This window comes from Parvularcula mediterranea (assembly GCF_013085255.1).
Lineage (GTDB): Bacteria > Pseudomonadota > Alphaproteobacteria > Caulobacterales > Parvularculaceae > Parvularcula > Parvularcula mediterranea.
Genome location: NZ_JABFCX010000003.1, coordinates 339,744 through 395,591, shown reverse-complemented (window position 1 = coordinate 395,591; position 55,848 = coordinate 339,744). Strand labels below are relative to the sequence as shown.

At 60.4% G+C, this 55,848-nt stretch carries 52 protein-coding genes and 3 tRNA genes (2 of these 55 running past the window's edge); 30 read left to right on the top strand and 25 right to left on the bottom strand.

The window, feature by feature from the left end; translation table 11 throughout:
* Positions 1 to 47, bottom strand: the beginning of a protein-coding gene (locus tag HK107_RS10780; protein WP_173199610.1) for a hypothetical protein. 241 nt of this gene lie to the left of the window's left edge; only the first 47 of its 288 coding nucleotides appear in the window; it begins with the start codon at positions 45 to 47; its stop codon lies off the left edge, out of view.
* 459 nt (positions 48 to 506) lie between these two features.
* On the opposite strand from HK107_RS10780, the gene rpmF reads away from it, so the two are divergent.
* Positions 507 to 689: a 50S ribosomal protein L32 gene (gene rpmF / locus HK107_RS10775; protein WP_173199608.1), complete on the top strand. Its 183-nt coding sequence runs from the start codon at positions 507 to 509 to the stop codon at positions 687 to 689.
* 82 nt (positions 690 to 771) lie between these two features.
* On the opposite strand, the gene HK107_RS10770 is transcribed toward rpmF, so the two are convergent.
* On the bottom strand, positions 772 to 1,086 hold the full coding sequence (locus HK107_RS10770; protein WP_173199606.1) for a hypothetical protein: 315 nt from the start codon (positions 1,084 to 1,086) through the stop codon (positions 772 to 774).
* Between the two features lie 118 nt (positions 1,087 to 1,204).
* On the opposite strand from HK107_RS10770, the gene eno reads away from it, so the two are divergent.
* The 7 genes from eno to HK107_RS10735 all read left to right on the top strand — a co-directional run bounded on the left by eno (position 1,205) and on the right by HK107_RS10735 (position 6,810).
* Positions 1,205 to 2,479, top strand: coding sequence for a phosphopyruvate hydratase (gene eno / locus HK107_RS10765; RefSeq protein ID WP_173199604.1), 1,275 nt, complete (start codon positions 1,205 to 1,207; stop codon positions 2,477 to 2,479).
* Between the two features lie 155 nt (positions 2,480 to 2,634).
* Entirely contained in the window at positions 2,635 to 3,054 is a 420-nt protein-coding gene (locus HK107_RS10760) for an FtsB family cell division protein (protein WP_173199602.1), read from the top strand.
* Positions 3,055 to 3,402: 348 nt separating this feature from the next.
* Positions 3,403 to 4,362 carry a lipoyl synthase gene (gene lipA, locus HK107_RS10755; RefSeq protein ID WP_173199600.1) on the top strand — a complete coding sequence of 320 codons (960 nt, stop codon included), beginning with the start codon at positions 3,403 to 3,405 and terminating at the stop codon, positions 4,360 to 4,362.
* A 124-nt stretch (positions 4,363 to 4,486) separates the two neighbouring features.
* Entirely contained in the window at positions 4,487 to 4,945 is a 459-nt protein-coding gene (locus HK107_RS10750; RefSeq protein WP_173199598.1) for a type II toxin-antitoxin system RatA family toxin, read from the top strand.
* A gap of 1 nt (position 4,946) precedes the next feature.
* Positions 4,947 to 5,402 carry a hypothetical protein gene (locus tag HK107_RS10745; protein ID WP_173199596.1) on the top strand — a complete coding sequence of 152 codons (456 nt, stop codon included), beginning with the start codon at positions 4,947 to 4,949 and terminating at the stop codon, positions 5,400 to 5,402.
* Between the two features lie 84 nt (positions 5,403 to 5,486).
* Positions 5,487 to 5,960: a DUF2852 domain-containing protein gene (locus HK107_RS10740; RefSeq protein ID WP_198912393.1), complete on the top strand. Its 474-nt coding sequence runs from the start codon at positions 5,487 to 5,489 to the stop codon at positions 5,958 to 5,960.
* A 142-nt stretch (positions 5,961 to 6,102) separates the two neighbouring features.
* Complete coding sequence (locus HK107_RS10735; RefSeq protein ID WP_173199594.1) at positions 6,103 to 6,810, top strand: hypothetical protein; 708 nt, start codon at positions 6,103 to 6,105, stop codon at positions 6,808 to 6,810.
* Positions 6,811 to 6,837: 27 nt separating this feature from the next.
* Here the strand turns inward: HK107_RS10735 and HK107_RS10730 are convergent, their stop codons facing one another.
* Entirely contained in the window at positions 6,838 to 7,293 is a 456-nt protein-coding gene (locus HK107_RS10730) for a hypothetical protein (protein ID WP_173199592.1), read from the bottom strand.
* Positions 7,294 to 7,427: 134 nt separating this feature from the next.
* Complete coding sequence (locus HK107_RS10725) at positions 7,428 to 7,910, bottom strand: outer membrane protein assembly factor BamE (protein WP_173199590.1); 483 nt, start codon at positions 7,908 to 7,910, stop codon at positions 7,428 to 7,430.
* A 135-nt stretch (positions 7,911 to 8,045) separates the two neighbouring features.
* Here HK107_RS10725 and HK107_RS10720 point away from each other — a divergent pair, with 135 nt between their 5' ends.
* Positions 8,046 to 8,609: a ubiquinol-cytochrome C chaperone family protein gene (locus tag HK107_RS10720; RefSeq protein WP_173199588.1), complete on the top strand. Its 564-nt coding sequence runs from the start codon at positions 8,046 to 8,048 to the stop codon at positions 8,607 to 8,609.
* Positions 8,606 to 9,115, top strand: coding sequence for a YceD family protein (locus HK107_RS10715; RefSeq protein WP_173199586.1), 510 nt, complete (start codon positions 8,606 to 8,608; stop codon positions 9,113 to 9,115). Before HK107_RS10720 ends, HK107_RS10715 begins: the two co-directional genes overlap by 4 nt.
* Before the next feature lie 19 nt (positions 9,116 to 9,134).
* Here the strand turns inward: HK107_RS10715 and HK107_RS10710 are convergent.
* From HK107_RS10710 to HK107_RS10675, 8 genes are all read right to left on the bottom strand, one after another.
* Positions 9,135 to 9,211 (bottom strand) — tRNA-Pro (locus HK107_RS10710).
* Positions 9,212 to 9,274: 63 nt separating this feature from the next.
* Complete coding sequence (locus HK107_RS10705; protein WP_173199584.1) at positions 9,275 to 10,270, bottom strand: LysM peptidoglycan-binding domain-containing protein; 996 nt, start codon at positions 10,268 to 10,270, stop codon at positions 9,275 to 9,277.
* 123 nt (positions 10,271 to 10,393) lie between these two features.
* Complete coding sequence (locus tag HK107_RS10700) at positions 10,394 to 10,795, bottom strand: MerR family transcriptional regulator (protein WP_173199582.1); 402 nt, start codon at positions 10,793 to 10,795, stop codon at positions 10,394 to 10,396.
* The gene (locus HK107_RS10695) at positions 10,795 to 11,103 is read right to left on the bottom strand and encodes an integration host factor subunit alpha (RefSeq protein WP_173199580.1); all 309 of its coding nucleotides are present in this window, start codon (positions 11,101 to 11,103) and stop codon (positions 10,795 to 10,797) included. Before HK107_RS10695 ends, HK107_RS10700 begins: the two co-directional genes overlap by 1 nt.
* 76 nt (positions 11,104 to 11,179) lie before the next feature.
* Positions 11,180 to 12,139 carry a beta-ketoacyl-ACP synthase III gene (locus tag HK107_RS10690; RefSeq protein ID WP_173199578.1) on the bottom strand — a complete coding sequence of 320 codons (960 nt, stop codon included), beginning with the start codon at positions 12,137 to 12,139 and terminating at the stop codon, positions 11,180 to 11,182.
* Positions 12,139 to 13,218, bottom strand: coding sequence for a phosphate acyltransferase PlsX (gene plsX, locus HK107_RS10685; protein ID WP_173199576.1), 1,080 nt, complete (start codon positions 13,216 to 13,218; stop codon positions 12,139 to 12,141). Before plsX ends, HK107_RS10690 begins: the two co-directional genes overlap by 1 nt.
* Before the next feature lie 41 nt (positions 13,219 to 13,259).
* Positions 13,260 to 14,459, bottom strand: coding sequence for a glycosyltransferase family 4 protein (locus HK107_RS10680; RefSeq protein WP_198912392.1), 1,200 nt, complete (start codon positions 14,457 to 14,459; stop codon positions 13,260 to 13,262).
* Positions 14,460 to 14,775: 316 nt separating this feature from the next.
* The gene (locus HK107_RS10675; RefSeq protein ID WP_173199573.1) at positions 14,776 to 15,648 is read right to left on the bottom strand and encodes an N-formylglutamate amidohydrolase; all 873 of its coding nucleotides are present in this window, start codon (positions 15,646 to 15,648) and stop codon (positions 14,776 to 14,778) included.
* Between the two features lie 173 nt (positions 15,649 to 15,821).
* On the opposite strand from HK107_RS10675, the gene cpdR reads away from it, so the two are divergent.
* The 4 genes from cpdR (at position 15,822) to HK107_RS10655 (ending at position 19,131) form a co-directional block, all read left to right on the top strand.
* The gene (cpdR, locus tag HK107_RS10670; RefSeq protein WP_173199571.1) at positions 15,822 to 16,181 is read left to right on the top strand and encodes a cell cycle two-component system response regulator CpdR; all 360 of its coding nucleotides are present in this window, start codon (positions 15,822 to 15,824) and stop codon (positions 16,179 to 16,181) included.
* A gap of 98 nt (positions 16,182 to 16,279) precedes the next feature.
* The gene (locus HK107_RS10665) at positions 16,280 to 16,477 is read left to right on the top strand and encodes a hypothetical protein (protein WP_173199569.1); all 198 of its coding nucleotides are present in this window, start codon (positions 16,280 to 16,282) and stop codon (positions 16,475 to 16,477) included.
* A gap of 52 nt (positions 16,478 to 16,529) precedes the next feature.
* Positions 16,530 to 16,604: transfer RNA gene (locus HK107_RS10660), tRNA-Val, on the top strand.
* 409 nt (positions 16,605 to 17,013) lie between these two features.
* Positions 17,014 to 19,131, top strand: coding sequence for a toll/interleukin-1 receptor domain-containing protein (locus HK107_RS10655; protein ID WP_173199566.1), 2,118 nt, complete (start codon positions 17,014 to 17,016; stop codon positions 19,129 to 19,131).
* Between the two features lie 3 nt (positions 19,132 to 19,134).
* Here the strand turns inward: HK107_RS10655 and HK107_RS10650 are convergent, their stop codons facing one another.
* Positions 19,135 to 21,522, bottom strand: coding sequence for a RyR domain-containing protein (locus HK107_RS10650; protein WP_173199564.1), 2,388 nt, complete (start codon positions 21,520 to 21,522; stop codon positions 19,135 to 19,137).
* A 231-nt stretch (positions 21,523 to 21,753) separates the two neighbouring features.
* Between HK107_RS10650 and HK107_RS10645 the strand changes: the two genes are divergently transcribed.
* The gene (locus HK107_RS10645; protein ID WP_173199562.1) at positions 21,754 to 22,617 is read left to right on the top strand and encodes an acyl-CoA thioesterase; all 864 of its coding nucleotides are present in this window, start codon (positions 21,754 to 21,756) and stop codon (positions 22,615 to 22,617) included.
* A 43-nt stretch (positions 22,618 to 22,660) separates the two neighbouring features.
* A tRNA-Val gene (locus HK107_RS10640) sits at positions 22,661 to 22,735 on the top strand.
* A gap of 11 nt (positions 22,736 to 22,746) precedes the next feature.
* Here the strand turns inward: HK107_RS10640 and HK107_RS10635 are convergent.
* Positions 22,747 to 23,478, bottom strand: coding sequence for an SDR family NAD(P)-dependent oxidoreductase (locus HK107_RS10635; RefSeq protein ID WP_173199560.1), 732 nt, complete (start codon positions 23,476 to 23,478; stop codon positions 22,747 to 22,749).
* Entirely contained in the window at positions 23,475 to 23,642 is a 168-nt protein-coding gene (locus HK107_RS10630; protein WP_173199558.1) for a DUF2256 domain-containing protein, read from the bottom strand. Before HK107_RS10630 ends, HK107_RS10635 begins: the two co-directional genes overlap by 4 nt.
* A gap of 107 nt (positions 23,643 to 23,749) precedes the next feature.
* On the opposite strand from HK107_RS10630, the gene HK107_RS10625 reads away from it, so the two are divergent.
* The 8 genes from HK107_RS10625 (at position 23,750) to rfbA (ending at position 33,859) form a co-directional block, all read left to right on the top strand.
* Positions 23,750 to 25,351 carry a M28 family peptidase gene (locus HK107_RS10625; protein ID WP_173199556.1) on the top strand — a complete coding sequence of 534 codons (1,602 nt, stop codon included), beginning with the start codon at positions 23,750 to 23,752 and terminating at the stop codon, positions 25,349 to 25,351.
* 48 nt (positions 25,352 to 25,399) lie between these two features.
* Positions 25,400 to 27,067, top strand: coding sequence for a DNA repair protein RecN (gene recN / locus HK107_RS10620; RefSeq protein WP_173199554.1), 1,668 nt, complete (start codon positions 25,400 to 25,402; stop codon positions 27,065 to 27,067).
* A complete protein-coding gene (gene ligA / locus HK107_RS10615) occupies positions 27,064 to 29,208 on the top strand; it encodes an NAD-dependent DNA ligase LigA (protein ID WP_332871542.1) in 2,145 nt (714 codons plus the stop codon). Before recN ends, ligA begins: the two co-directional genes overlap by 4 nt.
* Positions 29,209 to 29,270: 62 nt before the next feature.
* Positions 29,271 to 30,416 carry a saccharopine dehydrogenase family protein gene (locus HK107_RS10610; protein ID WP_173199552.1) on the top strand — a complete coding sequence of 382 codons (1,146 nt, stop codon included), beginning with the start codon at positions 29,271 to 29,273 and terminating at the stop codon, positions 30,414 to 30,416.
* 67 nt (positions 30,417 to 30,483) lie between these two features.
* A complete protein-coding gene (rfbC, locus tag HK107_RS10605) occupies positions 30,484 to 31,044 on the top strand; it encodes a dTDP-4-dehydrorhamnose 3,5-epimerase (RefSeq protein ID WP_173199549.1) in 561 nt (186 codons plus the stop codon).
* A 3-nt stretch (positions 31,045 to 31,047) separates the two neighbouring features.
* Complete coding sequence (gene rfbB / locus HK107_RS10600; protein ID WP_173199547.1) at positions 31,048 to 32,103, top strand: dTDP-glucose 4,6-dehydratase; 1,056 nt, start codon at positions 31,048 to 31,050, stop codon at positions 32,101 to 32,103.
* Positions 32,100 to 32,990: a dTDP-4-dehydrorhamnose reductase gene (rfbD, locus tag HK107_RS10595; RefSeq protein WP_198912391.1), complete on the top strand. Its 891-nt coding sequence runs from the start codon at positions 32,100 to 32,102 to the stop codon at positions 32,988 to 32,990. Before rfbB ends, rfbD begins: the two co-directional genes overlap by 4 nt.
* 2 nt (positions 32,991 to 32,992) lie before the next feature.
* Positions 32,993 to 33,859, top strand: coding sequence for a glucose-1-phosphate thymidylyltransferase RfbA (gene rfbA, locus HK107_RS10590; protein ID WP_173199545.1), 867 nt, complete (start codon positions 32,993 to 32,995; stop codon positions 33,857 to 33,859).
* On the opposite strand, the gene HK107_RS10585 is transcribed toward rfbA, so the two are convergent.
* From HK107_RS10585 to HK107_RS10565, 5 genes are read right to left on the bottom strand one after another with little or no spacing between them, the layout of a single operon-like run.
* The gene (locus HK107_RS10585; RefSeq protein ID WP_173199542.1) at positions 33,860 to 35,875 is read right to left on the bottom strand and encodes a capsular polysaccharide biosynthesis protein; all 2,016 of its coding nucleotides are present in this window, start codon (positions 35,873 to 35,875) and stop codon (positions 33,860 to 33,862) included.
* Positions 35,876 to 35,935: 60 nt separating this feature from the next.
* Positions 35,936 to 37,657 carry a polysaccharide biosynthesis/export family protein gene (locus HK107_RS10580; protein ID WP_173199540.1) on the bottom strand — a complete coding sequence of 574 codons (1,722 nt, stop codon included), beginning with the start codon at positions 37,655 to 37,657 and terminating at the stop codon, positions 35,936 to 35,938.
* Positions 37,647 to 38,828 carry a hypothetical protein gene (locus HK107_RS10575; protein ID WP_173199538.1) on the bottom strand — a complete coding sequence of 394 codons (1,182 nt, stop codon included), beginning with the start codon at positions 38,826 to 38,828 and terminating at the stop codon, positions 37,647 to 37,649. Before HK107_RS10575 ends, HK107_RS10580 begins: the two co-directional genes overlap by 11 nt.
* A 14-nt stretch (positions 38,829 to 38,842) precedes the next feature.
* Positions 38,843 to 39,541 carry an ABC transporter ATP-binding protein gene (locus HK107_RS10570; RefSeq protein WP_173199536.1) on the bottom strand — a complete coding sequence of 233 codons (699 nt, stop codon included), beginning with the start codon at positions 39,539 to 39,541 and terminating at the stop codon, positions 38,843 to 38,845.
* Positions 39,538 to 40,359, bottom strand: a complete 822-nt coding sequence (locus HK107_RS10565) for an ABC transporter permease (protein ID WP_173199534.1) — start codon at positions 40,357 to 40,359, stop codon at positions 39,538 to 39,540. The genes HK107_RS10570 and HK107_RS10565 overlap by 4 nt, the downstream gene beginning before the upstream one ends.
* A 498-nt stretch (positions 40,360 to 40,857) precedes the next feature.
* Here HK107_RS10565 and HK107_RS10560 point away from each other — a divergent pair, with 498 nt between their 5' ends.
* From HK107_RS10560 to HK107_RS10550, 3 genes are read left to right on the top strand one after another with little or no spacing between them, the layout of a single operon-like run.
* Positions 40,858 to 43,551 carry a glycosyltransferase gene (locus tag HK107_RS10560; protein WP_173199532.1) on the top strand — a complete coding sequence of 898 codons (2,694 nt, stop codon included), beginning with the start codon at positions 40,858 to 40,860 and terminating at the stop codon, positions 43,549 to 43,551.
* Entirely contained in the window at positions 43,436 to 44,356 is a 921-nt protein-coding gene (locus HK107_RS10555) for a Stf0 family sulfotransferase (RefSeq protein WP_332871541.1), read from the top strand. Before HK107_RS10560 ends, HK107_RS10555 begins: the two co-directional genes overlap by 116 nt.
* Positions 44,356 to 45,468 carry a hypothetical protein gene (locus HK107_RS10550; RefSeq protein WP_173199528.1) on the top strand — a complete coding sequence of 371 codons (1,113 nt, stop codon included), beginning with the start codon at positions 44,356 to 44,358 and terminating at the stop codon, positions 45,466 to 45,468. Before HK107_RS10555 ends, HK107_RS10550 begins: the two co-directional genes overlap by 1 nt.
* Here HK107_RS10550 and HK107_RS10545 read toward each other — a convergent pair.
* Positions 45,465 to 46,574, bottom strand: coding sequence for a hypothetical protein (locus HK107_RS10545; protein WP_173199526.1), 1,110 nt, complete (start codon positions 46,572 to 46,574; stop codon positions 45,465 to 45,467). The genes HK107_RS10550 and HK107_RS10545 overlap by 4 nt on opposite strands.
* A gap of 81 nt (positions 46,575 to 46,655) precedes the next feature.
* The gene (locus HK107_RS10540; protein WP_173199524.1) at positions 46,656 to 47,966 is read right to left on the bottom strand and encodes an RraA family protein; all 1,311 of its coding nucleotides are present in this window, start codon (positions 47,964 to 47,966) and stop codon (positions 46,656 to 46,658) included.
* Positions 47,967 to 48,098: 132 nt separating this feature from the next.
* Between HK107_RS10540 and kdsA the strand changes: the two genes are divergently transcribed.
* Genes kdsA through HK107_RS16140 form a run of 3 tightly spaced genes read left to right on the top strand, consistent with a single transcriptional unit; the run spans position 48,099 to position 53,201 of the window.
* Entirely contained in the window at positions 48,099 to 48,977 is an 879-nt protein-coding gene (kdsA, locus tag HK107_RS10535) for a 3-deoxy-8-phosphooctulonate synthase (protein ID WP_173199522.1), read from the top strand.
* 26 nt (positions 48,978 to 49,003) lie between these two features.
* Positions 49,004 to 49,675: a hypothetical protein gene (locus HK107_RS10530; RefSeq protein WP_173199520.1), complete on the top strand. Its 672-nt coding sequence runs from the start codon at positions 49,004 to 49,006 to the stop codon at positions 49,673 to 49,675.
* Positions 49,638 to 53,201 (top strand): glycosyltransferase, encoded by a 3,564-nt coding sequence (locus HK107_RS16140; protein WP_173199518.1) that lies wholly within the window; start codon positions 49,638 to 49,640, stop codon positions 53,199 to 53,201. Before HK107_RS10530 ends, HK107_RS16140 begins: the two co-directional genes overlap by 38 nt.
* Before the next feature lie 127 nt (positions 53,202 to 53,328).
* Here HK107_RS16140 and HK107_RS16100 read toward each other — a convergent pair whose 3' ends face one another.
* The 3 genes from HK107_RS16100 to HK107_RS10510 form a co-directional block, all read right to left on the bottom strand.
* Positions 53,329 to 54,006 carry a sulfotransferase family 2 domain-containing protein gene (locus HK107_RS16100; RefSeq protein ID WP_408636679.1) on the bottom strand — a complete coding sequence of 226 codons (678 nt, stop codon included), beginning with the start codon at positions 54,004 to 54,006 and terminating at the stop codon, positions 53,329 to 53,331.
* A 7-nt stretch (positions 54,007 to 54,013) separates the two neighbouring features.
* The gene (locus HK107_RS10515) at positions 54,014 to 55,336 is read right to left on the bottom strand and encodes a UDP-glucose dehydrogenase family protein (RefSeq protein ID WP_173199514.1); all 1,323 of its coding nucleotides are present in this window, start codon (positions 55,334 to 55,336) and stop codon (positions 54,014 to 54,016) included.
* Positions 55,337 to 55,463: 127 nt separating this feature from the next.
* Positions 55,464 to 55,848: the end of an AGE family epimerase/isomerase gene (locus HK107_RS10510; protein ID WP_173199512.1), read on the bottom strand. It continues 749 nt past the right edge of the window; 385 of the gene's 1,134 nt are visible here — the last part of the coding sequence; the start codon falls outside the window, past its right edge; its stop codon occupies positions 55,464 to 55,466.

Genomic DNA, 55,848 nt, shown 5'->3' with positions numbered 1-55,848 from the left:
GTGGTGGCCACCAGCATCGCGACGGCCATCAGTTTGATAATCGGCATATTTTCAACACCCCCGTGTTTCAGCGTTCCGATATAACAGGGAGGGGTTCAGGTTCGGTCAGGCCGAGCGGGCAAAATTGAGCGACCGGAATTAACCTTGCCGCCGCATTCATTAAGGGCCCAGACTCACAAATCTCACGGGTTTGGTCGAGGTGGTCTGGCGCGCTGGCTAGGAGCTGGGCCGCCGGAATGGCCAGCCCTTTCAAGGCTCAGCAACGACGACAGAGTGCCAGACCGCCCGATCCTTCGGACGTCCGACCCTCGCCCGTCGGACGTCGGCGCTGAGGAACCAAAAGGGCCAGCCATTCCGGCTCCTCAGCTTCTAGCCGAGCGGGTGAGGGACTGGACGCCAAACCCGTGAGATTTATGAGGCTGGGCCCTTAGGGCGGATTTGGCTGTGGACAGGGCAGCGCACTTGGGTTAGCTGGCGCGGCTTACAGAACACCAGGAGAGAGCCCCGTGGCCGTCCCCAAGAGTAAAATCACCAAGTCGAAGCGCGGCATGCGCCGTGCGCACGACCGCCTCGACGCCCCGTCCTTCATCGAGGACAGCAAGACTGGCAACCTGCGCCGCAACCACCACATCGACCTGAAAGCCGGCACCTATAACGGCCGCCAGGTCCTCGAGCCGCAGGAAGACTAAGCCGGAGCCCTCTTAGGGTTTCCAGCTTCGCAAGGTTAAGAGCCGCGTGGGTCCGCCCTCGCGGCTTTTTCTGTTTGTGGCACTAGGAAGGTTTGCGCGCTTGTCTGGTCGCAACGTGCTTCTCGAGCGGCACATCGGGCTTCTTCTTCCAAGCGCCAACTCGTTCGACACCTTGGATCAGCGAGCTCTCGATCTCCTCGGCAACTTCTTCAGGCATCGAAGTCAACTGATTAGCAGCTTGCTTTGCCCCTCGTCGATTTTGACGATGTTCCTTGGCTTTGCGGGCGGGAACTGCCTTTCGTGATGCCTTGTCATTCTCGCCGTAATCGTTGCGTCGGTCTTTTGCGTAGCTCAGCGCTTTTTTCTCTTGAGGCGATCGCTTCTTCTTGTCGGGCATGGATATCTTCGTACCCCACCGCTTCTGTGGCGACAATTCGTTCCGGCGACTGGCACCGCTGCTTTGCGTCTGCGAAGAAAGTGCCTATGGGCCTCTCACGCGTTACAGGAGAGCCGCCATGTTCATGATCGCCGACATTCTCGCCCGTGAGATCCTCGACAGCCGGGGGTTCCCGACGGTTGAAGTGGATGTGGTGACCGAAGATGGCTCGATGGGCCGCGCGGCTGTGCCGTCGGGAGCCTCGACGGGTATGCATGAGGCGCATGAGCGCCGCGATGGCGAGAAGCGCTATGGCGGCAAGGGCGTGCGCGACGCTGTCCACGCGGTGCAGACGGAGATCTCCGAGATCCTCCTCGGCGTTGATGTGGACGAGCAGGTCTTCATCGACCGCGCCATGATCGACCTCGACGGCACCGCGAACAAAGGCCGGATCGGCGCAAACGCTATCCTCGGCGTGAGCCTGGCCGTGGCGAAGGCTGCTGCGGCGGCCCATGAGCTACCGCTCTTCCGCTTCCTTGGTGGGCCGACGGCGAACATCCTGCCTGTGCCGATGATGAATATTCTCAATGGCGGTGCGCATGCGGACAATCCTGTCGACATCCAGGAGTTCATGATCATGCCGGTCGGCGCGGATAGCTTCGCCGAAGCGCTGCGCATGGGGGCTGAGACCTTCCAGGCCCTCAAGAAGAAACTGAAAGCCGCTGGCATGGGCACGAACGTCGGTGACGAGGGCGGCTTTGCGCCGAACATCTCGTCCTCGCGCGCGGCACTCGACCTCATCATGGAAGCGATCGAGGAAACTGGCCTCAAGACCGGCTCCGACATGGTCCTCGCCCTTGATGTGGCGTCCACGGAGTTTTTTGCCGACGGCAAGTACACGCTGGCCGGGGAGGGCTCGACCCTCGATTCTGGCGGCATGGCGGAATATCTCGCCAAGCTCGCCAGCGACTATCCCATCAAGTCGATCGAAGACGGCATGGCCGAGGACGACTGGGACGGCTGGGCCGAGCTGACCCGCCAGATCGGCGACAAGGTGCAGCTGGTCGGTGACGACCTCTTCGTGACCAATCCGAAGCGCCTCGCCACCGGCATCGAGAAGAAGTCGGCCAACTCGATCCTCGTCAAGGTCAACCAGATCGGTACGCTGACGGAAACCTTCGAGGCCGTGAACATGGCCCACAAGGCTGGCTTCACCGCCGTCATGTCCCACCGCTCGGGCGAGACCGAAGACACGACCATCGCCGACCTCGCCGTGGCTACGGGCTGCGGCCAGATCAAGACCGGCTCGCTCGCCCGCTCCGACCGGACGGCGAAGTACAACCAGCTCCTCCGCATCGAGGAAATCCTCGGCCCGAGCGCTGTTTATCCGGGTGCTGATATTTTCAAGGCCTAAGCGTTCACCAAGATTAACGCCAAACCCGCCGCGCCCTTGGCCCGGCGGGTTTTTTAATGCACGGGAAGAGCGGCATTAATCCAGCTCTAACAGGTGTTACCAACAGGGCCCGGATTCTGCTGTTTGATTCACTCCACGGTAACTCTCCTTGGTAGATGGTGAGTCGTCCCAGTGAGTTGATCAGTATGCACCTTATTCAGTCATTTGTCCTGTCTTCCGTCCTTCCCGCAGCCCTCATCGTTGGTGCTGCGTATCAGGCGTTGATGGCGATGAACGGCCCGGACGGCTTCAGCCGTGCCGAGCAGCTGGCTGAAATTCGTGCCGAAGCCGAGGCGGACCTGCTTGCGCTGCAGGAGCGTCAGGCGTCGCTGGAGGCGAGGGCGGACCGGCTGGTTCTGGCGAGCCTCGACGATGACCTCCTCGATGAGCGCGTCCGCGCGAACCTCGGCCACATGCGCCCCGGTGAGTACCGGATCGCCGTGGCAGAGCTCGATGAGGTGGCCTCGCTGGAGGTTTCCACGAGCGCGGCCCTGACGAGCTTGATCGCAACGGCATTGCTCGATCAGGGGGCGTGAGGCCTACCTCTCCCGATCACGGGATAGGTCGAAATCTATCTGATTTCGGGTGAGGGGATCGGCGGAGCCGGAATGCTTGAGCCCTCACCCTCGCTCCCTCTCCCGCGATCGGGAGAGGGAGGCGGTACTTTCTGAGCTAGGACCCCGTGGCGAGCTTCAAGATATCGGTGAGTGCTGGTATGCTTCACTCATGACCATCACAGGACCGGAACTCATGGTCATCGTCGGGATGACCCTGATCTTCTTCTCGGGGGTCACGTTTTTCGCCCTGAAGGACGAATTGCGCAGGCGCTAACCGCACACCTTGCCGCGCTTGAGCCTTGGGGCATTCCCTCTTAGATGCCCCTTATGGCCACGCTCATTGATCTCGATAAACGCCCCGCGCTCAGGCACCCGGAGAAGCAGAAAAATCCGGAGAGCCCGATCCTGCGCAAGCCGGAATGGATTCGCGTGAAAGCGCCGACATCCAAGGGCTATCTCGAGACCCGGGATATCGTGAAGTCCAAGAACCTCGTCACCGTGTGCGAAGAAGCGGCCTGCCCGAACATGGGCGAGTGCTGGGACAAGAAGCACGCGACCATGATGATCCTGGGCGAGATCTGCACCCGCGCCTGCGCGTTCTGCAATGTGCGGACTGGCCTGCCGAATGCGGTCGATACCGATGAGCCTCGCCGGGTGGCCGAGGCTGTGGCGGAGATGGGCCTCAAACACGTGGTGATCACGTCTGTTGACCGCGACGACCTCGAAGATGGCGGCGCGCAGCACTTTGTCGATGTGATCGAAGCGATCCGCGCGGCCTCGCCCGGCACGACGATCGAGATCCTGACGCCTGACTTCCTGCGGAAGCCTGCCTGGGCGCTCGACAAGGTGATCGATGCGGGGCCTGACGTCTTCAACCACAACCTTGAGACCGTGCCGCGGCTCTACCTGAACATCCGGCCGGGCGCGCGGTACTACCACTCGATGCGCCTCTTGGAGCGGGTGAAGGAGCGTGCGCCTGATCAGTTCACCAAGTCCGGCCTGATGGTTGGCCTCGGTGAGAGCAAGGAAGAGGTGATGCAGGTGATGGACGACATGCGCTCCGCCGGCATCGACTTCCTGACCATCGGCCAATACCTCCAGCCGACGCGCAAGCACGCTCCGGTGGACCGGTTCGTGACGCCCGAAGAGTTCAAGAGCTACGAAGTCCTGGCGCGCGCCAAGGGCTTCCTGATGGTCTCCGCCAGCCCGCTGACCCGGTCGAGCTATCACGCGGACGCGGACTTTGCGGAGATGAAGGCGGCCCGGGAAGCGAAGGGCAGCAAGTGACGTCTTCCCGGAAAGCCGTGAGGCTTATCCGGGATCCATGGACCGCCCGTTGCGAGAGCGCTTCAGGTCAGGCCATGGGTCCCGGACATTCGCTCAGCGAATTCCGGGAGAGCGGAGTAGTAAAATGACCGCCCACCACGAACGTATTCTTGTGCCGTATACGCCTGATCAGATGTTCGAGCTGGTCATGGATGTCAGGAAATATCCGCGCTTCATTCCCTTCGTGGAGGCGTTGCGGGTGACGAGTGATGACCGGGCCGAGGATGGGACCGGGCAGCTCTGCGCCGATATGGTGGTCAGGTACTCCGTGTTCAGAGAAACTTTCCGCTCCGAAGTGACGGCTGCGCGGGAAGGGCACACGGTGGACATCCGCTATGTGAAGGGGCCGCTCCAGAACCTCACCAACAACTGGAAGTTCGAGCCCCATGAGAAGGGGTGCTGCATCGACTTCCGGCTGGACTTCGCCTTCAACAACCGCCTGATGCAGGCCGCGGCGATGAAGTTCGTGGACCATGGCTTCAAACGCATGTCCGGCGCGTTCATCAAGGAAGCTGGCAAGCGCTACGAGCCTGTCGGGGCCTAAGATGCCAAAGATCAGCGCGCGGTATGAGTCCCGTAAGGCGCTGAAAAAGCTTCGGTCAGTCGCAGTCTTTGTGGGCAAAGAGTGTCGAGGCGAAGTGGCGCTCGACGGCGACGACTTCGTTCAGTTGGACGAGGGCGCAGTCTTTCGGGTCTACGACGGGATCTTTCCTTCGCGTCCGCTTGTTGCGGAGGGGAGAGGTGATCTTGTCGTGGAGATCGGAAGGTGGCGGGCGCCCGATGTTCTGGCTGCCGTTAGATGGTTTCTGATGCAGGCATTGGTAGTGACCAGTCTCGTCGCTTTCTCGGTCTGGATTGATCTACTTGTGCTGCCTGGTGCAGTGCAGATAGCTGTCTGGCTAGCCTACTGGGCGACCGTACTCTGGCTTATCTTCAAAACAGACTGGGTGTTCAATCCACCGCCGCGGCCCGTCAGAATCCTAAAAGAGAACGAAATCTGAACCCTGCCTCTTGTCGATAGTCGATATGATCACCATCTCCTAGTCATGGCGCCGAGAGGTGCCTTCAAGACGAGGAGGCGAATTTTGACCAGTAAGACTGCAGACAAGATGTTCGACGAGAAGACGTTCAAGCATCAGCTTCGCCCGGCATGGACGCCGGTGAATATCGCGCTGATGATCCTGTTCTTCGTGACGGGGCTCTGGCCGCTCGGCCTCGCAGCCATCGTTTACATGATGTACGGCAAGGAGATGGGCCTCGACCTGTCCAATTGGGGCGATGCCAAGTCCAGCGCCAAGCGCGCTGCAAACAAGGGTTTCTCCTGGGCTTCGAACCGCACCACGCCGAGCTCTGGCAATGCAGCCTTCGACGAATGGCGCGAAGCCGAGATCGAGCGCCTGCGTGAAGAGAAGCGCAAGCTGGATGAGGCTCGCGATGCCTTTGAGGAGCACATGAAAGAGCTCCGCATGGCCCGCGACCGCTCGGAGTTTGACAACTTCAAGCGCGCCTGGGAGCAGAAACGCTCCGGCCAGTCGGATAGCGACACCATTAACCTCTGAGCGGACGCCTAAACCCTCATGAGGACCAGGAGGCGCCGGGTGAGAACCTGGCGTCTCCGCACGTTTACGGGAGCTGGGAACCCGCAAGGAACAGAAGAGGACCGACAGCCGTTTACTCCCCAAGGCCTCCAAGGAGAGCAAAATGGGCAAGTTTTTTGGTTCGCTTCTTTTCTTCGGGATTCTCGGCTTCGTCGGCTGGATGATGATCGGCGGTATGAACGGCGTGGATTCGCCGCTTCGGACCGATCTTCCCGCCGAAGCACGCAGCGCCAATCGCGTTGCAGATAATGGCGAAGATGCCGCCCGCTCACTCGATCAGGTGCTTGAAGACGCGCTCCGCAACGCCGAGCGCGCCGAGCGCCTCGCCAGTGAGCTCGAGCAGCGCAGCACCGACGCCTACGAAGCCGCGAACTCTATCCAGACGCTGGTCTCGACCAACTCCGCCGCTGCAACTTCGCGCATGACGACGATCGCCGCCGCGCAGAATGCCGAGCGGACTGCAGCGCTGATGCGCAGCTATGCAAACGAGCTGCAGGCCCGCCTGACCGAAGCCGAGCGGCTGGCTGACGAGGCTCGTGAAGCCGCCGCGATGGTGGCGAGTGTCGAGGAGAGCAAGCTTGAAGCCCAGCGTGCTGCTGAACGTGCTGCCGATGCGCGGGACGAGCTTCGCGAAGCCCGGATCGACGCGGCGCAGACCGCGCGCGCTGCTGCGGACATGCGCCCGACGCTGGCGACCTACGAAGAGCAAGAGCCGGTGGTGATCGTGGAGGAAGATGACGGCCCTGAGGCCATCATCGTCGTGCCGATTGGTGAAGCCGAGGAAGTCGAAGAACCGACCGCGCCTTACTAAGCGAGGCGAAAGGACGACTGACCGCGCTCAGAAGCTCTGTGCCATGCAAATCGAAACGCTCGATTTGGCGCGAATGACTTCCAACCGCTCCGGTGTAGGCAGGTCGTTGAGCAGGGCCTCTCGGATGCGAGAAGCCGCTTCGACTTCATTTCTGCTGAGAGTCAGGTCGCGGGAGCGTTGGAGACTGTACCAGGTTGCGGCCTTCTGTTCAGCGCTGAACTTCCGGGTGGTTTCTTTCAGACCCTTACAACAGCTCTTGATGGCGCGGTTGATGTCTTTCTTCGGTGCTCGCCCGCCCAGTCGTACGGCCTCGACATAGTCTTCGAGCGTGCCTTTGCAGACCTTGGTGAGCTCACCGTCTGATTTCTTCTCGTAGGAGACGCCGTCGCTGGTCTTTGGGCTGCATGCCGCCAGGAGGAAAGCAGACGCAATGATGGTGATAGCGGGCTTCAGGCAGCTTGTGAGATCGTCGACGTTTTTCATACGGAACTTACCCCTCTGTTCTGAGTTTCGAGGAAAGTTCTGTCTCACCCGATGGAGCGGTTCAAAGGGTTAGCGCAGTGCCTGCGCTGCACCCCAAGGACGATAGTCATGCTGAGTGAGTGAGGTCTCGTTGGTTAGCGGGGACCGCCGGGTCCACCGGGGCCGCCCGGACCGCCTGGTCCCTGCTGCGGGAGGCCGACCTGGCCAACACCGCCGAGGAGCTGCTCGAAGAAGCTCAGCTCCTTGCCGCGGGTCCGCGTGGTGCGGGAGACGATGTCGATGTTCGTGCCGTCCGCGAGGGTCAAAGTATCGACACCCTCGACCATGCCCCCACCGTCGAAGCGGAAGGCCACGACGCGGCGGTCGTAGACCTGGCTGCGGAAGAAGGCGCGGGAGTTGTTGTTCTGGGTAATGTAGTACCAGACATCGTCATGAAGCGGGGGCCTGACCGAGGGCTCGCCGAAACGCGCGATGATCGATTCGCGGCTGTCGACGCCAGGAATGGCATTGAGACCGCTCTCGCCGAGCTCGACCACGTAGCCATGCTGGGAACGGGTGGAGACGCACCCCGAAAGAACCACCGCTGCGAGGGCTGCTGAGACAATGACACGCTTCATCCGCATGTGATGTCTGAGACACAGTCGCGCGTCAATCTCCGTTCGAGTTTGAGTGAATGAGTTCCGCGAAAGAATGTCCCGCCCGCCTTTCTCCTGCAGCGAAGCTGGCCTATCTGCAGGCCATTGGAGGCCCTGATGTTTGAGCGTGGAAAAGAGTTTGTGAGCAGGTTCCTCGGCCGCGACGCCGAGCGGAGGACGGCTCACGAGATCTATGTGAAGGCCGCGGAAGCCTCGCGCCAGCCAGCCTTCTACGCCGACTATGACGTGCCCGACACCGTCGAGGGCCGGTACGACATGCTGAGCATCCACATCATCCTCGTGCTCAGGACCCTCAAGACGAAGAAGCAGGAAACGGCCAATCTGGCGCAGCTCGTCTTCGACGTGATGTTCCGCAACGTCGACGACACACTGCGCGAGATGGGCGTGGGTGACCTGAAGGTCGGCAAGAAAGTGCGCGAGTATGCCGAGGCTTTCTTCGGCCGCGCGCTCGCCTATGAAGAAGCGCTCGCGGGCAAGGAGCCGCTGGCGGATGCGCTGGCGCGGAATGTCTATACCTCTGACGACCCGGCGGTTGCCAAGGGGCTGGCTGGCTATGTAGCGCTTGCGGCCCGCTCACTTGAGGAGCAGGGCGCAGATGCAATCGCGCGCGGCCAGTTCACCTTTCCCGAGCCGCAAGCCATGGAGACCGATGCAGCATGACGAACACGGATGAACTCTCATCGATCTCCCACGAGCTGAAGCTGTCCGAGCTGGACGGTGAAGCGCGTCACGTCTCTCTCGAAGCGAACGAAGCGGATCGGAAAGCGGTCGCCGAGCAGTTCGACATCCGGAGCGTGGAGCTTCTCAAGGGCGACTTCGACGTGACCCGCCACGCGAGCCTCGTGCGCGTCGCGGGTAGTGTCGAAGCGGTCCTCGGACGGACCTGCGTCGTCAGCCTTGAGCCGATGGAAGAGAAGATCGCCGAGGACTTCACCGCGGAGTTCACGACGGAACGCCATGACGTTGATGGCGAGGAGGTCGAAGCCGATCTCGACGCGCCTGAGCCCATCGATGGCGATGCGATCGAGCTGCGCAATGTGCTGCTCGAGCAGGTGGTTCTCGCCATGAGCCCGCATCCCCGCAAGGAGGGCGCAGAAGCCCCCGAGGATCCAGGCACCGGCGAAGGAAGCAATCCCTTCGACGTGCTGAAGTCCCTCAGGGACTGAACTGTCTGTTGGTAGAAAATGGTCGGAGTGGCCGGATTCGAACCGACGACCCCTTCACCCCCAGTAAAGTGCGCTACCAGGCTGCGCTACACTCCGACCGTCTGCCTTGCAGGCAGGTCCCGGCCCCTAGCAAAGGGCCGGGGGGTCGGCAAGCACTGATCAACGCGACAGGCGTGCTGGTTTGTAGAGCCTGACCGGGCGGCCTTCGAGGCAGGCCGGGCCCGATGCGCTGAGGCTGGCTTCGAAGATGCGGGGCTCGTCGCCTGGTACATCATCGGACATGCAGGCCGTACCCAGATCATCATAGGCGCCTTCGTTTTCCGGCAGGCGCGCGCGGATCGTATAGGTCGGGCGCAGATCGTCCACCCGGTCGAGATGGGCACCCGGCGTGACCGTGCGGGTGGTTCTCGTGATCGGTGCGATCCGGTCATCGGTGTCGATGGCGATCACGGCTGACCCCTGAGTGGTCCCGACCTGCTGGGTCGCCGAGGGATTGATGTAGATGACGACCGGCGCGTTCTGGGCAGCTGCGGGAGCTGTCACGACGCGGTTCGTCGGAACCGGCTGCAGCGAACGGGTCGGGGCGACGCGGTCTGCGACACGCGGAACCGGCGTGACCGGACGGTTGCGGAGCAGCGGTGCAGGCTGGCGCAAGACCGTGCGCGGAGTGGCTGCGAGGCGAGTGCCCTCATAGACCGTACCCCGAACATTCGGAACGACGATACGCTGGCCAACATCAAGGCGGCGGACGTCATAGATCGTGGGGTTGGCGGCCATCAGGGCACGGACAGTTGTGTCGCAGTACTCCGCAATGTCGCTGAGTGTGTCGCCATAGCTGAGCCTGACGACGCTCTCGCATTGGCCGTCGAGGCGCTCCGCGGTGTAGTCGTCATAAACCATGTGGGCGCGGCGGCTGCCGTCATAGCCTGCGAACTGAACGCGGCTTGCCGGGGCAACGCGGTCAGGCACGTAGCCCGCTCGGGTTGGAACTGGTCCGTACCGGTCATAACCATTCGTCAGCGCGGCGCTCGATGCCGTCGGTGTGCCGACATAGGTGACGGGCGGGGTATACCGATCGCTTGCGCACGCAGTCAGCGCTGTACCGAGCGCGAGCGTCGCGGCGAGGCGGAGGGGTTTCGAGATGTGTTCCTTCATTGTCTTTCACCGTGGTGGCGTCTGACAAAAGAACAGGGATCAGAAGCGACTTGTTCCGGAGTGGGACAAATCGTTACCGTCTCTACACCGATGATCTAACGGAGCCGTGATGGACCTTTCGCCTCAGGCGATGCGCTGCACGGACTTTTTCAGGGAGCCGATATCCTTGAGGAGAAGCTGGAACTCGTTGAGGAGCGCGGTCGCTTCATCACCCTTCGTCCCGGCGGAGGAGGGGGCGACATCGCCCCGGCCGATCGCCGATACGTGATCTGCGCCGTCGGACTTCAAGATCTTCTGAACGCCCTTGGTCGTGTAGCCCTCATCATGGAGGAGGCGCTTGATGCCGCGAAGGAGTTCGATGTCCTGCACCCGGTAGAGACGGCGGCCGCCGGCCCTGCGCATCGGGCGGACAGGTGAGAAGACGTCTTCCCAGTGACGCAGCACGTGCTGAGCAACGCCGAGCTCTTCTGAGGCCTCGGAGATGGTCCGGAAAGCCGTGGGCTCTTTCTGCGAACGGGAAGCCATCAGCTTCCTCCGTCCCGCATCGCTTCGTTGATGCGGTCCTTGAGCACGTGGCTGGCCCGGAAGGTCAGGACGCGGCGGGGCGTAATCGGGACCTCTTCGCCAGTCTTTGGGTTCCGTCCCATGCGCTCAGACTTCTCGCGGGTCTGGAAGGTCCCGAAGCTCGAAAGCTTGACTGTCTCGCCGTCCTCGAGCCTCTCGGTCACATGGTTCAGGAGGCTTTCCACGAAGGATGCCGACTCCGATCTGGAGAGGCCAACGTGGCGGTGGACTGCATCAGTGAGGTCTGCGCGCGTTCTGGTTCGGGTCATAGGCCAGCCAAAGATAAGGGTTTCCGAGGGTCCGGAAGTTGATCTTTGTTAGCACGGCTGACCGATTGATCAAAGTTTAGGTGCGCAGAAGCACTGCTCCCCAAGTGAGCCCGCCACCCATTCCTTCAAGCATGCAGAGTTGTCCGCGACCGATCCGGCCATCTTTCCATGCCTTGTCGAAGGCAAGGGGGATGGAAGCTGCTGAAGTATTTGCATGTTCAGAAACGGTCGAAACGACCCGGTTTTCGTCGAGCTTCAGCTTTTTCGCGACGCCGAGGAGAATCCTCTGGTTCGCCTGGTGCGGAACGAACCAGTCAATGTCAGGAATTTCGACGTTTGCGCGCTCTGCGCACTCCACAATCGCCCGGCTGATTCGCGAAACGGCCTCTTTGAAGACCTTCGGACCGTCCATTCTGAGGTGCCCGACGGTGCCTGTCGCGCTGGGTCCGCCGTCGACATAGAGGATGTCGGAGAAGCTGCCGTCGCAGCGCATGATCGAGGCGAGGACGCCGCTGTCCTCCGCTTCTTCGGCTTCGAGGACAAAAGCGCCTGCGCCGTCGCCGAAGAGGACGCAGGTCCTGCGGTCTTCCCAGTCGAGGATGCGGGAGAAGGTCTCCGCCCCGATGACGAGGGCGCGCTTGTGCTGGCCCGTCTCGAGGAGGCTCGAGGCCATGCTCATGGCGTAGAGAAAGCCGGAGCACACGGCGGCGATGTCGAACGCCGCGCCGTGGCGGATGCCGAGCTCACGCTGGATGAGGGCCGCGCTGGCGGGGAAGGTCTGGTTCGGCGTCGCGGTGGCGAGGACGATCAGGTCGATGTCGCCTGGTTCAAGCCCTGCGTCTTCGAGGGCCCGCTTCGCAGCATCAGTGCCGAGCGAAACGGTGGTCTCGTCATCGCCAGCGATGTAGCGCTGGTGGATACCCGTCCGTTCACGGATCCATTCGTCCGACGTGTCGATCTTCTCGGCGAGGTCGCCATTGGTCACGACGCGCTTGGGCAGGGCGCTTCCCACGCCGCGGAGGATTGCTCGCATCATTACTCAGCAGCCGCCTGGGTCAGCTCTTCGACTTCGACGTTCTCGGCGCGCTTGGTCACCTTGGCCACAGTCTTGGCGATGGGTTCGATGAAGGGCTTCTTCGCCAGCTTCTCGGTCTTCATGAGTGCCGAGGCGAAGCCCTCTGCGGTGGAGCCGCCGTGACTCTTCACCACGAGACCGTTGAGACCGAGGAGCGGTGCTCCGTTCACGGATGCAGGGTCCATGCGCGCCTTGAGACGTTTGAGGGACGGCATCATCAGCGCGGCACCTGCCTTAGAGAGGAGGTTCGCGGTGAGCGCTTCCTTGACCCAGTCGCCGATCATGCGGGCCGTGCCCTCGGCCGTCTTCAGCGCGACATTGCCGGTGAAGCCATCGGTGACGACCACATCGACCTCGCCGCGAGAGATATCGTCGCCTTCGACGAAGCCCGTGAAGTTCATCTCCGGGTCTGCCTCGCGGAGGATCTTCGCTGCGTTCTTGATCAGTGTGCTGCCCTTGAGGTCTTCCTCGCCGACATTCAGGAGGCCGACGCGGGGGCGGTCGGTTTCCATGAGCGCGCGGCAGTAGGCCTCGCCCATGATGGCGAACTGCACGAGCTGTTCGGCGGTGACCTCGACGTTGGCGCCGACATCGAGAACAACGGCGTGGCCGTTCATGCTCGGCCACAGGGCCGATGCGGCAGGGCGGTCGACGCCGGGGATCATCTTCAGCTGCATGCGCGAGATAGCCATCAGCGCGCCGGTGTTGCCACAAGAGACGATACCGTCAGCATGCCCCTCTTTGACGTGGCCGATGGCCTGCCACATCGAGGTGCCCTTGGAACGACGCAGGACCCGCGAGGGTTTGTCGTCCATCTTGATGACGTCTTCAGCGTGAATGTAGCTGATAGGGTGGCCCGCAAGCTCCGAGTGGTTCTTCCCGGCCTCGAGCTCGTCCTCACGACCGAACACCGCAAGCTCAGCCGTCAGGCCGCGGCGGATCGCTTCCGCACAGCCGGCGAGGACTTCTGACGGTCCCTTGTCGCCGCCCATCGCGTCGACAGCAATCGTCAGGGGTCGGTCTTTATTCTCGGTGGCCATAAAGCCCTTTCGTCATTCGGTGACCGCAGCGGACAGGCCGCTTACGGAAGAATTGCGTCGTCGGCCATCTTGGCGGACTTGAGCCACCATTCCTGGTCGAAGCCCGGGATCTCGAGGTTCGAGATGAACTGGCGTGCGCCAGCTTCCCAGCTGAAGTTCATGGAGTGGGCGCGGCAGGCTTCGGGGTCGCGGTTCTTGAGGGCGGTCTCGATCGCAACCTTGAGGTCTTCATCCATGCAGCCTGCGCCTTCGGGAGCCTCGGCAAGGATCTCCAGCGGGCCGCGCACCGGGTAGGCGGCGACGGGCACGCCGCAGGCCAGCGCCTCGACGTTGACAAGGCCGAAGGTGTCGGTGCGGGACGGGAAGACGAAGACGTCCGACCCCGCGAAGTGCTTCACGAGGTCTTCGCCGTAGTGAGTGCCGGCCCAGTGGACATTCTTGCCCTTGTACTTGGCCTTGAGCTCTTCTTCCTGAGGGCCGTGGCCGACCATGACCTTGGTGCCGGGTAAGTCGAGGTCGAGGAAGTCCTCGATCGTCTTCTCAACGGCGAAGCGGCCGACATAGGTCATGATGGGGCGCGGCAGGCCTTCGAAGACATCGGTCTCCATCGGCCGGAACTTCTCCGTGTCCACGCCGCGGGCCCAGAGCTTCATGTTCTTGAAGCCCTTGCCTTCGAGCTCCTCAATGAGGCCCGGCGTTGCGACCATCAGGGTCTCAGCGTCATTGTGGAAGTCACGGAGCAGGGCATAGCCCCAGTCGATGGGGAAGCGGATCCGGTCGTAGGCGTACTCGGGGAAGCGGGTGTGGAAGCTTGTCGTGTATGGGAACTTCCGGCGCTTGCAGAACCTGCGCGTTGCCCGGCCGATGGGGCCTTCGGTGGCGATGTGGATCGCGTCCGGCTGGAACGTGTTGATCATCGACGCGACCTTCCGGTTCGGGAAGAGCGACAGGCGGATCTCATTGTAGCTCGGCATCGGAACCGAGTGGAAATCCTGCGGGGTAATATAGAGGACCTGGTTGCCCTTCTCGGTGAGGATCTCGCCGAGGGTGTCGAGGGTTGTCACCACGCCGTTCAGCTGCGGCTTCCATGCGTCGGTGGCGATGACGACTTTCAGGCCGCTTTCGGAGTTCGGCATTTCGAACTTCCGCTTGGGCCGGGGCAGGTTGCGCACCTTCCGCCCGATGTTCTTGAGACGGCTGGTTTCAGCCTGCGGCGAAGCTTCTTCGGGCGGTGTTGTCATGGCGTGGGGATAAACTGCTGCAGGTGTCGTGTCACCCGGCTTTCGCCAGCCACCTCGATCACCTGTCAGCTAGTCTTTGGTTTTTTGTAATCCTGCGTTGTGCAGTGCAAAAACGCACTTGCAAAATTCGTTCGCAGGTGCCACAAAAGGGGTGTTGGCGCTGCCAACATGCCCTTCCGGGCGTTTCCTCCCTAGACTGGTCGCGACTTCGGTCGCGGCCTTTTTTTTTATGGGTGCCTAGCTGTCAGAAGCAGTGCATCGCTGCAACAGCTATTCGTAACAATCTGCGACATTCCGCGTTGACAACGTGGGACTGTTACTCTGCCGCAACGGCCCCTGGGGCCCTTGCCATGACCACCCGATCGACAACCTGTTCGATTCGTTTGGTAAAACGGTGGAAGTCGCGGCTGCGCGCAACGCGGCGTTCATCCATGTAGAGACGGCGATTGATCTCGATCTGAAGGACCGAAACGCCCGAATCGGGGCTGCCATAGTGCCCGGCGACGTAGCCGCCTGCGTAAGGAGCATTCCTCGCGACCGAGAATCCCTCCGCAGCGAAGGCTTCCTGCCAGAGCTCTGCTTCCCTCGGATCGCAGCTGACGCCGTGCAGATCGCCCAAGACAATGTCGTGGAGCTTGCCATTGGCGAGGGCGGAGGATGGCATGGAATGCCAATCCACGACCACGACACGGCCGAATCGTTTCCGGCCCTTGGCGACGAGGCTCCGGAGGGCGTCGTGGTAGGGCTGGAAGCAGTTCTTCAGCCTGGCCTTGGCCTCTGAATTGGGGAGGCGGCTCCGGTAGATGGTTCGGCCGTCTGCTGCGAGCTTCGGGATGACGCCGAAGCCGGCGACGACGCGGCTGGAGCGGAACTCGTCAGCGCCCTCGACCTGGCCCTGGAAGATCGAAGGATCGAGCTCGCCCGGGGAGCGGTTCACGTCGACGAAGAGCCTCGGAAACTTCGCCTCGAGCACCGGCGCGAACTCCGTCGCGAACCGAGGGATCAGCTGGTCGACATAGGCGTCTTCTGATCGGCGTAGTGTTTCGAGCGGCAGGGGGGACTGACCTAGAAGCTTGCGGGGATAGTCGCGGCCAGCGTGGGGGCAGCAGAAGATGTAGGGCTGCCGCCAGTCCTCAGCTTCTGTGAGGACGTGGCCCGGATAATTGTCCTTGACGATACGCGCGACCATGCCGTCCCCAAGACGCCCTAAGTGATAACGCTAACCAAGGTTGCTGCGAGCGGCCAGACCTAAATGTGTAACATTGGGGACAAATTTGCCGGGGGGCAGGGCGGCTCTGGCTTCACCGCACATTAATATCGAAGTAAGTAGAATGACCGCGCAGATGAGAAGGATCAGAATCCATGGCCGCCATCCTCTTGGCCGAAGACGATGACTCGATGCGCGCATTCCTCAAGCGCGCGCTTGAAAAGGCAGGCCATGTGGTCGTCGATAGTTCGCAGGGTGACGATGCCCTGTCGGAGCTTCAGCTTCGCGAGTTCGACCTCCTCCTGACCGACATCGTGATGCCCGTCATGGATGGTATCGAGCTGGCCCGCAGGGCGGCTGACATCGATCCGGCCATGAAGATCATGTTCATCACAGGCTTTGCGGCTGTCGCCCTCAACCCGGCCAACCGCACCCCGCAGGAAGCGAAGGTTCTCTCGAAGCCCTTCCACCTGCGCGACCTTGTGGATGAGGTCGATCGGCTGATCGCCGCATAGAAAAAACTGCGATCTCGCTCGCTTTTTTGCGCCGCCGTTCCTTGAAGGGAGCAGGCGGCGTTCTTATCGTCTTACGGTAAGAGGAAAAGGGCCCTTCCATGAAAAAGATCGCACTCCCGCTCGCCGTTCTCAGCGCCGTTGCGCTCTCCGGCTGCATCATCACCGACACTGATGGCTACAGCGACAAGACCTCGCTTCAGGAGCGGACGCGCCTCGCCGTTGAAGCTTGCGGCGCAGGAAATGTCGCCAAGGTGTCGAGCACCGGCTTCACCTGCAAAGAACCCCTCGCCGAATAGGGAAATCTCCCGCTTGCAGCGACAGATGGCGGGGGCTATGCCCCCGCTTCGTGCTTCCGTAGCTCAGCGGTAGAGCACTCGCTTCACACGCGAGTGGTCACTGGTTCGATCCCAGTCGGAAGCACCATTTTTTCTATCTCACGATGCGCGGCATCTCCGATGGGGCGGACCAGTGGGTCCGGGCCGCGGTCGCGGCTTTGTTCCGGGTTCGATCTTTGATCGATCCCTCCACTGTTTCCTGATCTCACGGGCCGTGGGCCCTCCGATGGGGAGGGCTGGCCGCCCGGACGCCGGTCGGCGTCTTGTTTCGGGTTCGATCTTCGATCGCAACCCTCCACCGGTCCGCTTGAGAGTTTGCGCAGGACTAGGGCCTAGCTACTCCGTCCATCGCACACGCTTTATTGACCGAAAACAGATGCTTCCAGCGTGCTCCTCGAAAGTAGGCAGGTCTGTACTGGCCTGAAACGCAGTCTTGCCGGGCTGTCGGCTTGAGATGGTTAATAATGACAGCTACGTCATACGTTCGGGAGCGGGCTGTGACTGACGTATTCATTTCCTATTCACGGGGCGACAAGGAGCGAGTGCGCGTCCTTGCCGAAGAGCTTGAGCGCAGTGGGCTGAGGGTCTGGTGGGACTCGCACCTGACGACTGGCCACGCCTACCGGCAGGAGATCACGGAGAAGCTCGACGAAGCTGGTCTGGTGATCGTTGTCTGGTCGCGTCTTTCTGCGGCTTCGCGCTTTGTTTGCGACGAGGCCGATGAAGGTGCCCAGCGGGGCAATCTGTTCCCTGCACTGATCGAACTCGTCGATATCCCTCTCGGCTTTCGCCAGATCCAGACGGCTGACCTGACCCATTGGCGGGGCGGCAGGAATGATGCTGCGCTCAAGAGCTTCATCGGGGCCATCCATGAGGCCGCGGGTGGTAGCAGCAGGCGGCGTGCATCCGCACCTGTTGAGAACGTGCCCGCCGCGTCCCCTGAACAGCCACGTCAGGCCATGCAGCGGACCAAGGCCATGAAGCGCCGCGAGCCCAAGATGCAGCAGCCGAAGAAGCGCAAGCAAAAGCATACCGTGACGGGGAAGGGGATCAGGACCAAGCTGATCTTCAACGCCCTCCTGCTCGCAGCGCTGGTGGCAGGCGGGTTCGGTGCGATCGCCTACACATCTGACTTCGTGTTTCCCGAGTGGCGGCCCGTCCTCGTTGCTATCATCTTTGCACTGACCTTCCTTGCACGGTTCGCCTCATTCGGCGCTGACAAGGCGACGGGCGCGGCGTCCATGCGGCTGATGTCAGGTTCCTTCATCACGCTCTTTGGCCTGGCTGCGATTTCGATTGCTCCCCTGGTGATGGAGGGCAGGCTCTACGCTGGCGCGCTCAAGGACGTGCAGATCGCCGGCATTGAAGGCGCGGACATCAACGGCGTGACCGTCGGGCCCCGCGGAGAGCGGCTGGTGACGGTGTCCGACGATGGCGAAGCGCGTGTCTGGGATGCCCGAAGCGGTGTCGGGCTCGGCACCTTCTCAGGCCACAGCAATTGGGTCTGGTCAGCTGATTTCAGCCCGGACGGCTCAGAGGTCGCCACCGCGTCACGGGACGTTTCGATCCGCGTCTGGGATGCCTCGACGCGGAAAGAACGGCTCGTGCTAGAAGGGCACCGCTCCTCCGTCTACGATGCGAAGTACTCGCCGGACGGCGCGATGATCGCGTCGGGTTCAAGCGACAAGACCGTGCGGCTCTGGTCGGTTGAAGACGGCTCTTCGCTGGCGGCGATGACGCGGCATACTGATGATGTGCGCTCGGTCGCGTTTTCGCCTGACGGCACGTGGATCGCGTCGGCTGGCGCGGACGGCAAGGTCTTCCTGTGGAACGTCGGGCGTCGCGCTTTCCAGCGCACGATCGGCAGCGGCAATGCCCAGTGGAACGAGGTCGCCTTCAGCCAGGACGGCCAGCGCATCGGCGCGGTCAGCGATAGTGGCGCGGTCAGGGTCTGGGACCTGCGCGGCAACTCCGTGATGCGGGCCTCGGTGCCGGGCAAGGCCTTCGGGATTGCGTTTGCCGGAGAGCGCGTGGCGGTGGGTTCGATCGACGGGGTCCTGCGGATCTTCGATATCGCCTCAGGCGCGACGCTTCTCGAAAGCTCCGGGCACGGAGATGCCATCCGTGATGTGGATGCGGATGCAGAAGGCACCTTTTTCGTCAGCGGCTCACGCGACAACACGGCTCGGGTCTGGGAGGCTTCGACGGGCGTTGAGCGGCAGGTGGTGGGCCATATCAGCTCGGCGCTGGAGCTTCCCTTTGCGCTTGATCTTCCGCCCGTGGCCGTTGCGTCTCGCGCGCCGCATTCGGTGGCGTTCCTTGACGACAAGGAGCGCACGGCAATGCTTCTCGGCAAAGGGCTCGCAGCTGGATTTGGCCTGTTGCTCATCGGCCTCGTGCTGAAGACGATCCTTGCACTGACGCCGCTCAAGGATGCCGCGAGGTTGGTGACGCCAGCGCTCTTTGCGGCAGGGGTCGGGTATTATGCCCTCCTCATGCTCTCGGCGCTTCCTGCTGAAGCAGCGATGCTGTGGGGCACGCTCGCGTTCGTTCCTGCGACGGTCCTTGGGCTGATCAGGTGGATGGGTGCTGCGACCCTGATGAAGGCGCGCTGAGCCTCACGCTGTCGGTGAGATGAGCACGATCTCCGCTGGCTTTTCCGGCGGGGTGAAGGGGCTCTCGAGCGCGTAGTCGGCAGGAACCGTCCCTTCCTTCGCCCAGCCAACGATGGTTGCCGTGCCGCCGAAGCCCCGAGCAGGCTCTTCGTCCCAGACAGCCAAGAGGGTGTGGCAGCGGCGGGCGATATAGCCCCCTGCGAGGGCATACTGATGATCGCGTGCCTCGGACACGCCAGTTGCATCGGGAGCGACGTCCGCGAGGTCGCCGTATAGGAGGGGCAACTCGATCACCCGCTCGGCCCCTGCAACGAGGTTCAGGAAGGTGTTGAGCCCGCCTTCCTCTTCTTCATAGTCCCGCCTGCTGGCCTCGAAGGGGAGCGGGAAAACGGCTGTGTAAGGAACACCTGCAGCCCGGGCAGCTTCGGCGGCGAGGCTGTCGGCACCTGTTGCGAGGGGGGTCAGGAGGGTGACGGCGTCCTCGGGATGCTCGGCCTTCAGCCTGCAGAATGCCTCGATGAGCAGTGCGCGGACGTGGGCCTTGTCGAAGGGCCTGTCGGTGCCGAGCCTGTGCCCCGTGATGCCCACCACATGCTCCTTGCGCACTGAGAGCTTGGCCGCCCTGAGCGCGCCGCCCATGCGGGCGACAAGGGTTTCGTCGATCTTGCGGGCGTCTTCGGGCAGCTCTTCATAGGGGCGGAGCAGCGGATGCTGCTTGGCGGCGTCGACGCGCTTTTCGGCGTAGGACCAGCCAGAGAGGAACCGCTCATGGGTCCAGCGCTGGTGCTCCATCCGGGTTAGCCGCCCGGTTGCGTCAGCGCCGAGATTGAGATCGCTCCGCCAACCCGGCTCCGCGATGATCCGTGAGCCGATGGTCCTGGCTTTCGTCCAGAGGTGGTCGGCGGCATGGCGGCAGCTGTCCCGGAACTCGGGCGCCAGGGTCTGCCAGCTCCGTTCAGCCGCGGGTGTGACCTGGCCTCCTTCATGGAGCTTCGCAGCTTCGTTGACGCCGAGCTGGTAGGAGAGGTGGATGTGCCGTGCGATGGCTTCGCGGGCTGTGTCGATGACCGTGGGCTCAAGAGGATCGCGCATATCGCCGGAAAGCATGGCGTCATAGCCGCCGAAGGTTTCGACGCCATCGGGCCAGCTCGAGATATGGTCGTCGTCCGTGCCCTGATCACCGCTCAGGAGCTGGCCAATTCCGGTCGGTCGCTCGAAGCGGACGAAGATCGGGGCGTTGAGCCTGCGCGGTTCTTCGGCGGGCGTGCCGTTTGGCTTCATCAAGAGGAGGCGCCTGAGGGACAGGGCGGTTGCGGCAGAGGCCGTCGCGTCCTCGTGGCAGACGACATGCGCCGTCGCGCCCTCGGGCAGGCAGTGATAGTCGTCATTGGCGATGCCGGTTCGGTGGAAGGGGAGCTTGCGCACGTCGATCTCAGCGCAGTTCTTGAGCCCGGGCCGCCATGCAGAGAGCTTCTCTCGCGCTTCCTCGACATCGTCCGTGAGCAGCGTGATCTTCATGGGCGCGTCCGGGGAGGGTCTGCTCTGGCGGACCGCTTCCACCATGATCTGCGAGGCGAGGCGGTTAAAGCCGTAGACGGCGAGATGGAGCTGGTCCTGCCCTTGCGCCTCTGCCGCGCTGTCGAGGGGCCAGCTTCTCCACAGCCTCCTGGCCGAAGTCTCTTCGAGGCTGAAGAAGCGGGGGTGCAGGCGTTCCTGCAAGTGGCCGTAGCCGAAATACTCCGCTAGCTGATCGCCGAGCTTCGGATTATCAATCCGCATCCAAAGATCGAGCGGCGGCCGCTTCTTCGGTCGGCCGGAGAGGTAGCCGTCTAGGCGGGTGAGGAGGGTGATCGCTTCATCCGTATCGGGAATAAAGGAGATGAGCACGTCGGCGCGGTCGACCATGGCCTGTTGGAAGAGCTCGTCGGTGCCGAAGTCCTCGAGAAGAACCGCGCCGATGCGGGAGAGGGCGAGCTGTTCGTCTTCACCAGCGGCCTCGCCAACGACGATCAGGCGCGGTGCCCTGCGGCCTTTGCTGATCCCCTCCATCAGGAGGAGGCTCTCCTTGTTGAGGCCGAAGACCACGGCGTGGCGGCGCATCCTGAGGAGCTTCCAGTCGCGGTTCAGCTTCGCAACGACGCTGCGGCCGAGGAGCTCGACGATGCCGATCACGGTGGCGAGCGGCGCGATGAAGCTCATGCCCCTGAGGACGGGGCCTTCCTCGAAGGCCCAATCGCCGTTGAGGGCGAACATGGCGACGATCCGGTAGGCATCATGGAGCGTGTTGCCGGTGCCGCCGCCACTGCTCTCAAGGGCGATCAGCCCTGTGAGAAGGAAAGCGACGAAGAAGAGGACGAACCCCAGAAAACGCCTGACGACCCGTGATTCCAACGCTGCCTGTCCTCCTCGGCCTTCTCAGGAGCTTCGGGGAAGTTGCGGGTGCGCGCTACGTCTGAGCGCAGTGTTCTCTTTTCTTGATGGGTGCTGGATCAAGTCAAGCATGACGGCCGGAGAGACCACCTCCCCATTATCGTCATCCTGGACTTGATCCAGGATCCATCTCGAAGGAATCGAAGCGCGCGTGCTCTTGCCAAGCCGCTCGCTGCGGCGCACCCAAGGGGAATGACCCCAGCCGAATCGCTTCTGCAGCTTCTCGATCTCGAAACGCTTGACCTGAACCTCTTCCGCGGGGCCCGTGACCCCGAGGCCAAGGGCCGTGTTTTTGGCGGCCAAGTGGTGGCCCAGGCGCTTGCCGCCGCCGCCCAGACAGTGAGCGAGGACAGGCGCGCGCATTCGCTCCACGCCTATTTCGTCAGGCCAGGCAATGACGCCCTGCCGATCATCTACCGGGTGGAACGGGACCGCGACGGCGGGAGCTTTTCGAACAGAAGGGTCATCGCCCAGCAGAACGGCGAGCCGATCCTCAACATGATCACCTCCTTCCATAAGCCGGAGGAGGGCCTCAGCCATCAGGACGAGATGCCAGACGTGCCGGGGCCAGAGGAGCTGCGCTCTGATTCCGAGATCGCGCCGGAGCTTACTCACCTGCCCGAAGGCTTCCGCAACTTCATGGCGCGGGAGCGGGGGGTGGAGCTCAAGCGGGTGAACCTCGATCCGCTCTATGGGCGGAAGACCGAGCCGACCCAGCACATGTGGTTCAGGCTGACCGCGCCTCCGCCAGACCCAGCCATCGCCGGCAGGGCAGTGCTTGCCTATGCCTCGGACTTTGCGCTGCTGGGGACGTCGATGCTGCCTCATGGGCTTCACTGGACCTACAAGGGGCTGAAGTCTGCGAGCATTGACCATGCGGTCTGGTTCCATTCGGACCCGCAGGTCGGTGACTGGCATCTCTACACGATGGATTCAGGCTGGTCCGGCGGCGCAAGAGGCTTCGCAAGGGGCCGGATCTTCAACCAGAGCGGCGATCTCGTGGCCTCCACGGCGCAAGAGGGACTTATCCGCTACAAACCCGAAAAAGAGGGTTGAGCCGCCTCACCTGTTTCGCTATTGCCGCGCTTCCGGCGGTTCAGCGCGTATAGCTCAGCGGTAGAGCACTTCGTTGACATCGAAGGGGTCCCAAGTTCGATCCTTGGTACGCGCACCACCGGCCTTATCTCAAAATTCGATCCGCTTGCCCGCATAGTCGAAGCAATCGCCTGAGTTTTCCGGCGTCAGGCCGTCGAGGGTTTTCAGCATTTCGCCTGCTGAGTACTCAGGCGTGAAGAGCTTGCCTTCCGGAACGTTGCCCTGGAAGGGCTCGGATAGGCCCGTATCCACCGTACCCGGATGGATACCGGCGATGACTGCGCCCTTGTTCCTGCGGGCGGTTTCGATGGCGATGTTCCTGAGCAGCATGTTGAGCGCTGATTTCGACGCGCGGTAGCTGTGCCAGCCGCCGAGCCTGTTGTCGGAGATCGAGCCCACCCTTGCCGAGAGCGCTGCGAAGACCGAACGCTCCTTGTCCAGATGATTGACGCTTGCTTTCGCGATGAGCGCGGGAAGCAGGGCGTTGATGCGCATCACTTCGAGGAAGGCGTCTTCCTCGAGCTGCCGCAGCGCCTTTTCCGGCTGGTAGCTGTCGGAATGGAGCGTGCCCGTGGCGACAATGACGAGGTGAAGCGGGTTTCCTGCCGCAGCTTCCTCCGCGGCAACCTTGAGGGAGGGCTCGTCCGCGGGGTCATAGGTGACGTGCCTCGCTCCTGCCCCTGTCCCCGAGCGCGAGAGGGTCACGACCTCACCGCAGGCCGGGTCTTCCGCGAGGTGGTTCGCGAAGGCCCGGCCTATGCCGCCCGATGCGCCCCAGACGGCGGCGCGAAACCCCTGCGGGAAGCTTGTCAGTGCGCTCATGCGGAAGCCTTGCCTTTCTTGTCACGGCGGCAGCGTTCGGAGCAGTAGACGACCTCGTCCCAGACCTTTTCCCACTTCTTCCGCCACGTGAACGGGCGGTCGCAGACCGGGCAGGTCTTTTCGGGGAGGTTGCTCTTCGCCACCTGTTTGCCGCGCTTTCTCATGGTGGGGAGATAGGCGTTGCGGCGCGGCGGGCCTCCCCGACGCATGGACGCAGGAGCCGCCAGCGGCTAGCTAGCCTCGCAAGTTCCAGTCTTCGGAGACGGTTTTCATGATCAACCGCACGATCCTGCGCTCTGCCGCAGTCCTCGCCATGGCCGCGGGGCTCAGCGCCTGCGCGTCCTTCAGCCCTTTCAGCGCCTCTCTCGACAAGCGGGTGAAAAGCCACGTGGCCTATCTCGCGGACGACGCGCTGGGCGGCCGGGACACGGGCGCTCAGGGCTATGAGCTGGCTTCGGACTATGTCGCAGGCTTCTACGCTCGCAGCGGTATCGCGCCGGCAGCTCCTGAGTACCGCCACAATGTGCCGCTCTACAATGTCGACCTCGGCGCGACGGATGGCAGCCTGACGATCAGCTCCAAGGGCAATTCGATCGAGACGACCGCTGGCGAGAACGTCGTGTTCCTCCCGGCTGTCGGTGACATGGGTGTTGAAGAGGCCCGGGCCGCCGGTCAGGTCGTCTTCGTCGGTGACGGCATCGTGGCGCCTGAGCTTGGCCTTGATGCCTACAGAGGTATCGATGTCAGCGGTAAGATCGTCATGATGATCAACGGCGCGCCGGAGATCGAGGACAACCCTGCTTCGGTCCACCTCCGCCGCAACGACACCAAACGCAACTTCGCAGCTGAGCGGGGCGCCATCGGCATCCTGCGCGTCGATCCGAACGGTCGCGCGATCCAGCAGTTCACGAACTTCGCCCGCCCGGGCCGCACGCAGGTGAGCCTTGGGCAAGGCTACGCCAAGCCGCTGGCAACGGCGCTTCTTGGCAAGGACGCTGCTGTGTCCATGTTTGAAGATGCGGGTCAGGACTTCGACGCTGTCGTTGAGAAAGTCCGCGCTGGCGAGAACATCAACTTCTCTTTCCCTGCCTCGGCTGTCCTTGAAACCGGCGGCAAGGCTGAGCCGATCGACGCGTGGAACGTCGTCGGCGTCATTCCGGGCACGGATCCTGCGCTAAAGGGTGAGGCGATCGTCCTGACCGCGCACCTCGACCATGTCGGCACCCGCGACGATGGCAATCCGGAGACGGACGATATCTACAACGGCGCCCTCGACAATGCGACGGGTACGGCCATCATCATGGAAGCGGCCCGCAAGATCGCCGAGGCTGGCGAGAACCGCCGGACGGTGATCGTCGCGGCCCTCACGGCAGAAGAGAAAGGCCTCCTCGGCGCTGCGCACCTTGCGCGGAACATCGGCTCGCTTGGTTATGAGGCCGTGGCGAACGTGAACATTGACATGCCGGTGCTGGTCTATCCGCTGAACTCGATCATCGCGTTCGGCATGGAGTATTCATCGCTCGAAGCGCCGTTCAAGGCCGCTGCCGCAGAAGTCGACCTCTACGCATCGCCCGATCCTGTCCCGCAAATGTCGCTCTTCGTCCGTTCGGACCACTACCGCTTCGTGCAGGAGGGCATCCCGTCGCTCTTCCTCTTCAGCGGGATGGAGGGTGAGAACCTGCAGAACTTCCAGACGTTCATGCAGACGCACTATCACAAGCCTTCGGATGACATGGACCTGCCCATCAATTGGAAGGATGCGGCCAAGTTCACCACCCTGACCGCGGATCTCGTGACACGGATTGCCAACGACCCCGAGCGTCCGACCTGGAACGAGGGCGTTGTCTTCGCCAAGCGGAAACCGAAGGGCTAAACCCCCGTATTGACGGTCATGCAGAAGCGTGGCCAAGGATCCTGAAGTATGCTGATCGAGCTGACCATTCAGGACATTGTGCTGATCGACCGCCTGACCTTGAGGTTGGGCGGCGGTCTTTCCGCGCTCACTGGTGAGACGGGGGCGGGGAAGTCGATCCTGCTCGATTCGCTGGGGCTCGCTGTGGGCGGCAAGGCGGACAAGGGCCTTGTTCGTGCTGGCCAGGATCGGGGCGTGGTCACAGCTGTGTTCGAGGCGGGCGAAGGACATGCGGTCTGGGGCCTTCTCGATGAGGCGGGTATCCCGACGGAGGACGACCTCATCATCCTGCGCCGCCAGCAGAATGCGGACGGGAAATCCCGCGCCTTCATCAACGACCAGACGGTACCCGTCAGTGTGCTGAGACGGATCGGCCAGAGCCTGATCGAAGTGCATGGCCAGCATGAGAGCCACGGCTTCATGGATGAAGCGCTGCACCGGGACCTGCTCGATGACTTTTCGGGTGTGGCGAAGGAGCGCGAGGCGGTACGCCGGGCATGGGGCGATCTGCGCGCCATCCGCTCGGACATTGAGGAGCGCGAGGCGCAGCAGGAAGCGGCCCTGCGTGAGGCGGACTACCTGCGGCACGTGTCCGAGGAGCTTGAGAGGCTCAGCCCTCAGGCCGGGGAAGAGGCCGAGCTGGCCGAGCGCCGGGCGGTGCTGATGGCGGCGGAGAAGGTCTCCGAAGAGCTGTCAGCTGCGATCGGTGCGCTGGGTGATGACGGGCTTGAGGCGAGGCTATCCTCAGCAGCCGGACGGATCGAGCGCGCAGCGGAGCGGCTGGGGGAAGAGGCGGCTGCGCCTCTCCTGAAAGCGGCTCAGCGGCTCGATGGCGCGATGGCGGAATTCGCTGATGCGCGGGGCGCTGTTCTCGATGCGGCGGATGCGTTTGTCATGGATGAGGCGGCGCTGGAGGAGACCGAGGAGCGGCTCTTCGCACTGCGTGCGGCGGGGCGGAAGTATGGGCGCCAGCCTGATGGGCTCCATGCGTATGCGGAGGAGGTTTCGCAGCAGCTCGATCTTCTCGATGAAGGCGAAGCGAGCTTTTCCGAACTGCGGGCGCGGGAGAAGCTGGCTGCCGAAAGCTACGGCAAATCCGCCGCGAGTCTCAGCGCCAAACGGCAGAAGGCTGCTGCGAAGTTTTCGAAGGCCGTGATGGCCGAGCTCAAGCCGCTGAAGCTGGACAAGGCGCAGTTCAGGGTCGCGGTGACGCCTGATGCCCCTGCGGGGGCTGGGGGTACGGATCACGTGCTGTTCGAGGTCTCGACCAACCCCGGCGCGCCGTTCGGCCCCCTCAAGCAGATCGCGTCCGGCGGTGAGCTGTCACGGTTCGTCCTTGCGCTGAAGACTGTCCTGACGGCGAAGGATGGCCGGTCGGTAATTGTCTTTGACGAGGTGGACTCCGGCGTGGGCGGCGCGGTGGCTGACGCCATCGGTGAGCGCTTGGCGAAGATCGCTTCGGATGCTCAGACGCTGGTGGTGACCCACTCGCCTCAGGTTGCTGCGCGTGCCCTGATCCATTTCAAGGTCGAGAAGTCCGGCAAGACGCGGGTCAAAACGGATGTCCGCAGGCTGAGCGATGAGGAGCGTCGCGAGGAGATTGCGCGTATGCTCTCCGGCGCAACCGTGACTGACGAAGCGCGCGCCGCTGCGACCAAGCTATTGGAGGCTGCGTGAGCGGCAAGACCCTGAACGAGAAAGAAGCCGCCAAGCGGCTTGAAGACATCGCGGCGGAAATGGCACGCGCCGACATCGCCTACGAAGAGGCAGATCCGATCATGACCGACGCAGAGTATGACGCTCTGCGTACGGAGAACCTCGCGCTTGAGGAGCAGTTCCCCAAGCTGAAGCGGGCGGACAGCCCTTCGGAAAAGGTAGGCAGCGCGCCAACTGGACGCTTCTCCAAGGTGCGCCACGCAAGGCCGATGCTGAGCCTCGACAATGCGTTCACGGACGAAGACGTCCATGACTTCGTCGCACGGGTCAGGCGGTTTCTTGGTCTCTCCGAAGACGAATCTGTTGCGCTCATGGCGGAGCCGAAGATCGACGGTCTCTCCGCGAACCTTCGCTATGAAAAGGGCGAGCTGGTCCTTGGCTCGACGCGCGGTGACGGTTCGGTCGGCGAGGATGTGTCCGCCAACCTGCGCACTGTCGATGACATTCCGCATACGGTGAAGAAAGCGCCTGACGTGCTGGAGGTCCGCGGCGAAGTCTACATGTCCAAGACGGACTTTGCTGCGATGAACGAGGGGTTCGAGGAGGCTGGCGAGAAGGTTTTCGCCAACCCTCGCAACGCCGCTGCGGGGTCCCTGCGCCAGAAGGATGTGGAGGTCACGGCGAGCCGCCCCCTGGCGTTCTTCACCCACGGTCTCGGTGAGATGTCCGCGCCTCTCGCCGAGACTTTTTCGGGCACGGTGGAAGCGCTCGAAAAGCTCGGCTTCCCGCCGAACCCGCTCGCGAAGCTTTGTCAGTCCGCTGATGAAGCGCTGGAGCACTACCGCCTGATCGAGGAGCAGCGCGCGAGCCTCGACTATGACATCGACGGCGTTGTCTACAAGGTCGACCGCCTCGACTGGCAGGAGCGCTTGGGCTCTGTCGGCCGTGCGCCGCGGTGGGCCATTGCGCACAAGTTTCCTGCTGAAAAGGCGACGACCGTCCTTGAGCGGATCGATATTCAGGTTGGACGGACTGGCGCCCTGACGCCGACGGCGCGGCTTCAGCCTGTCACGGTGGGCGGCGTGGTCGTGTCGAACGCGACGCTCCACAATCAAGACGAGATCGAGCGTCTGGATGTCCGCGAGGGCGATACTGTCGAAATCCAGAGGGCAGGGGATGTCATCCCGCAAGTCCTGCGCGTGATCGAAGAGAAGCGGCCGAAAGGTGCGAAACCCTACCAGTTTCCCGAGACGTGTCCGGCCTGCGGTTCAGACGCCGTCCGTGAGCTGAACGAGCGGACGGGCGAGCGAGACGTGGTGCGCCGTTGCACGGGCGGCCTGATCTGCCCGGCGCAGCAGAAGGAGCGTCTGAAGCACTTCGTCTCTAAGGCCGGGCTTGATATTGACGGGCTCGGCGAGCGTCAGGTTGCCGATTTTGTCGAGCTTGGTCTCGTGAAGGAGCCTGCCGACATATTCACGCTTCGGGCGCGCGAGGATGAGGGTTCCTTCAATGACGGGGACGGACGGTCCCCGCTCAAGAGTTACAAGAAAAAGGCCGTGGGCGGCGAAACGGTGCTCACGGATGAAGTGACGAACCAGAAGAGCCTCGACAACCTTTTTGCCTCGATCGACGCGGCACGGACCCGGCCTCTGGGCAAGGTGATCGCGGCCCTCGGCATTCGCCATGTGGGGCAGATCACGGCTGGGCTGCTGGCCCAGCGTTTCTCTTCGCCAAAAGCCTTCATGGCGCTGGGGATCGGCCTTCAGGAGGAAGAAGGTCCTGCGCGTGCGGAGCTGATCTCCATCGACGGGCTCGGCGAGACGGTGGCGGATGCGCTGCGCGACTTCTTCGCTGAGGAGCGCAACCGCGGGGTGCTTGACCGGCTGTTTGCTGAAACCGAGCCTGAAGCTCCGCAGCAGGCCGCCGATGACGGGCCGCTTTCCGGCAAGAGCATCGTCTTCACCGGCACGCTCCACGAGATGACGCGCGACGAGGCCAAGGCGCTCGCGGCGAGGCTCGGTGCTCGCGTGGTGAGCTCTGTGTCGAAGAAGACGGATATCGTCGTGGCTGGAGAGAAGGCTGGCTCGAAAGAGAAAAAGGCGCGCGAGCTTGAGCTGACGGTCTGGGACGAGGCCGCGTGGATGAAGGTGGCCAGGGGCTGATCCGCCCCCTTGCTTCCGGTCCTCAAAACCCGCACCCCGACAGGCAAAAGAGGAGACGCCTTATGGCTAAGGAATTCGACATCGTCGTCTATGGCGCCAGTGGTTTCACGGGTCGCCTGGTCGCTGAGTATCTCGGTAAAACAGGGCACAAGAGCTTCGCCATGGCGGGCCGCAACGAGGCCAAGCTGGCCGAGGTCCGCGATGAGCTGGGGATCGACGCGCCGCTGGTCGTCGCCGACGGCGAGGACGACGCTGCTCTCAAGAAGATGGCTGAGAGCGCCAAGACGATCGTGACATTGGTCGGGCCCTATCAGCTCTATGGTGAGAAGCTGCTCAAGGCCTGCATCGACGCCGGCACCGACTATGCCGACCTCTGCGGCGAGCCTGCCTGGATGGCCGCGAAGATCCGCGAAGCCCATGACGCAGCCAAGGCCAGCGGGTCGCGCATTGTCTTCTCCTGCGGGTTCGATTCGATCCCGTCCGACCTCGGCGTCCTGCACGTCCAGAACAAGGCCAAGGCCGGCGCTGGTGCTCCCGCCGAGCGCGTGAAGCTGTTGGTCCGGGCCATGAAGGGCACCTTCTCAGGCGGTACGGCCGCGAGCTTCAAGGCCACGATGGCGGCGGCCTTCAAGGATCCACAGGTGCTCAAGGACCTCAAGAACCCGTTCTCCCTCTGCCCGGGTTTCAAGGGCCCGATGCAGCCGAACGGTATGGAAGTCCGCTACGACGAGGCCGAGAAGACCTGGCTCGCGCCCTTCATCATGGCGTCGATCAACACGAAGAACGTCCATCGAACCAACTACCTGACCGGCCACAGCTACGGCGAAGAGTTGGTGTATGACGAGATGGTCCCGACGGGCGATGGCGATGAGGGCAAGGCGCGTGCTGAAGCGATGGCTACTGACAAGTCGATGGCCAGCGACGACGGACCGAAGCCTGGCGAAGGACCCTCGAAGGAAGAGCGCGAGAACGGCCTCTTCGAGCTGGCTCTGATCGGCACGACGAAGGACGGCCAGCGCTTCGAGAGCGTCGTGAAAGGCGACAAGGACCCCGGCTACGGCTCCACGTCGAAGATGATCTCGGAGACCGCAAACTGCCTCAATGAGGACAGGCCTGAAGGCGAGGGCGGGATCCTCACCCCTGCCGCGGCGCTTGGCGAAGACCTCCTGAAGCGCCTCCATGCGAAAGCTGGCGTAACCTTCGCCTGATTTTTTCACGGAAGGGGCTTGTGCATCGCAGCAGGTGCCTTAGGCCTTGCGAGGGGAGATCAGCAACATGTTCACACGCCTTGCCATTCCCGATGTTATCCTCGTCGAACCCAAGCGGTTCGGCGACCATCGCGGCTTCTTCTCCGAGACTTTCCATGCGGATCGCTATGATGATGCGGGGATCAAGGGGCCGTTCGTTCAGGACAACCACTCGCTGAGCCGCGATCAGGGGGTCCTGCGCGGCCTTCACTTCCAGATCGCTCCATCGCCCCAGGGCAAGCTTGTCCGCTGTACGGCAGGGAAGATCCTGGATGTGGCGGTCGACATCCGAAAAGGTTCGCCGACCTTCGGCCAGCACGTCTCTGCCGAGCTGACGGCGGACAATGGCCACCAGCTCTGGGTGCCGGTGGGTTTTGCGCACGGCTTCGTCACCCTGACCCCCGACACGGAAGTTCAGTACAAGGTGACGGGCTATTACGACCCGAACGCCGATCGCGGCCTTGCATGGGACGACCCGGCGCTCGGCATCGACTGGGGCCTTGGCGGCAGCCAGCCTGTCCTCTCTGACAAAGACACCAAGCATCCGACGCTCGCGGAGCTTCCCGAACACTTCACCTACGAGGGCTGACCCATGAAGATCATCGTCACCGGCGGCGCAGGGTTCATCGGTTCGGCGGTCATCCGCCACCTGATCGCCGACACCGACGCCGAGGTCGTGAACGTCGACAAGCTCACCTATGCTGCGAACCTAGACACGCTGAAAAGCGTCGATCAGGACCCGCGCTACAAGTTTCTCCAGCTCGATATCTGCGACGCCGCGGCGATGCAGAAACTCTTTGCCGATGAGAGGCCCACCCACGTGATGCACCTCGCGGCGGAGAGCCATGTGGACCGCTCGATCTCGGGCAGCCAGGCTTTCATCGAGACCAACATCATGGGGACCTACCAGCTTCTCGAAGCAGCGCGCGGCTACTGGAACGAGCTCGGTGATCCGGAGAAGGAAGCGTTCCGCTTCCACCATATCTCGACCGACGAAGTCTACGGATCACTGGGTGCAGAAGGGCTGTTCCACGAGACCACGGCCTATGATCCGTCGTCGCCCTATTCGGCGTCGAAGGCGGCTTCGGACCACCTCGCCATGGCATGGCATAGAACCTATGGCCTGCCGGTCGTGCTGTCGAACTGCTCGAACAATTACGGGCCGTTCCAGTTCCCCGAAAAGCTCATGCCACTGATGATCCTCAACGCCAAGGAGGGCAAAGAGCTGCCCGTCTATGGCGATGGTCAGAACATCCGCGACTGGCTCCACGTCGATGACCATGCGCGCGCGCTCTACATGATCCTGACGAAGGGCCGTCTTGGCGAGGGCTATAATGTCGGCGGCAGGAACGAGCGAACGAACCTGCAGGTCGTGCACACGATTTGTGATGCGCTCGATGAGAAGCTGCAGGCCAACACCCCTCGCCGTGAGCTAATCAAATTCGTTCAAGACCGCCCCGGTCACGACCAGCGCTACGCCATCGACGCGACGAAGCTCGAAGATGAGCTTGGCTGGAAGGCGCAGTACAATTTCGACACAGGCATCGCCCAGACGATCGACTGGTATCTCGCCAACGAGGAATGGTGGGCACCCCTCAGGGCCAAGGTCTATGACGGCAAGCGTCTCGGCCTGATCGACAAGAAATGAGTGTGCTGAAGATCCTCGTTGCCGGTCGCTCTGGCCAGGTCGCCCGCTCGCTAGCCGAAGCCGCGGAAGGGCGCGATGACGTGAAACTCGTCTGCCTCGGCAGGCCTGACCTCGACATTGCCGACCGTGCCAGTGTCGACGCAGCGCTCGCCCGCGAGAAGCCTGACGTCCTGATCAATGCTGCGGCCTACACCGCTGTCGATCAGGCAGAGCAGGACCGTGAAGCCGCCTATGCCGGCAACGAGACAGGGCCACGCCATCTGGCGGAGGCTTCGGCGGCGCAGGGCATCCCGATCATTCATATCTCTACGGACTACGTCTTCAACGGCGAAGGCGAGCGTCCCTACGTCGAGAGCGATCCGACTGACCCGCTGGGCGTCTATGGCGCGTCGAAGCTAGCGGGTGAGATGGCAGTAGCGGATGCGAACCCGGAGCACCTGATCCTCAGGACGGCTTGGGTTTACGGTGCTTACGGAAAGAACTTCCTCAAGACCATGCTGCGGGTGGCTGATGGACGCGATGAGCTGTCCGTCGTTGCCGATCAGAGCGGCGCGCCGACCAGCTCTCACGACATCGCCGAGGCGCTCCTGAAGCTCGCTCCGAAGATGAAGGATGGCGCTGCTTTCGGCACCTACCACATGGCCGCGAGCGGTGAGGGGGTCTGGGCCGACTTCACCCAGGCCATCTTCGAGGCGAGCGCCGAGGCTGGTGGGCCTACGGCCAGCGTCACGCGAATTCCGTCATCGGACTATCCGACCCCGGCCAAGCGGCCGACCTATTCCGTTCTCAATTCCAGCGCCCTCGAGGAGGCCTTCGGCGTCCGCCTCCCGGATTGGCGCGAACCCGTGCCGGGGATCGTCCGGCGCGTTCTTCAGGAGACTGACTGACCATGAAGGGCATCATCCTTGCAGGCGGGCACGGCACGCGCCTCTACCCGATCACCCGCGCAATCTCGAAGCAGCTGTTGCCTGTTTACGACAAGCCTATGGTCTATCATCCGATCACGACGCTTATGCTCGCAGGCATTCGCGACATCCTCCTGATTGCGACGCCTGAGATGATGGACCTCTATAAGCAGCTTCTCGGTGACGGTTCGCAGTGGGGTGTGCGCTTCGAATACGCCATTCAGGACGAGCCGCGCGGCCTCGCCGAGGCCTTCATTATCGGCGAAGATTTCGTAGGCGGACAGCCCTGCGCCCTCGCACTCGGCGACAACATGTTCTACGGCGCTGGCCTGTCGGGCGAGCTCCAGAAGGCTGGAAAAATCGAGGACGGCGCTGTCGTCTTCGCCTACCGCGTGCCCGACCCAGAGGCCTTCGGCGTGGTCGAAATCGACGCGGACGGGAAGGCTCTCTCGATCGAGGAAAAGCCGAAGAACCCCAAGAGCGACTGGGCAGTCACCGGCCTCTATTTCTACGACAAGGACGTCACCGAGATCGCGAAGAACGTGAAGCCTTCCGCGCGCGGAGAGCTTGAGATCACATCGATCAATGACGAATACCTCCAGCGCGGTACGCTGAACGTCAGCCAGCTTGCGCGCGGCACGGCCTGGCTCGACGCAGGCACCTTCGACGGCCTTCTGCAGGCCAGCCAGTTTGTGCAAACGCTTGAGGCGCGCCAGCGGTTCAAGATCGCCTGCCCTGAAGAGGTGGCATTCCGCAAAGGCTTCATCACGAAGGACGCGCTGCTCAAGCTCGCGGACGCCTTCAAGAACGACTACAAGACCTATCTCCACGACGTCGCCGAGCACGGCTGATTATCTGAGATAGTCCGGTGCAGTCCTGAGCTTTCGCCAGAGGCGGAGCGCAGCGCGTGCTCCGGGGACGGAAGGCTTCGCGGGCCCTGATCCGGCGAGTAGTTCGATGACGTCTTCCGGGCCGCAAGGCACAAAGGTCTTGGGGCTGACATAGTGCGGATAGGCAACGAGGCTGAGATAGACGAGCTCTTCGATTGAGCGTTGGCATCCGCGCCGCGGCATCTCGGCATCGTCTTCGGTGAGGCCCCACCCGGCATAAAAGGGGGCGCCGTAAGTACGTACAGCCTTGCCGCGGATCAGTGCCTCGAACCCCATGAGCGACGTCATGGTGTGAAGCTCATCGCAGGCGTCGATGGCGTCCGCGGGGTGCACGTCGCTCAGAACGTGGTCGGCGATCTCTTCAGCATCGGGAACATGACCCGGCCTGCCGGCCTGTTCTACATCCGGGTGCGGTTTGTAGAGGATCAGGGCGTCCGGTTGCGCTTCACGCGCGGAGAGAAGAAGGCCCCTGTTGGTTCGGACCTCGCCTGCGCCTCGCAGGATCGAGGCGTCATTCTCCACCTGGCCAGGAACGAGAATGACTGGGCGGCCGTCCCGCTCGATACCGGGGAGGGAGCCGCCGACATTGTACTTGCTGACGCGGGTATCCTTCAGGAGGCGGAGGATGTTGGCCCCGCGCCGCTTCTCACGCTCCGTCAAGTCACGCTCGCGCAGCATGGTTTCGAGGTCGCTGAGTCGCGACGGGTCGAAGTAGATCCCCTGCTCGTCAAAGACGAGGGACGCGGGGCGGATCAAATCAGCGCCGAGACCCGCCGAGCGCAGGAACCCGTCCTCCACAAACAACCGCTCGCGCTCTGCCCACTGACGGTCTGCCGCTTCATCCTTGATCGCCCGTGATGCCCAAACCCCTTCGCGCGCCGAGGGTGCATCGCTGGGCGCGATCTTAGGCACGATGCTGAGATCTCCGGCAGGCTCCACGAACGGCGCGATGTGGCTGCGCTTCAGCTTCTGCACGCCGTGGAGGGATAGGCCGCTCCGGAAGACGCTGGCCTGCTTTCGTTGCGCTTCGATGAAGTGCCCCAGCTCCGCGACGGTCGCCTGTCTCTCAAGGGATGGCGACCAATAGCGTCCATACTCTCCGTAGACGGCCTGGCAGAGTTGGGAGAGTGTCGGCCTCGCCGTTCTTCTGCTGACGGGCTGCACATCTTCGGTCAGGCCCCAGCCTCCGAAGAAGGGGGTGCCGAAGCAGCTGACGTCCGCTCCGGCGATCAGCGCTTCTAGCCCTGCGTTCGACGAGACCACGTAGACGCGGCTCGCACGCTCCGCATACGTCATCCAGTTTCCGCGATGGGGCAGGGTGGTGAGACCGTGGCGCTTGGCCAGCTCGCCGAGATGGCCTGTTCGTCCGCCTACGCCGTCATAGGGGTGGAGCTTGACCGCGACGCGCGAGGCGCCGTGGACGTCGATGGCAGCGGTCAGCATGCGCTCGAAATCTTCAGCCTTCGCGAGGCCACCCGCGATGGAAAGGTCGCCTGCGATCTGGTCGACGACGATGGCGTCGTAATCGAGCCCGTCCGGCACGCCCTCCATGGCTTCGGAGCCTAACGGGTTGAACTTTGAAATACCCAACTCGCGGATGAGCGGCACGAGGTTCGTCGTAGCGGGGTGGTCTGCGCTCGCCGCGATCAGCTCCTCAACGAAGGATGGTTGCGAAGCGTCGTAATAGATCCCGACCGGGTCGACCGCGAGGCCCAGAAGGCCAAAGCGTTTCTCATCGCCGCCAACCTTGGCGATAAAAGCGTCTTCGAGGGCGAGATAGGGCTTGCCAAGATCTTCCGCCCTCTGACGGCCATCACCCTTAAGGCCCCAGCCAGCGATGGCGTCGCAGCCGCCGACCATGCCGAAACTGAACGCGACGTCCGGGCCCATGAGCTCGGCAAGCCGCTTCCGCCGTCGCCAGACCCCTGGGGCGACGATCCCGATGCGCAGCGCTCCGTCTGCTGGCTTTCCGAGCATGCCGCAAAGCCTGACCCGCCACGGGGCAGAGGCATCTCTCCCGCGATCAGCCACCCGCCGCTAGAGGCGCGCGACCGTCGCGGTCGACAGGGCGAGTTGGAAGATGATCTGTGTGATGTCCTTCGCGAGGACGAAGGCATTACCGCCCGTCTTCGGCAGCACGAGGATCTGGTCACCAGCCTCCGGGATGTGCCTTGAGCCAACGCGGAGGGCAGCACCCGATCGCTTGATGAGGACGAACTCGCGCTTGTTGGCTTGAGACTGGAAGCCGCCTGCGCGCTCGACATAGTCACCCACACGCTCGCGACGACCAGCGACGAATGCGCCGGGAGACATGACTTCGCCAGCGACTAGGATCACGTCGGTCTTGTCCGGGATGACGACAACATCGCCATCCTCAAGCGCAAGGTCGTTGAGCTGACCGTTCTCCATCACCGTGATGGTGCCTGCAGGCTCGGCACGCCGGGCGCGGCTGACGAAGGCAGAGATGGCGCTCGCCTGTGCGCGGTTGAGAGCTGCGGCTTCGTTGCTGATCGACGTCGCAAGGTAGGCGCTGCGCTCGAGCCGCGCGAGAGAACTTTCAAGAGCTGCCTTCTGCTGTTCGGCAACGGACAGGCGGTTCACGTGAATCGAGTTCGGATCAACGAGGTTCGTGTCGAGGCTCATAAGCGAGAGGAGCTCGGACAGCTTGGCCTTGCGGGGCAGTATGTAGACCGCCTCGACGTCCGGCGAGGTCGTCTGGACTGCGACGGCAATATCGTCACCGAAGGCATTCGAGCTGAACCGGACATTATCCGCCGTCTGAAGTGGGAAGGACCTGAACTGGTCGAGGGTGAAGTAGCGCTTGAACGGCTCACGATCGCGGGTGCCGGTCAGGGTCACGTTGGTCACCGACACGTCGGGCCTGACCAGATCGATCAGCGCACCGCCCGTACGGGTGCCGAGCATCTCATAGGCGAAGGGCGCGCTGACGTCGCCAGAGGCCGAGACCACAGGACCGCGCTGGGTGACGAAGATCACGTCGCCTGAGCGGAGGTCGATGTCCGGCTCCTGGCCGGAGAGTAGGAACGCGTAGAGATCGGTACGCGCGACCAGCTCACCATTCCGCATCACGCGAATGTCGCGATAGCTGCCGCGCTCCTGGTGCGGACCGCCTGCGAGACCGAGGAAATAAAGAACGTCGTCGTTCGATCCGCCGATGTAGCGGCCGGGCCGCGGGACATCGCCGGACACGTAGATGGAGACGGTCCCAGGCGTAAGGAGCGTGGCGTAGACCCGAACATTGTCTGTGAACGTCCGACGAACGGCCTGTTCGATAGTAGACTGCAGCCCCGCCACGCGGCGGCCTGCAAGATTTACGGGACCGACCTCGGGAATAAAGAGAAAGCCATTGGCGTCGATATCGCTGACAATATCCGCGTTGTACGCACCGAACGCTCTGACCGCGATCCGGTCGCCGGTCATTAGCTGGTAGCTGGAGTCTGCCGCCGAGCGTGAGGCTGCGGGCGGACGGTTGAAGAGCTGTGAGCCAAACATCGGCAAGTTCGCGTCTTCGGAAAACTCCGAAAGCAGATCGAATGCCCGTTCCTCAGCCGCCGCTTCGCCCTGTTGCGAGGCGACACCCTGCTGGATCAAGACACCCTGCTGCGTCGCCTGCTGGGTACGTTGCTCCAGAGCCTGACGCTGGGACGCCGACAGGCCGCCCAGCGGATTGGTCTGCGCAAAGGCGGAGCCCAGCGCGACAGACAGCGCAAAGAGAAGGCCGAGAAGCCTAGCGGTCATGGTCGTTGATCCCGGCGATCGTATAATTGACGACACCGTAGGCGAGGATCGACAGGATCATGGCCAGGCAGAAGCGGGCGAACCTTCTTGGCTCGGTCGCGACGGTCGGCATGGTCGGGGCAACGATAGGCACAACGAAACGCTCTCTCTGATTCGCCAGCTGACGTGCACTGTCCAGTGACGCCATGGCGGCAGTCAGGCGAGTTTCTGCATATTCGCGGTCGATGACCAGCCCCTCATATTCGCGGAGGAGGGCGGCCAGCGTATCGTCCTCAGAGCTTGATGCGAGCGATGCTCGTCGCTCGGCAGCCTGGCGCTCGAGGCTCGAGATCTGCGCTTCAATCGAGCGGACCTGCGGTGCATCTGCGCGGTTAATCGCCAGCTGCGAGGCGAGCTGTGACTTGAGGAGCGTGATGTCCGCGTCGAGGGCGATGAGGGCAGAGACCTCGGCAGCACCCGTCGCTGCGGGATCCAGCTCACCGGACGTGTTCCGGAACGAAGCCATCGCCAGGCGGATGTCGGTGACGTCGCCCTGGGCGATTTCGACCTGGGTGCGAGCGTCATCAAGCGTCGCCTCACGCACACGCTCGGAGAGGTCGTTGACGTAATTCTCGCTGAACCGAACAATATCGCCGGCCATATCGTAGGCGGATTGCGCCGTGTAGGACTGGACCCGAACGCGCAGAATGCTTGCTTCGCGGTCGAGAAAGACATCGATCCTGTTGCGGTAGAAGGTGAGGAAATCCTCGCTCGATGCGGAACGGGGCAAACGGTTGAGAGGATCGATGCGAAACCTCGCATAGAGCGACCTGAGGTCGTTCTCCTGGTTCAGGTTCTCCAACATCTGCGGAGACTGGATGTACTCGCGAACTGCGACGCTCTCCGAGATTCCACCGGTCCCGGAATTGGGGATGAAGGTCGATAGAAGCGACGACGAAGCCGGGCCTGAGTCTTTCCCGCGGATCGAGAACTGGGTCTCCGCCACATAGACCGGCGGGTGGATCAACCCGAAGTACAGCCCGAACAGCACGAAGCAGGTTCCAAAGAAGCTCGCGAAGGGACGCTTCTTCACGAACGCCAGAGCTTCCGCGCGGGTCATGCTCGGCCGCTGCAGGCCTGGCAGCCTCTGGTGCGTCACCTGATCGCTGGTGCTGTCTATGTTGCCGTGCATGGGTTGGCTCTCATTCATTCTTCAACGCGCTGCCACTCACCGCCGAGGAGCGCCTTTTCGTACGCTTTAATCGTCTTATGGACCCGAGTCGAAAGAACCGGCTCATCCTCCACGCCAAGAACGATGACGCGGTTGCAGAGACGGTCGATCGCCTGAAGCCCGTGATTGACCATGATAAAGGACCGGGTCTCCGCCACTTCCAGAAGCGCAGCCTCGCACTTCTTCCTGAAAACCGCATCTCCGACAGCCGTCACCTCATCAATGAGGAGGCAGTCAAAGTCGATCGCCATTGAGAGAGAGAAGCCGAGGCGGGCTTTCATGCCTGACGAGTATGTTCGAACCGGCTCCTCAAGATATGAGCCTAGCTCGGAGAAGCGTGAAACGAAATCGACTACCTCATCCACCTCACGGTTGTAGACGCGAGCGCAAAATTTCACGTTCGCTCGACCCGACATCGCGGGCTGCAAATGACCGCTGAACCCGACTGGCCAAGACACGCTCATGTCTTTTTCGATCAGGCCTGTGTCAGGTAGCTCTGCTCCTCCGACGATCCGTAATAGCGTGGATTTCCCGGCGCCATTTCGGCCCAGAATGCCCAACCTGTCCCTCGGCGAAAGACTGAAGGAGACGTTTCGCAGCACTTGGTTCCAGCCCACTTTCGTTTTGTAGGACTTCGATACATTCTTGACGCTGAGGAATTTGGCATTCGTCATGAGAATTTTATCCCGCGACGGGTGCGGCGTTCGAGATAAAGTCCGACGGCGAGGAGGGGCAGGGCGATTGAAAATGTATATGTCAAATCAAGGACAGGCGACGTGTAGACCTCAAACCAACCTTGCCGGATCCCCTCGATTGGGTGGAGCATAGGGTTCCATCGAATATACGGGTAAAGCCATGAGGGTAGCATTGTCGCGGTGAAAAGGACTCCCGATACGAAAAACCCTATTCTGTTTACGGGTTGCAGAAAGTTCATGGCGAACGGGAAGTAGGTCAGGATCGCGCCCATTGCTAAGCCGAGCGACAGGCCAAAGGTACCAGCAGCGGCGAAACTTGCGAGAACCAATATTGGATCGTTGGGAAGTGTAGCATCTTCTATAATTGCTGCTATCGCAACACCGACAACAAAGAATGATACTGTCGTCAGCGTCTCTACTACAGCCCTACTTGCCATGACGTCGAGCCGTGTCACTGGCTGATGCATCATCAAAGATCGATTTGCTGCCTCGCCATTCGCAATCGAGCTAACCATCGTCTGATAGTAACCGTAGCTGAACCAACCGGTCACCAAAAACATCAGGATCGGAATGTCACCGGTCTCACGCGACCGGATCGTCGAAAATAGAAAAAAGAGAACCATTATGGAGATGATCGGGTTCGCGATGGCCCAAAGATAGCCGAGCCGAGAATTTCCATAGCGCGAATTGAGCTCGCGAAGGATGAGGGCGTTTACCACGCGCGACGAGATAGAAAATGAGTTGCCGAACATCGCTTTTTTCTCACGGCTTATTTGCCGGAATTGCGTGACCGGCATCTTGAGGCAGCAGGCTGCCTTAGAGCAGGCTGGAGCGGGTTGTGGCCCATGCGGCGTCAAAGTTGGCTTTCTATCGAAAAAGAAAGAGAGGTAACATAGCTGCGAGACTCACGGCTTCTAGAGCTACGAACCGAGACCAAAGTTGACAACCTCTCCATGACTCAATCACCAAGATTCCAAATGCGCGCCCTCTTCGGGAAGGGCGCCCTGTTCGCCACGACAGGAGACGTGCCGCCAGAGCCCTTCGAGCTGCGTGAGGGCGGTCAGAAGATAGCGGACGTCGACTGGCAATCAGGCGAGGAAGATCTCGCCACTGTGGTCTGGAATTGGGAGAGACTACGCGACGGTGAGCTGCAGCTCGTGGACCCGCTAGGTGTCATACATGTCGTTAGATCGCGCCGTGGCGATAAGGTAGGGACCCTAGATAGGGTCGCTTCAGGCCGAGCGTTCGGGTGGACGATGCTCCTCGGGGAGCCTGACAGGACTTCAACTGAGCTGATGATGGATGGCAAGGTTGTCGCCACCTTCGTGAGCAATCGTCTGCGATCTGATCTCGAAGTACTCTCGTTTAGCAACGGGCTCGACGGGTTTGAAATTCCGCTTCCAGAGCAAGCGTTCGATGGAGAACCTCATCGATTTCAACTTTCACACAACGGTTCGCCTTTCGGCGCTGAGCTTGAGTGGAAGTACGATTACGTCGTTAGAGTGACTGACTGGAGCGATGGCAGAGTTGAAGGGGTCGCTTTCGATCCCAAGGGTAGGGACCTCGGCCTTACTCTGGCCCTTGTGACCGATTTGGGACAGACATCTCGTCAGTTTACTTCAGAATCGTCCGAAACAGATGGCCTTGCCGCCGCGCAATTTTCCTTCAGTGTGCATCCTGACGTGCGAGCGGTTCGTATTGGAGACCAGGCCGCTCCGATTTCACAGAGGCACCTCTTTGAGAAACCGTCTCTCTCAGGCGAGATCGATCACTTGCGAGAGGCGTACCGTCTTCTGGACTGCGAGGGTAACGAGCGAGGCGCTGAAGCGTTAGCAGAAACACTCAGAACCCTCAGGATCAAAAGAGGCGGAACGAGCAGGCATCCAGGGGAGCCCTTCCCTCGAATCAAACCTACAGAATCGATCTCCATCATCATCCCGGTTTATCGGGGGCTCGCAGCTACGGAAGCGTGTATCGACAGCGTCTTGTCGTTCTCTCCCGTAGGAACGCGCGTCATCCTTGTGAATGACGCAAGTCCCGAGGAGGAGATGGCCGAGCTTCTCTCCCGAAAGAGCGAGCGAGATAGCGTCGTTCTCATGACGAACGAAACCAACCTTGGGTTTCCCGGCGCGGTCAACGTCGGGATCGAGGCTGCCGGTGGCGACGACGTCGTAGTGCTCAACTCGGATACTGAGGTCGCGGAAGGTTGGCTCGATGCCATGAGGGCAGATGCGAATGCGCTCGGCCGGTTTGGATCGCTGACGCCGCTTTCGAACAATGCGACAATCTTGAGCTATCCGAGGGGAGCCGGGGAATTCGAGTTTTCAGCCGATGGCATCGCCCGCTTGAGCGCTGCGCTGGCGAAGATTGCGGCTAAGCCCGTCAAAATCCCGGTCGGGGTCGGTTTCTGCATGCTCATCTCTAGAGAAGCGCTGAATGCGGTTGGATGGTTTAGCCTTGAATGGGGCAGGGGGTATGGCGAGGAAGTCGATTGGTGCTTACGCGCTGCTGACCTTGGGTTCTTTAGTTACTGCTCAGCGCGTGCTTTCGTGCACCACGAGGGAAGCGTTTCATTCGGCGACAAGGAGCGAGAGAACCTTACTCGGGCTGCAGGAAAACGCATAGATGCTCTCTACCCTGAGTTCCGAGAGTCAGTTGAGCTGTTTCAGAGAAAGGATCCGCTCGGCAATGTGCGTCATCAGCTTGACCAGCTTAGGCTTAGGGAAGGCCAAGGACGGTTAGTGGTTCACATCACCCATGGCCTGGGGGGAGGGACAGACAAGGTCATTCAAGACATTGAAAGCCATCCTCTTTCCATCGGGGATTGCCACTTAAGGCTTTCGCCAGCTCTGCGGCACGATGTCTATTCCCCGGCTTGGACAGACTGTATCCTATCTTCAGCAGACGGAGCTTACAACGACTGGTGGTCTGCAGAAGATCTCGTCGCGATGTTCGCGGAGCTTTCGAAAGAACGCCCGTTTGCCGTTCATATTCACTCCACTGTTGGTTGGCCTCTTCCTCTGGTGTCGTCAATTGTCAGTGGTCTGCAGTCTTTGGCTTCCCGGCGTGTGGCGACAATCCACGATCAAGCATCGTTCTGTCCGCGGGTCTCCATGGTACCGAGCGGTCTCGGCCACTGCGGTGAACCCTCGATCGAGACCTGCGAAGGGTGCATCAGCGACCTCTCCTTCCGGCATCCTGTAGATCAAGACTTTCTTGCCCGGTTTGGCGTTCAAGGGTGGCGCGAGGCTCATCGAAGCTTGATAGAAGCCTCCGATCTCGTGGTCGCTCCGTCCAACTCGGCCGCTCGTCTTATCCAAACCCATCTTGGCGTCGACTGCGTTGAAGTGCTTCCTCATCTCGAAGAGCAAAAAAGCTACAAAGTGCAGTGGCCGAAGCCGTCGGACAAGCCACTGACCCTGGGCGTTGTCGGGGGCATAAACATCGAAAAAGGTTTCGCCAATCTTCTGACCCTGGCCAAACACGCACGGGCCGAAAGGCTTCCCTTTCGTCTCGTCGTGATCGGCCACACCATGAATGACGATTTGCTGCGCGCTGCTGATCCATCCATCGTGATCTCAGGCCGGTACGTTCAGGAGGACTTGGGAGGACTCCTTAAAAAGTATGAGATTGGTCTCGGTCTTCTTCCGAACATGTGCCCGGAGACTTACAGCTTCACACTGTCAGAGCTCTGGCGGCATGGCTTGCCTGTGGCAGTCTCGTCTTTGGGAGCACTCGCCGAGCGGGTAGGGAAGTTTGAGGGCAGTGGTCTCATATTCGGCCATGAATCGAGCGCTGGCGAAGTTTTCTCCGTAATTCGAGAGGCAGTACATGAGGCCGACGGGGGCTCGGTCTCCTTTGAGGCAGGGGGAGATGCGGCCGAGCCTTCAGTCCTTTACGGAACCGCTGATTCCGCTACGTCCTTGTTTGCCGGAGGTAAGATCGAAGACACCAAGACCGGTGTACGATGGCCATGGTCCAAGAAATAAGAAAGCCCTGTCTATGAGCGGCCAAGCCCTTAGTTCCAACATTCGCGATACAGACATTACGAACAGAAGCGAGAAGGGATTCGATGTTCAACCTGACAAAAGGTACCTGATCTTCTTTACACCGAGATCTGGAAGCTCTTGGATGACCGACGTTGTGACACAAACCGATGTCCTCGGAAGTCCCGGCGAATACTTCAATCCTAACTTTGTCGCGAGTATCGCAAAGACTATTAGATCAAACGAGCCCCAAGATTACGTCCGCAGATTGATGGCTAGGAAGAAGACTAAGAACGGAGTCTTTGGAGCAGAGATCACATTTTTTCAGTACCGCACGGTAGATGGAGTAGATCTCTTCGAGGCAATCTCTCCAAAATGCGTATTCGTGCTCACGCGAAAGAACATTATCGCGCAGGGTATCTCACTTTACCGCGCAGTGACCAGTGGCGTGTTCCACGATGTGAAGGGTCGCGAGACGCCGGAACCGAAAGGTGTCCCGTATGATTCCATCGCGATTCAGAATTGGATCAACCACATACGCGATCAGGAAGAAGGGACCGACCAGCTTCTGCGTGCAAGAGGAGTCTCGCCGATACATCTCACCTACGAAGCTCTCGCGGGACAAGCACAGAAGGCCATCGATGCGATCAGCGTGCCTGTCCTGGGTCACTCAACCGAGGCGAAGAGCGTGGAGGAAAACCACCGTCGGCTAGCGAACAAGGATGGGATCGATATGGAGGGGCGCTTCCGGGAGGAAAACGGCCGATTCATCGAAGCACTCGAGCAACGAGGCCGGATCACCCGCTGATGAAGCTCGCCGCGATTTTTGTTCGCTATAAGCAATGGCTTCAGCTTGGCCTCCTCATGCGAGAAGCGCTACGCGAAGATTTTGACAAAGTCCTGTTCGTCGGCCCACCCGCGTTCGTGCGAAAGCTGAGGGCCACTAAGGCCTTGGACGAAACCGAAATCATCCATGTCCTTGAGCTCTCGAATGTTCTTTGTACTGAGCGCTGCTCAGAGTTCCACCTCCTCGTTCAGCATAGCCTGTCGGGTATGCGAGACTTTGATGTGTGTCGTGAGGCCCTTGGAGACGTCGAGGCCGAGCAGTTCCTATGGTTTTATCCAGACGGAATGACGAACAATTGTGAGGATACCGAAACTGTTCTCGCTGGAGCTGAAAAGTCTAGTTTTCAGCTTGGGTCGGATATCGCTTTTGATCGTATCGAGTCGACATCCGGTTTCTGTCCGATCACTCCGCGAATACGCATAATTCGTCATGCTGACTATCAGCAGGGGCAAGAACTGACACTAGCGAACCTCGAAGCACAAAAGTTGGTCGATGGCCTTGATCTTGAAGACGGTGTTTCCGTCATTGTCCTTATACTCCGTCCTTGGGAGGACGAAGCCTTTCTTGATGGGAAGCTGCGCTCTTTGGGAGCTAAGTTTCCCGTCGCCGCCGCGCTCGTCGATCTAATTTATAAGTACACTGAGAACATTGGCCCGTGTCGGCTACTCATTCGTCCGGACGACCGCGGGCTTGCCTCCTCTTTGGAGATAGCGAGCGATGTTCAAGCTCAGATCAGTGATCGAATGCGCGTCGATGTAATCGATCAAGCGCCTTGGTGGATGACCTTTGAGCCAATTTTCAAGGTGCTCCTGGAGGAGATCGGTGATCGAAGGGTTCACGTCCTCGGGATGGACTCGACGTTCTCACTTCCGTTTCTGTTTCAGGGTCGCGGCGCTGGCCACGTTTTCGGGGTCCCATCAATTAAGGACGAAGATGGCAAGATGCTTCCAAATCGAGCAATTCTCGAGAAGCTTTTCATGCTGAACGCTCGAGCGACTGGCGCTGCTTCTCTATGGGTGCGCTATGAACGAGAGCCTCATTTCGTGGCGTTCCGTAGACGAATAAATGCCTAGTTGGATACTTTTACAAATGAGGGATCGAGAAGCTCGACTGTGTCTGGCGTATCTCTCCGAATGTATCGCACGTGCCGCTCGAGGTTTCGCACGCGTGCAGCGGTCCCTTTAGCGAACTCCTCGTCCCCGCTTGCCGCGAGCGCGCTGTCCGGTAGGCCTAAATAGTGCGTGCGACCCTTGCGGACCTCAAGGAAGGGTAAGGATGCCGTGGAGTCGAGCGATGCCACGATAAATGGTGGTCCGAGAGCATCATCAGGAAGAGACAGAAGCAGCGGTTCCAACGTCATCCATTCTGGCCAGACTTCTTCGGGAAAGACTATGCTCTCTTGCTTCAGTCGATCTCTGAGGTGTTCAACGACGCGCGCCATAAACTCCGGAGCTCGATTATCAGGGCGCAGAATAACTGTCCGCGCGACGCCTTCATGCCGGTTGATGGCGTCGACGAGCTTTTGCATCATGCGAGATGCAGTCTCCACAGGATCATCCAAAAGGAACTTCCCGCTGTGAAAAGTACTACTCCCCCAGGGCCGCATGACCAGCAGAAGCGCTCCATTTTCGCCAACAGAGGGCGTGATCATTTCAAGCGCTCGCTTAGCAGATGAAGAAGCGACATCATGCTGCATCAATGCTTGCAGATGCGATGCGGAGAGGACCTCAATGTCAAAATCTGGAAGGTGGTCGAGAGCCTTTTCGTTCACCCGGTCGAAAAAGATAATCGAGCCGGGTCGCAACGAATGCTGGCGTTTGAGAAAGTCAGCAATCGCCTCTTTGTGGACCAGAAAGTTCGTGAAGCCATCTGCGAAGAATGAAACTGAAATCTTCTCGAAGCCGTGGACTTCGAGCGTTTCCTCGAGTTCCGTTACGCTATCGGCGTGATGATGAGTGATGAGCTCTACGGATTTGCTCTCATCGGCTTCTGCGCGAAGCTCCGTCAGCAAAACAAAGTCGGTTCCGTGCTCCAGACCCCACGCCGATAATACCTTTGCCACCGAGGCCCGACAGACGATCCGACAGTCCTCGCCATCCGCCGTCCTCTTATCTCGAATGGCGAGGACGACTGAAATCCAGTGGTAGTAGCGCAGGTAAACGTAGCTTCGCGCCGTCATTGGTGAAGTCCGTAGTCTGAATTTTCATAGGGCAGGGAGATAAATGAGGACAAGAAAGATTCCGCAAGGCTACGCAACAGCTTAGAAGTACCCGTGAGTGTCGATCAAGTCTTCTACGGGCTGCCCAAGGGAAACGCCGAGACTGATTTGAGCTTCGTTCATGATTGCCTTCACGGCGATATCCAGAACTTTATCCCACTGATTCCCCGGCACGATTACAGCTCCGTCGGCGTCCGCAAATACGACATCGTCATTGCTTGCTGAGACGCCGCCCACACTGATCTTTTCGTTCATTCCGAGGAGGGTGCCTTCATATTTGATGTCGTTGCAATAGGAACCTCGGGCAAACACAGGGAGTTCGAGAGGGCGAACGCCTTCGATATCACGTGTGAAGCCATCGACGAGAACACCCACAGCACCCGCCCGTAGGGCCAGATGGGCGTTTAGTTCGCCGAAGTAGGCGCGCTGAGGAACATCGGTAGCAACGACTATAACGTCTCCTGGACGTATAAATTTGTAGGAGTTGAGAGCCTTGTAGATACCCTTCCATTCCTCCCGCTCAGAATTCTGTTTCTCATCCAGCGCGCCGAGATGCAGGGTTTTTGCCCGGCCGAGGATCCTTGTCCCGGTCATGGCGCGGATTTCGGGAACGAGCGTGCAGTCGAGCCCGAGATCCTTCGTGATGTCAGATAGCACCGCCGAACTGAGATGTGTCTTCATGAGACGGAACTTTCGGAGTTCCTCTTCACGCGCGCCGAGGCAAATGTGCTCTGCCAAGGCAAGGTCTTTCGGATAATTGATGTCCAACATCTCACGGGCATCTAGCTCAAAGAGGAGAGGATTGCGCCCAAACCGTTTAGAGGGGCTTCCGTCACCGGTTCGCTTCACCGCGTAGAGGCTCATGGCTTCCACAACTGAGTCGGGCAGATCGACGCTGTTGGGGATGCGCCCGTGTCCGTAAAGAGGCTCACCGTCTGCCCACTGATACTGCTTTGTTCTGGAGACCGCGACGAGGCTATCACAGTCAGAATTCAGCAGAGCTTGTATCGCGCGATCGATCGTATCGGCATCGACAAAAGGCGCTGTACAGAGGCATTGCACGTAAATGTCAGCGTCGGGGACTTGCCGGCACTCGTTCGCAAACATCTCGTGGCCGTCCGTGGCGTTAGTTGACAGGCTGGGATCCCGCCTGATGACCTTTACGTCGAGATCTTTTGCCAGAGCAATGATCTCATCAGACTCCGTATCCAGATAGATTTCGTCGATCGTCTCGCATTCCAGAAGCTGTCGCAACTTTCGTTTGAAGAGATGCTCACCGTCCAAAACCCTTAGGTTTTTTGATGGGATACGTTCGCTGGAACCTTTCGCGGGCACGAATGCAACTACCTTCATCGAGTCATTCTCTCGTTGCCATCAACTCCTCTCAGGCAATGGGCCAACTCGGGAATGATGGCAAGGGTGGCATGGACTAGAGGCCCACCTCGGACGTTGCGTGAAAGGGCGGGTTGGATTACCCCGAGGCCGATGAACCAGATCAACAGCACCGTCACCATCTCCGCTCCCGCAGGCGATGTAACGATCGGCAACGACAAGCCTTTCATGCTGTTCGCAGGCCCCTGCCAGATGGAGAGCCGCGACCATGCCTTGGAAGTGGCGAGCGCGATCAAGGAGATCACGGACCGCCTCGGCATTGGTTTTGTTTATAAAACGAGCTTCGACAAAGCCAACCGGACGAGCCTCGGCGCCCAGCGCGGCATGGGCCTCGACGATGCACTTCCGGTGTTTGCCGAAATCAAAGAGAGCCTCGGGGTCCCGACCCTCACCGACATCCACGAGCGCGAGCAATGCGCCCGGGTCGGCGAAGTGGTCGATGTGCTCCAGATCCCGGCGTTCCTCTGCCGCCAGACAGACCTTCTGATCGCCGCCGCTGAGACAGGCCGGGTCATCAAGATCAAGAAGGGCCAGTTCCTCGCCCCCTGGGACATGAAGAACGTGGTCAGGAAAGTGACGGGCTCGGGCAACCCGAACGTCCTCGTCACCGAGCGCGGCGCAAGCTTTGGCTACAATACGCTGGTCACGGACTATCGCGGCCTCAAGACGATGGCCGAGGAGACGGGCGCGCCCGTGATCTTCGATGCGACCCACTCAGCCCAGCAACCAGGCGGGCAGGGCGGAAGCTCAGGCGGCCAGCGCGAGATGGTCCCAACCCTTGCACGGGCGGCCGTCGCCGTCGGCGTGGCAGGCGTCTTCGCAGAGACGCATCCCGACCCCGACAACGCCCCCTCGGACGGACCGAACATGATCCGCCTCCATCATCTTGAACGCTTCCTCAGTGAGCTGAAGGACCTCGACGCGCTCGCGAAAAGCCGGGGAAGCCTCTACGGGTTTTCGGGTACTCCCTAGCCGGAGAAACTTTTTTGGGTTTGTAGATGCTGTTCAACAACGATCTTCTGTATCTCAGCTATCCTCGGGTGGCCTCGGCTACGCTTAACGTAGTCTTCGCTAAGGCTTTCAAGCCGCCAGTTTACGCCCTAGTCAGTAAAGGACAGGCACGGATCATCGCCGCAGAAGATCGTCCCGGAGTATTCGTCAGGGAATTGCCTGGTCATCAGACGGTGGATGACGCAAGAAAAATTCTATCTGGGTATGGGCGGACTTTAGACAGTTTCAGAGAAATCATCGTTGCGGTGAGGAATCCCTACGAGCTGTACTCATCGAGTTATGAGTTCATGCGACAACAATACACTGGCAATGAAGAAAGAGAAAGTTTTCGCCTTGCGAAGCACAATGATTTCGCAACATTCGCTCGCAATTTCCGACCTCGATCGCTGGCAAGATGGACTCAAACTGATGGTGGCGAGCGGCTTCCGAACTTGTCGCTTCTGAAGATTGAGAACATGAACGCTTCGTTGCGACGAATTCTTGCAAGGAATCGTATCAAGATTGATTTTGATATTCCGAAGCTGAACGCCTCCGCAGAGCGACCTGACTTTTCATCTTTCGGTGACGAAGAGCTCCGATCAATCCATACCAGAACGAACGAGTTTTTTGAGCTTGGACGCTATGAAAAAAATTCTCTCCCAGCTTCAGAACCCGTTTAAATCGGTCAAACCAGCGGGCGGAGCACCCACGACTCACGAGAGTGTTGCTGCGGAAGGGGCGGCGCAAAGCTTGCTGTTCGAGATCGACGAGCAGCTCTCAGGACAGATCATCGGTTGGCTCGTCGCGAATGCCGAAAAAAGACTGTCATTCGTGATCGACGATGAAGTCTCAGTGGCGATCGAACTCAACCAGCGCAGACCGGATGTTGCGGTGGCACTAGGGGTTGATGAGCTTTGCGGCTTCGCCACAATTCTTCCTCGCCATCTATTTGACGATAGGCTGCATGAAGTCGCTGTCGTTGAGACAGACCAAGTCTCGGGACACTTCTCCTGCTTAGGTGTGAGGCAGGTGCGTCTCCGTGCCTCCGCAGGCGCGATTGCCTACATTGAGTACGTCGAGCGTCACTCAATTTCAGGATGGGCAAATGTCCCTGCGGGGTCTGAGCTGGTCTGTCGGGTCGGTGAGGGGATGCTCGAAGAACCTTTGACTTCTCCCCGTCGTGATGTGGACAACCATCTCCTGTTGCCCACCCGTACGGCGATCGGGTTCTCCTTCCCTGTTCCCGCAACCTTTCAGTGGCAGGACGATGATGTCGTTGAAATCGTTGCACGTCACAACGGCTCAGAGCTCACCTTGGGCGAAAACAGCTTAGTCAACGCGCCTCTGGCAAAGCCTTCTGGACAGATTGATGGTCTGTCCAAAGATACCGTCTTCGGCTGGGCCACAGCAACGAGCCAAGGCAATTTCGCGGTCAGGCTGGATGGAGAGACAGTCCTCCCACTTAATACCTCGATCGACAGGCCGGATGTTGCCGAGGTGTTTCGCACTGGCGATGAGGCCGTCGGCTTTGAGCTACCTTTGCTTGATGGGTTTCTCGATACGGAAACAGTGAGGGTTGAGCTTCTCTTTGTCTCCGATTCTGAGCCTATCGTTTGTGACGAGAAGATACTTTCCGCCACGATCTCCGGCGATGTTCCGACGCCCACGCATCAATTGCCCGCACGACGCCGCCGAGCGGCGGTTGTCTGCTGGGACTTGGCGCATAATCCTGCGGGGCGAGCGCTCGTACTCTATCAGATCCTCGAGCTCCTCTTTGACGAGGTAACGCTGATCGGACCGATGTTCCCTCGGTTCGGGACTTCAGTCTGGGCCCCGATTGCCGAGAATGAGAATCTCAATATCGTGACCGGTGTTGTCGACGGTTTTTCAGATCTCGAAGCTTTCGCAAATGAAGCGGCCTCTCAGAGCTTCGATTTTGTTTGGCTGTGCAAGCCCCGGTATCCGACGCTCTTCATCGGCCTGACGATTTGGGAGCGCTGTCAGCCAACCATCATGCTTGACATTGATGACTACGAGTTCGCGTTCTTCAAGGAACGTCAGATCAATGGCGAAGCCTCAGCTTTACTCTCATCTCTCAGATCTGATCAGGTTCATTTAGCGGATCTCGCTGGGACTACGTTAGCGCACTCAGTGATCGGAGCATTCGATCATGTCACCGTTTCGAATCCCTCTCTGCAGTCGATTTTTGGCGGGACGATCGTTGCGCATTCGCGTGACGAGAGCCAGTTCGACGCGGCACTATTTGACAGGCAGGCACTACGAGCCAGCTCCGGCTTGCCGATCGAGGCGAAGGTTGTCGTGTTTGTCGGTACAGTTAGGCGCCACAAGGGAGTGTTGGAAATCGCTCGAGCGATCGGGAAGTCGAGCCGATCCGATTTGAGGCTACTGGTCGCCGGAACGTTTGAGGACGACAGAATCCGTGAGGAGATCGAGGAGGCAGCATGCGGAAGAGCAATCCTCTTGTCCGATGTTTCGTTCTCGGAGCTGCCGACTGTCCTCGCAATGGGGGATCTGGTGTGTCTTCCACAAGATGCGTCTGCAGAGACGTCCTATTATCAGCTTCCGTCGAAAGTCGCGGATGCCCTCGCATTCGGGATGAGCGTTCTATTGAACGATCTCGCTCCGTTCGAGAATCTTAAGGACATTCCGGGCGTGTTTTTCCGACAAGATGATGAAAGTCTAGAAGCTGCCCTGGACCGTGTGCTCGAAAGCGCCATTGACAAAGAGAGAGTGCGCGAAACCTTTCTCTCGCGCTTTTCGCATTCGAGCAATGCGATGCGCGTTTCGGCAATGACTGATACCGGTCGGCGTCGAGCAAGCAGCTTTGATCACGCGACGGCTTTTCCCCAGATCATGGGCAGAACCAGCAAGCACCTCATTTCTAAGATTCACCGGAAACACGTCGATGCTTCCCAACGCGACTTGGTGATCCTCTGGAAACAGGTAGACAGCGGTCTCTTCGGCAGGCGCGTGGACATGGTAGCAGAGTATCTGGTCCGTGATGGTCACTTCGATCGCGTTATCATTATCGATCACCCATTGTCCCTAGCGGGATTTCGGGACCTTGAGAAACGGGCAGCCAGCATGCCGCTCTCGAACGCTTCAATTGTCTTGTCGCGGTTCGTGGGAAAGTACTTCGGACATTTTGATAAAGCCAGTTTAGTTCAGAGATCGTTTGTTTACAGCAATCGCTCGGAGATGCTTTTCGGAAGACGGTTGCCCAGTTTCACTGAACTTAAGTCTTCGTTCCAAGCTTTTTTTGATGAAGTTGGGCTCTCAGCGGGGGCGAGCCTGCTAGTCTGCCCTTATGTCGAATGCCTCGATGAACTATTGGCTGCCGCCAAGTTTGATGCGGTCTTCGCCGATTTGATAGACGATGAACGAGAGTTCGCGACGACCGAAGAACGAAGACGATTGGTGGAGGCGTCTTACGGAAAAGCCATATCAAGCAGCTCCGCTGTCTTCACCAACAACGAAAGAATGCGCGAGACGTTTTCTTCATTTTGCGACGCCGAAAAGATTCACGTCGTCCCGAATGGAGTTGAGCGTCACAGTCTGTCCGCTGACGAGGTGATCCGCGTGAGACCGTCCGTCCCAGGGGGACCGGTAATCGGGTATGTTGGCAATCTAAGGGATAGAGTTGATGCAAGCTTGATTTCCTATTTGGCTCGCACACTTCCGCACGCAACGATTGTACTGGTTGGTCCGACCGGAGGTAATGCTTCCATAGAGCAGCTGGCGGAAATCGAAAACGTCGTACTCACCGGTGCTTTAACGTATGAGGATTCGACGCGAATTGCGGCGGGATTCGATATCGCGATTATGCCCCACCGAATCAACGAGCTCACTGGGTCGATGAACCCGCTCAAATTCGTCCTGTACAGGGAGCTAGGTCTTCCAATCGTCTCGACCGCGGTTTCGAACCTTCTCGGTGGAACTGCAGAGGGGGTCATTCTGACCTCCGATGATCCGAAAGAGTTTACGCGCGGAGTTTCGATGATGCTCGAGCGACTAAAAACCGGAGAGGTCAAAGTCGAGCCTTTGCCTTCAGGCTTTTACTGGTCCGCCCGCGTTGCTGAGATAGCCGAAATCATGGGCGAATTCACCGATTTGAAGAAAGAACGACAGAGCGGATTAGAAGAAGAGCAGGAACAGTTCAATACGGGGACATTCCTCCAAGCTTAAGACCGGGATAGTCTGCATGTCGGATGCAATCATTTCCCAAGTGGAATGCAGTACAGACGAAGTAATACTGCTCCATTCGTAAAGAATGAATTCGATCGCGACTCTTAGACCACTGCAGGGCTATGTATCACGACGTTGCGCTAAATCCATACGTCGAGAGTGTCTCGTAATCTTCCGCATACCTATTTCTAACTATGTCTAAATCCTGCTCGGAAGGTTCCGACGCGAACTTGGATCCGTCCGTCGAATTGAAGCGATCCAACGAGATCTTCTTCGTTTTGGAAGAGGGAACTCCAGCCTCACTCAGCACTCCCTGAAGCCCTCGATCCAAATCTGTGAGGAGAAGAAGGGTATCGACGATAGGCTTGAGTGGCTTACGTTCATTCCTTATCCATCTCGTCTGTGGCATGAACATCCTATCCGGGCCGGGGGTCTGCCAGATTTTGGATCTGATAAGGGAGCCGAAGTCATCTATGTCAGACATAAACGTATAATGATCTTGGTGCAGGCGCAGGTAGCGATAAGTAGAGAGGGCACGATCCACGGGGTCACGGAAGACTGCGAAACTTGTGTAAGTCGCCCAAGCTTCTCGTCCCAGACACCGCCTGAGCTCTGCGGCGAAACTGTGCTTCCCAATCCCATACTTGTCCTGATATGCGCGGTGAGAGGCCTCTCCAAAATCAGTCCCACCGAGCTGTAAGTCTCGATAGGTGCATAATTGATCCAGCGCGTGAGCAACCGAGGTGCCACCAGTCTTCGGGATATGTACGAACACGAACTTCCAGGTGTGATTTATCACGCACATCGAGAAATCAGCCCCGCCCTATCGATCGATAACGAAAGCCTGCTTCTGTCATCATCTCAGGCCGGTAGACATTTCTCAGGTCTATGAGAACTGGCGCGGACAGCAACTCTTTGACGCGAGTGAGGTCGAGTGCTCTGTAAGCGTCCCACTCTGTCACGATGACGGCGGCGTCAGCGCCATCCATCGCTTCGTAGGGGCCCTCGCAATACGTGATCTTCTCCGAACCCAGGAGCTTTTCTGCCTCTTCCATGCCTTCGGGGTCGTGGGCGCGGATGGTTGCGCCCGCATCCTTCAGCATGTTGACGATATCGATGGCGGGACTGTCGCGCATATCGTCTGTGTTCGGCTTGAAGGTGAGGCCGAGGATTGCGACGGTCTTGCCGGAGGCTGAGCCGCCCATGGCTTCAATCACCCGGCCCGCCATGCTCTTCTTGCGGAGGTCGTTTGCCTCGACGACGGCGTCGACGATGCGGACGGGACTTCCGTAATCCTGAGCAGTCTTGGTCAGGGCCAACGTGTCCTTCGGGAAGCAGGAGCCGCCATAGCCTGGGCCTGCGTGAAGGAACTTTGATCCGATCCGGCCGTCAAGGCCGATGCCTTTCGCGACCTGCTGGACATCCGCGCCGACCTTCTCGCAGAGGTCGGCCATCTCGTTGATGAAGGTGATCTTGGTCGCAAGGAAAGCGTTGGCGGCGTACTTGATGAGCTCTGACGTCGACCGGCTAGTGAAGAGAATAGGGGTCTCGTTGAGGAACAGCGGGCGGTACAGCTCGCGCATCACATGGACAGCCTTCTCATCTTCTGTGCCGACAACGACGCGGTCGGGGCGTTTGAAGTCGTTGATCGCTGCGCCTTCGCGGAGGAATTCCGGGTTCGAGGCGACGGAGAAATGCTCGCCCTCGACGAAGTCCGGGCGGGCTTTTTTGATGACTTCGCTGACCTCGGTGCCTGTACCCACGGGGACCGTCGATTTGGTGACGACGACCGTATAGCCATCGATGGCGTGGGCGATCTCTTCAGCGGCTGCGTAGACGTAGCTGAGATCCGCATGGCCGTCACCGCGGCGCGAAGGCGTGCCCACGGCGATGAACACCGCGTCGCACCCGGGGACGGCTTCTTTCAGATCAGTCGTGAAGGAAAGACGGCCAGCCTTGACGTTCTTTTCAACCAGCGTGTCGAGGCCTGGCTCGTAGATTGGCATGACGCCGTTCAGCAGCCGCTCGATCTTCCCGGCGTCCTTGTCGACGCAGACGACGTCGTGGCCGAAATCGGAAAAACAGGCGCCAGAAACGAGGCCAACATAGCCTGTACCGATCATTGCAACGCGCATGAGAAGACCTCTCCATTCAGTCGTAGCCGGGGATAACGATTTCCCACGTTGGCTGTCCAGCACTCATCGGTCGAAGATAGGATAAGCCGGCTTCGGCAGACGGTTGGAACGCTTTGATCGGGCTCAATTATTGAGCCGAATGGACCAGCTCATCCGCCAATGTGAGGATGTGATAGAGAAGGCTCGAGGGCATCCTGTCGGAGATAGGATTGCCGTCGAGGCCGAGCCGGTCATACCAGCCACCACGCACCATGCCGGTCAGATAGTGGCGGTCGAACGCCTCAAGCAGCTGGGCTGCGAGCTCGCAGAAGCGTTCCTCCCCTGTCGCTCGAGCGAGAACAAGCGCGGCTCTGATATGCTCGGTCTGGCCCCAGAGCCTTGCGCCCTCGGAACGAATGCCGGAGCGAATGTCGACCGTATCAGCAAGAATCGGAAAATCGGGGAGGAGCCCATAATCGCGCGCTGACTCGAAGAGGGTCTCGAATAGGCTTTGGTCAGCATGCCCCGCTTTA

Excerpts from the sequence above, each read along its gene's own strand:
- HK107_RS10705 (WP_173199584.1), bottom strand. The coding sequence starts at position 10,270 with ATGAAGGAACACATCTCGAAACCCCTCCGCCTCGCCGCGACGCTCGCG.
- HK107_RS10530 (WP_173199520.1), top strand. The coding sequence starts at position 49,004 with ATGCTGTTCAACAACGATCTTCTGTATCTCAGCTATCCTCGGGTGGCC.
- eno (WP_173199604.1), top strand. The coding sequence starts at position 1,205 with ATGTTCATGATCGCCGACATTCTCGCCCGTGAGATCCTCGACAGCCGG.
- HK107_RS10610 (WP_173199552.1), top strand. The coding sequence starts at position 29,271 with ATGGCTAAGGAATTCGACATCGTCGTCTATGGCGCCAGTGGTTTCACG.
- HK107_RS10570 (WP_173199536.1), bottom strand. The coding sequence starts at position 39,541 with ATGACGAATGCCAAATTCCTCAGCGTCAAGAATGTATCGAAGTCCTAC.
- HK107_RS10700 (WP_173199582.1), bottom strand. The coding sequence starts at position 10,795 with ATGGCTTCCCGTTCGCAGAAAGAGCCCACGGCTTTCCGGACCATCTCC.
- HK107_RS10730 (WP_173199592.1), bottom strand. The coding sequence starts at position 7,293 with ATGAAAAACGTCGACGATCTCACAAGCTGCCTGAAGCCCGCTATCACC.
- HK107_RS10645 (WP_173199562.1), top strand. The coding sequence starts at position 21,754 with ATGACCCCAGCCGAATCGCTTCTGCAGCTTCTCGATCTCGAAACGCTT.
- HK107_RS10580 (WP_173199540.1), bottom strand. The coding sequence starts at position 37,657 with ATGACCGCTAGGCTTCTCGGCCTTCTCTTTGCGCTGTCTGTCGCGCTG.
- rfbB (WP_173199547.1), top strand. The coding sequence starts at position 31,048 with ATGAAGATCATCGTCACCGGCGGCGCAGGGTTCATCGGTTCGGCGGTC.
- HK107_RS10545 (WP_173199526.1), bottom strand. The coding sequence starts at position 46,574 with ATGACGGCGCGAAGCTACGTTTACCTGCGCTACTACCACTGGATTTCA.
- HK107_RS10750 (WP_173199598.1), top strand. The coding sequence starts at position 4,487 with ATGACCGCCCACCACGAACGTATTCTTGTGCCGTATACGCCTGATCAG.
- rfbD (WP_198912391.1), top strand. The coding sequence starts at position 32,100 with ATGAGTGTGCTGAAGATCCTCGTTGCCGGTCGCTCTGGCCAGGTCGCC.
- HK107_RS10540 (WP_173199524.1), bottom strand. The coding sequence starts at position 47,966 with ATGAAGGTAGTTGCATTCGTGCCCGCGAAAGGTTCCAGCGAACGTATC.
- plsX (WP_173199576.1), bottom strand. The coding sequence starts at position 13,218 with ATGGCCACCGAGAATAAAGACCGACCCCTGACGATTGCTGTCGACGCG.
- HK107_RS10725 (WP_173199590.1), bottom strand. The coding sequence starts at position 7,910 with ATGAAGCGTGTCATTGTCTCAGCAGCCCTCGCAGCGGTGGTTCTTTCG.
- HK107_RS10575 (WP_173199538.1), bottom strand. The coding sequence starts at position 38,828 with ATGCACGGCAACATAGACAGCACCAGCGATCAGGTGACGCACCAGAGG.
- HK107_RS10565 (WP_173199534.1), bottom strand. The coding sequence starts at position 40,359 with ATGCCGGTCACGCAATTCCGGCAAATAAGCCGTGAGAAAAAAGCGATG.
- lipA (WP_173199600.1), top strand. The coding sequence starts at position 3,403 with ATGGCCACGCTCATTGATCTCGATAAACGCCCCGCGCTCAGGCACCCG.
- cpdR (WP_173199571.1), top strand. The coding sequence starts at position 15,822 with ATGGCCGCCATCCTCTTGGCCGAAGACGATGACTCGATGCGCGCATTC.
- HK107_RS10770 (WP_173199606.1), bottom strand. The coding sequence starts at position 1,086 with ATGCCCGACAAGAAGAAGCGATCGCCTCAAGAGAAAAAAGCGCTGAGC.
- HK107_RS10760 (WP_173199602.1), top strand. The coding sequence starts at position 2,635 with ATGGTGAGTCGTCCCAGTGAGTTGATCAGTATGCACCTTATTCAGTCA.
- HK107_RS10695 (WP_173199580.1), bottom strand. The coding sequence starts at position 11,103 with ATGACCCGAACCAGAACGCGCGCAGACCTCACTGATGCAGTCCACCGC.
- HK107_RS10715 (WP_173199586.1), top strand. The coding sequence starts at position 8,606 with ATGACGAACACGGATGAACTCTCATCGATCTCCCACGAGCTGAAGCTG.
- HK107_RS10550 (WP_173199528.1), top strand. The coding sequence starts at position 44,356 with ATGAAGCTCGCCGCGATTTTTGTTCGCTATAAGCAATGGCTTCAGCTT.
- HK107_RS16140 (WP_173199518.1), top strand. The coding sequence starts at position 49,638 with ATGAAAAAAATTCTCTCCCAGCTTCAGAACCCGTTTAAATCGGTCAAA.
- HK107_RS10560 (WP_173199532.1), top strand. The coding sequence starts at position 40,858 with ATGATGGATGGCAAGGTTGTCGCCACCTTCGTGAGCAATCGTCTGCGA.
- HK107_RS10680 (WP_198912392.1), bottom strand. The coding sequence starts at position 14,459 with ATGACAACACCGCCCGAAGAAGCTTCGCCGCAGGCTGAAACCAGCCGT.
- rfbC (WP_173199549.1), top strand. The coding sequence starts at position 30,484 with ATGTTCACACGCCTTGCCATTCCCGATGTTATCCTCGTCGAACCCAAG.
- HK107_RS10665 (WP_173199569.1), top strand. The coding sequence starts at position 16,280 with ATGAAAAAGATCGCACTCCCGCTCGCCGTTCTCAGCGCCGTTGCGCTC.
- HK107_RS10675 (WP_173199573.1), bottom strand. The coding sequence starts at position 15,648 with ATGGTCGCGCGTATCGTCAAGGACAATTATCCGGGCCACGTCCTCACA.
- HK107_RS10690 (WP_173199578.1), bottom strand. The coding sequence starts at position 12,139 with ATGATGCGAGCAATCCTCCGCGGCGTGGGAAGCGCCCTGCCCAAGCGC.
- HK107_RS10720 (WP_173199588.1), top strand. The coding sequence starts at position 8,046 with ATGTTTGAGCGTGGAAAAGAGTTTGTGAGCAGGTTCCTCGGCCGCGAC.
- HK107_RS10630 (WP_173199558.1), bottom strand. The coding sequence starts at position 23,642 with ATGAGAAAGCGCGGCAAACAGGTGGCGAAGAGCAACCTCCCCGAAAAG.
- HK107_RS10625 (WP_173199556.1), top strand. The coding sequence starts at position 23,750 with ATGATCAACCGCACGATCCTGCGCTCTGCCGCAGTCCTCGCCATGGCC.
- rfbA (WP_173199545.1), top strand. The coding sequence starts at position 32,993 with ATGAAGGGCATCATCCTTGCAGGCGGGCACGGCACGCGCCTCTACCCG.
- HK107_RS16100 (WP_408636679.1), bottom strand. The coding sequence starts at position 54,006 with ATGTGCGTGATAAATCACACCTGGAAGTTCGTGTTCGTACATATCCCG.
- recN (WP_173199554.1), top strand. The coding sequence starts at position 25,400 with ATGCTGATCGAGCTGACCATTCAGGACATTGTGCTGATCGACCGCCTG.
- HK107_RS10635 (WP_173199560.1), bottom strand. The coding sequence starts at position 23,478 with ATGAGCGCACTGACAAGCTTCCCGCAGGGGTTTCGCGCCGCCGTCTGG.
- HK107_RS10745 (WP_173199596.1), top strand. The coding sequence starts at position 4,947 with ATGCCAAAGATCAGCGCGCGGTATGAGTCCCGTAAGGCGCTGAAAAAG.
- HK107_RS10555 (WP_332871541.1), top strand. The coding sequence starts at position 43,436 with ATGCGGCCGAGCCTTCAGTCCTTTACGGAACCGCTGATTCCGCTACGT.
- HK107_RS10585 (WP_173199542.1), bottom strand. The coding sequence starts at position 35,875 with ATGCTCGGAAAGCCAGCAGACGGAGCGCTGCGCATCGGGATCGTCGCC.
- kdsA (WP_173199522.1), top strand. The coding sequence starts at position 48,099 with ATGAACCAGATCAACAGCACCGTCACCATCTCCGCTCCCGCAGGCGAT.
- HK107_RS10735 (WP_173199594.1), top strand. The coding sequence starts at position 6,103 with ATGGGCAAGTTTTTTGGTTCGCTTCTTTTCTTCGGGATTCTCGGCTTC.
- HK107_RS10515 (WP_173199514.1), bottom strand. The coding sequence starts at position 55,336 with ATGCGCGTTGCAATGATCGGTACAGGCTATGTTGGCCTCGTTTCTGGC.